The sequence below is a fragment of the Rhodoferax sp. MLSD5-FHT05B10 genome, from assembly GCF_058793415.1.
Window position 1 is genome coordinate 220454 of the sequence record NZ_JBXAFT010000005.1, and the last position, 55865, is coordinate 276318.

Below are 55865 nucleotides of genomic sequence, written 5' to 3' on the forward strand. Positions count from 1 at the left end.
ACCAGTCCACGGCCGAGGCGGCACTCAAGACCTGCGAGGAAATTGACCGCCTGGAGTCCGATGCCGACCGCGTCATGCGCACGGCCATGAGCAAGCTGTTCCGCGAGGAGCCGGATGTGCGCGAGGTCATCAAGCTCAAGGCGATCTACGAACTGCTGGAAACCATTACGGATAAGTGCGAAGACGTCGCCAACGTCATTGAGGGCATCGTCCTCGAAAACTCCTGAACCCGGCTGGCAATACGATTATGGAAACCGTACAAGCGGCCCTGTGGGTGGTTGTCATGCTGGTGGTGCTGGCATTTTTGTTCGACTTCATGAACGGGTTTCATGATGCCGCCAATTCGATCGCCACAGTGGTGTCGACAGGGGTGTTGAAACCCGCGCAGGCGATTCTTTTCGCGGCGTTCTTCAATGTCATCGCCATTTTCATCTTCCACCTGAGTGTCGCAGCCACGGTGGGCAAGGGCATCGTGCAGCCGGGGGTGGTTGACACCCACGTGGTGTTTGGCGCCCTGGTGGGGGCCATTACCTGGAACGTGATCACCTGGTATTACGGCATTCCCAGCAGCTCATCCCATGCCCTGATTGGCGGCATTGTGGGCGCCGTGATCGTCAAGGCCGGTGCCAGCGCGCTGGTTTCGGCCGGCATTCTCAAGACCGTGGCCTTCATTTTCGTATCCCCGCTGCTGGGCTTTGTGCTGGGGTCCCTGATGATGGTGGTGGTGGCCTGGATTTTCCGCCGCACACGGCCCTCGCGGGTGGACAAGTGGTTTCGGCATCTGCAACTGGTGTCCGCAGGTGCCTACAGCCTGGGCCACGGCGGCAATGATGCCCAGAAAACCATTGGCATCATCTGGATGCTGCTGATCGCCACCGGCTATTCCGCCGCGGCCGACAAGGCGCCCCCGATGTGGGTCATCGCCTGTTGCTACACGGCCATTGGTCTGGGCACCATGTTTGGTGGCTGGCGGATCGTGAAGACCATGGGCCAGCGCATCACCAAACTCAAACCGGTGGGGGGGTTTTGTGCCGAAACGGGTGGAGCCATCACCCTGTTCCTAGCCACCGCGCTGGGGATTCCGGTATCCACTACGCACACCATCACCGGCGCGATCGTGGGCGTGGGTTCCACGCAGCGCGCCAGTGCCGTGCGCTGGGGTGTGGCGGGCAACATCATCTGGGCCTGGATATTGACCATCCCGGCCAGCGCGTTCGTTGCCGCCATTGCCTACTGGATCAGTCTCCAGATTTTCTGACCGGTTCGGACTGGGAGATGCTTCGCGCTTCTTCTACCTGGTATTCGAAGTAGTGCTGGAAACTGAAGGCCAGGCTGGCCATCAGGACGGTGGTTCCGACCAGTAGCGAAGCCGCCAGCGCGCCAATGGTGAACCAGTTGGTTTGCCCGCTGGGGGCGTCGGCGGGCGCATCCGGGTTGAAGCGCCGGTTCCATTTCTCGGTTGCCGTGAGACCGTACACGATGGCGGTAAGCGCACAGCCGGCCATGGTGAAACCCAGCAGGGGAATCAGCGCCCAGCTCCAGTGGTCGTCCAGCCCTAGCGTGCGGGCGCGCTGTACCCCGTACAGGCCCAGCAACGTGGGTAGCGGGAGCGCCCATCCCAGTTTGTCCGAGAATCCTCGCAGATAGAAGCGGTGCAGCCCCAGCGGCCCACCGACGAATGCGACCCAGGCCGCCACGGTTTTGTTTTTCATGCCGCGGATTGTGCCGGAGCGCTGCTGCTGCCCATGCCCAGGGCGCGGTCCATCAGGACGACATCCAGCCAGCGGTCGAATTTCCAGCCGCAGTTGGCCAGCACTCCGACGTGCTGGAACCCGCAGGTCTTGTGGACGCCCACGGAGCCCAGGTTGGCGGAGTCGCCGATGACGGCAATGAGTTTGCGCACGCCGGCGCGCTCGGCCTGTGCCATCAACTCCTGCAGCAGCAGGCGTCCCACTCCCTGCCCATGTGCCTGGGGCGCCAGGTAGATGGAGTCTTCCGCCGAATACCGGTAAGCGGGGCGGGGCTTGAACCAGTTGCAATAGGCAAACCCGATGACGCCGCCAGTGGCGTCTTCGACCACCAGGTAGGGCAGTCCCTTGGACAGCACATCGGCCCGGCGGCTGGCCATCTCCTGCTCGGTGGGGGGGGTGGTCTCGAAAGTCCCTGTCCCGTGAAGCACGTGGTGGGCATAAATGGCGGTGATGGCGCGGACATCGGAATCAAGACTGGGGCGAATTTTTGTCATGGATACAGGAAACGTTATAATGTGAGGCTATTCAGAGTGTCACTGGCCGGGTGGTCAGTTGCGTGTCTCAACTTTGAATGTAATGGCTGGAAGCAATTTCTGCCACCCAAAGGATTAATTATGGTCGTCATTCGACTCGCCCGTGGCGGTGCTAAGGCTCGCCCGTTTTTCAATATCGTTGTCGCTGACAAGCGCACACGCCGTGATGGTCGCTTCATCGAGCGTATCGGTTTTTACAACCCGAGCGCTACCGCCAATGAAGAAAGCATCCGCATTGCCCAGGATCGTCTGACGTACTGGCAAGGCGTGGGTGCCCAGGCATCCCCCACGGTGGAGCGCCTGATTCAACAAGCCGCCAAAAAAGCAGCGTAATGTGTGAATGCCGGCGGGCTGGATGCATTCCAGTCCACGGCTCACCGAAGCCCCTTGCCCATGCTACCTGGACTCGAACCCGCTGAATTGCCGGCGGATGCTATCGAAGTTGGAAGAGTGGCAGACGCATGGGGCATCAAGGGCTGGTTCAAGGTCCTGCCCTACAGCGCCGATCCCGAGGCGCTTTTTTCTTCCAAGCGCTGGTTTCTCCTGCCCACCGAAAAAGGCGTCAAGACTTTTTCGGGTGCCGCCCAGCTGGCGGTCAAGGAGGTCAAGGAACACTCCGATACGGTGGTCGCCTGCGCCCATGGCGTGGACGACCGCACCGCGGCGGAGGCCCTGCGGGGCGCGCGCATCTTTGTCGCCCGGTCGAACTTTCCGACCGCCGGGGACGGCGAGTATTACTGGGTCGACCTGATCGGTCTGGATGTGGTGAACCGCCAGGACGAGCCGCTCGGTTCCGTGCGGGAACTGCTGTCCACCGGTCCGCAAACCGTGCTGGTGCTGGAATACCCGCAGGACGGCAAAACCGGGGAGCGCATGATTCCGTTCGTCTCGGCTTATGTGGACGATGTCGACCTGAAGGCCCGCCGCATTCGTGTGGACTGGCAAACCGATTACTGAGTCCGGGCGCATGCGCTTTGACGTCGTCACCCTGTTTCCGGAACTGTTCGTCCCCTTTCTGACGGTGGGGGTGACCCGGCGTGCTTTCGAGTCGCGGCAGGTGGATGTGCAGTTTTCCAATCCCCGAGATTTCGCTGCCGGCAACTACCGCCGCGTGGATGACCGTCCGTTTGGCGGCGGCCCCGGCATGGTGATGATGGCCGAGCCCCTGGACAAGACCATCGACCAGATCCGTTCCGTGCGCCAGGACAACGCCCCGGTGGTGCTGTTTTCTCCCATTGGCCAGCGGCTGGACCACGCCGCGGTCCAGCGCTGGTCGGGCAGCAGCGGTGCCATCCTGCTGTGCGGCCGCTACGAGGGGCTGGACCAACGCTTTATTGACCGGCGGGTGGACGCGCAGATCAGTTTGGGGGACTTTGTGCTGTCAGGCGGTGAAATCGCTGCCATGGCCCTGCTGGACGCAGTGGCCCGTTTGCAGCCCGGTGTGCTGTCCGATCCGGATAGCCACCAGTTCGACAGCTTCAACCCGTCGCTGGACGGCTTGCTGGATTGCCCGCATTACACGCGCCCGGAAGAATGGCAGGGTCAGCAGGTGCCCGCGGTCCTGCTGTCAGGCCACCATGAAAACATTGAACGCTGGCGGCGGGACCAGCGCCTGCGGCTGACAGCCCTGCACCGCCCGGATCTGCTGGACGCGGCCCGCAAGGCCGGGCAGCTGGGCCCGGCCGATGAGGCAGTTTTGTCAGGTCTGCGCTGATCTTGCTATAATGACAGGCTAACCGATCCTCTGTACGGCCAAAGCAAACAGCTGTTTGCCCGATTGACATCAATTCCGATGCTGGTGCTTACACGATCACGAAGGAAATCATGAACCTGATTCAAACACTCGAACAAGAAGAAATTGCCCGTCTGGGCAAGACCATCCCCGAATTCGCGCCCGGCGACACCGTCGTGGTCAGCGTGAACGTGGTTGAAGGTACCCGCAAGCGCGTCCAGGCCTACGAAGGTGTGGTCATCGCCAAGCGCAACCGTGGCCTCAACAGCGGCTTCATCGTTCGCAAGATCTCCAGCGGCGAAGGCGTGGAGCGTACGTTCCAGACCTACAGCCCGCTGATCGCCAGCATTGAAGTCAAGCGCCGCGGTGACGTGCGCCGTGCCAAGCTGTACTACCTGCGCGACCGCAGCGGCAAGTCGGCACGTATCAAGGAAAAACTGCCAGCCAAGAAGACAGCCGCTTAATCACGGCCTGTTTTCCAGAGAACCGCCCGGCGCAAGCTTGTGGCGGTTTTTTTTATGAGCACTTTACCGTCGTTTGATCCTCGCAGCGTCCCGGTGGTCGGCATTGACGACCACCTGCCCAAGGTGCGCCCGCAGGCCCTGCAGCCGCAGGCGCTGGTGCAGCGCTTTGCCAACCCTCCGGTGTGGACTCCGGAGCTGCGGGCCGAGGGACGTTTCTCGGAGCGCGCCCCGCTGCATGCGTCCGTTCTGGTGCCGCTGGTCCTGCACGACGACCACCTGACGGTGCTGCTGACCGAGCGCACCACACACCTCTCCAGCCATTCGGGGCAGGTGGCCTTCCCCGGCGGCAAGGCCGACCCGGAGGACCACAACGCCACCGGCACGGCCTTGCGCGAAGCGGAAGAGGAAATCGGGCTGGCCCGGCATTTCGTGGAGGTGCTGGGCGAGCTGCCCACGTACACCACGGGCAGCGCCTTCATCGTGACGCCGGTGGTGGCGCTGGTGCATCCGGGGTTCGAGATTGTGCCCAACCCCCATGAAGTGGCCGACGTGTTTGAAGTGCCCCTGGCGTTCCTGATGGACCCTGCCCACCACCGCCGCCATGCGGTCGACTGGGCGGGGCAGCGGCGTGAATGGCTGTCCATGCCCTATACGGACGCCAAGACCGAGCGCTTCATCTGGGGGGCCACCGCAGGCATGCTGCGCAACTTTTACCGTTTCTTGCTGGACTGAATACCCTCGGCACGCCGGTTCGGCTCGCTATGATTGGCCCATGAGCTTCATTTCGATTTTATTTGCGCTGCTGCTGGAACAGGCCCGCCCCTTGGCTCCCGGCAATCCGGTGCATGGCAGCGTGAGGAATTGGGTGCGCTGGGCCGTGCGCAATCTGGATACCGGCAGGCCCCACCATGGCTGGCTGGCCTGGTGGGTGGCCGTTGCCGTGCCGGCCGTTCTGGTGTGCGCCGTGCACTGGCTGCTGGTGTGGTCGCTGGGCTGGGTGGCCGCCGTGATCTGGAGCGTGGCCATTCTGTATTCGACACTCGGTTTTCGCCAGTTCAGCCACCATTTCACGGAAATCCGCGACGCGCTGCTGGCAGGAGACGAAGATCTGGCGCGCCAGCGGCTGGCCCAGTGGATGCACATCGATGCCAGCGCCTTGCCCCGCAGCGAAATTGTGCGGCACGTCATCGAGCACTCGGTGCTCAGTGCCCATCGCCATGTGTTCGGCGTGCTGGCCTGGTATTCGGTCCTGGCCATGCTGGGCCTGGGGCCGGCCGGTGCAGTGTGGTACCGCGTGGGTGAATATGTCCACCAGCATGTGAACCGCCCCCACGTGCCGACAGGCTCACCGGTGAGTCCCGCCCTGCAGGCCAACGCCAACCGGGCCTGGGCGCTCATGGACTGGGTGCCGGCGCGGATCACGGCACTGGGATTCGCCTTTGTGGGCAGCTTCGAGGAAGCCGTGGACAGCTGGCGCCAGCACGAGGCTCGCTGCCCGGGGGACAACGATGGTGTCATCCTGGCGGCCACGGCCGGTGCCGTCAACGTCAAGCTGGGTGAGAAGGAAGCGTCCGGCACCGGGCAGACGCCCCAGCCCGTGCATTTGCGTGCCGTGGTGGGCCTGGTCTGGCGCACCGTGGTGATGTGGATGGTATTTTTGGCTTTGTTGTCGCTCGCGCGCCTGTTGGGATGATGGAAGTACCTTCGTTTTGGAGCCCCCGTGTGGCGGCCCTGGTTCCCTATGTGCCGGGGGAGCAGCCGCGCATCAGCAACCTGGTCAAGCTCAACACCAACGAGAACCCGTACCCGCCGTCGCCGGCCGCGGTGTCGGCCATTGAAGCCGCCGCCCGCCAGGGCCTGCAGTTGTACCCCGACCCGCAATCGTTGTCGCTGCGCCACGCCGTTGCCGCACGCCACGGGCTGGACGTCGGGCAGGTCTTTGCGGGTAACGGTTCCGACGAGGTGCTGGCCCACGCCTTTTTTGCCTTCTTCCAGCAGGGCAACCCCCTGCTGATGCCGGACATCACCTACAGTTTCTACAAGGTGTACTGCGGGTTGTATGGCATTCCTTTCACGGTGGTGCCGCTGGATGCGCGCCTGCAGCTCGATGTGGACGCCTTTGTGTCGCCCCCCGGGCAAGAGGTGGCGGGCGTGGTCATTGCCAACCCCAACGCGCCCACGGGCAGCGGCATTGCGCTGGAGCAGATCGAAACCCTGCTGCAACGCTTTCCTCGGCGCGTGGTGCTGGTGGACGAGGCCTATGTGGATTTCGGCGGCACCAGCGCCATGGGGCTGATTGCACGCTACCCCAATCTGCTGGTGGTGCACACCCTGTCCAAGTCGCGTTCGCTGGCCGGCCTGCGAGTGGGCTTTGCCTGCGGGCAGCGGCCGCTGATCGAGGCGCTGGAGCGGGTCAAGGACAGCTTCAATTCCTATCCCCTGGACCGCCTGGCCCTGGCCGGTGCCACGGCGGCGATCGAAGACCAGGCGTATTTCGAGAAGACCTGCGCCGCGGTCATGCACACCCGCGAAGGCTTGGTGCTGCAGCTCGAAGACATGGGTTTTGAGGTGCTGCCTTCGCAGGCCAACTTTGTGTTTGCGCGCCACCCCGGGCATGATGCGAAACAGCTGGCGGCGGGCCTGCGCGAACGCGCCGTGCTGGTGCGCCATTTTGCGGCGCCACGCATTGCGCAGTTCCTGCGCATCAGTGTGGGAACCCCGCAGCAGGTGGATGCGCTGCTGCAGGCGCTGGCCGCCATTCTGGGCCACTGAAGCCCGCGGGCCAGGGCCGGCCTAGTAGCGGGTCTGGCTCAGCTCGGCAAACAGATCGCTATAGATTTTGTAGCGGTTTGCGCTGATTTGCTGGGGCCCAGGGGCCGAAAACGCTTCAGAAGCGGGCTGCAAGGCAGCCAGAACCCCACAGCCCGGCTCGTGCCGGTGGCTGCAGTTGTAGAACTTGCAGTCCGAGGCATGGGCCTTGATGTCCGGCATCAGCGAGGCCAGGTGCATGGGCTCGATGTGGTTCAAGCCAAATTCCTGAAAACCGGGCGAGTCGATCACCGCCGTGGTTCGGGCCGTGTCCACCCAGTACAGCGTGGTGCTGGTGGTGGTGTGCTTGCCCGAGTTCAGGGCGGTGGAGATGGCGTTGGTCAGCACGGCCGCCTCTGGAACCAGCCGGTTGATCAGGGTGCTCTTGCCTGCGCCCGACGGCCCCAGCACCAGTGTCGTCTTGCCCTGCAGCATGGCTTGCAGCCCCTCGGTCCGGTGGGGTTCGTGCTCGGTGCGGGGCTTGAGCGCCAGCGGCAGCACGGTGTAACCCATGGCGCGGTACACCGCCAGCCGTTGCCAGGCCCGGTCAAACAGCGGCCCCAGGTCGCTTTTGTTGAGGGCGATGATGGGCTGGATGTGCTCTGCCTCCGCGGCGATCAGCGCCCGCGACAGCTGGCTTTCCGAAAACTCGGGCTCCGCCGCAATCAGGATCAGCACCTGGTCCAGGTTGGCGGCAAAAGACTTGGTGCGGATCTCGTCCTGCCGGTAGAACAGGTTGCGGCGCGGCTCCACTTTTTCGATGGTGCCCTCGTCCTGCGTGGCCAGCCACAGCACCCGGTCCCCGACAACGGTCTGGCTTTTCTTTCCGCGGGGATGGCAGATCAGGCGGCGACCGTCGGGCGTTTCCACCCATACGTGGCGGCCGTGCCCTGCAATGACCAGGCCGGGTTCGAGGAGGGGGGATGCAGCCAAGAGGTGTTCCTGTGTTCAGTCCGCTGCCAGGAGCGCGTCTACCCGGGCTGCGCACTGGAAATCGGCCGCCGAGATGCCTTGGACGGCGTGGGTACTCCAGCGCACGCTGCAGTGCCGGTAGCCAATCAGCATTTCGGGGTGGTGGTTGTGGGTCTGCGCAATGAAGGCAACGGAGTTGGCAAAGGCCATGCTCTCCAGGTGGCCGGCGAAGTGGAAGGTCTTCTCGATCGCCACGTCCGGACCATCGCCGAACAGTTTCCAGCCTTCCAGCTTGGCCAGTTGTGCTATCACCTGTGTAGCACTCAACGCAATTAATACGGGTGCTGCGGGCATTTTTGGCTTGGATTTCTGTGTCATGTCAGACCCCAGGTGCGGGCGCCAGCAGGCGCCCCAGGCGCTCGGTGGCAGGCGGATGGGAGTAGTAGAACTTCACGTACACCGGGTCCGGCGTCAGGGTGGACGCATTGTCCTGGAACAGCTTGAGCAGGGCGCTGGCCAGTGCCGGGCCGCTGGTCTGGGCCACGGCGTAGGCATCGGCCTCGAACTCGTGGCGGCGCGACAGCTGGGCGAACAGCGGGCCCACGAAACTGCCCGTCAGCGGCAGCACCAGCATGAACAGCAGCAGGGCGAGGGCGTCGTTGGGTCCGCTCAGGTTGGGCGACACGCCCAGGCCGGTGAAGAACCACACCTGCTGGCTGACCCAGCCGAGCAGGGCAAACCCCAGCAGACTGAGGGCGAACAGGGCCAGCACCCGCTTGATGACGTGGCGGTGCTTGAAATGCCCCAACTCGTGGGCCAGCACGGCATCCACTTCGGCAGGGCTCAGCTGGGCCAGCAGCGTGTCGTAGAACACCACGCGCTTGGAGGCGCCAAAGCCGGTGAAGTAGGCGTTGGCGTGGGCGCTGCGCTTGCTGCCATCCATGACGAAAAAACCCTTGGAGGTAAAACCGCAGCGCGCCATCAGCTGGGTGACCCGCGCCTGAAGCTCCGGGTCCTGCAGGGGCTGGAACTTGTTGAACAGGGGGGCAATCCAGGTCGGGTACACCAGCAGCATCAGCAGGTTGAACCCCATCCACACGCCCCACACCCACAGCCACCACCAGGCTCCGGTGGCGCCCATCATCCACAGCACCAGGGCGGCCAGCGGCAGGCCGATCACGACGGCGAGCAGCAGGGATTTGGCGAAGTCCTGCAGCCACAGGGCCGGGGTGGTTTTGTTGAAGCCAAAACGCTGTTCGACGACAAAGGTCTGGTACAGCGTGAACGGCAGATCCAGCAGGCCGCCGATGACCGCAAATGCCGCCAGCAGCGCCAGCTGCTGCAGCAGGCCATGGCCCAGCCAGCCGGCCAGCAGCTGGTTGAGCAGCGACAGGCCGCCCAGCAGGGTCCAGCACAGGGCGATGACCGCGCTCCAGGCCACTTCGAGCAGGCCCACGCGGACTTTGGTGATGGTGTAGTCGGCGGCCTTCTGGTGGGCGGGCAGCGCCACTTGGGAGGCAAAGGCCGCGGGCACCGTGCCGCGGTTGCGCGCCACGTGGCGGACCTGGCGCGTGGCCAGCCAGAACTTCAGCATCAGGCTCACCGACAGGGCCAGCACAAAGGCGATGGTGGTGGTCAGGGACGCGGAAACCGGGGAGAAAAGGTCAGTCATGGCGGTGGAGTTTAGGCCATCGGCGACAATCCACGCCATGGCTGATACCAACACCCCTCTGAGCAAATCTGACAAGAACCTCGTCTGGCTTGACTGCGAGATGACCGGGCTCGATCCGGAAGTCGAACGCATCATCGAAATCGCGGTCGTCGTGACCGGCCCCAATCTGGAGACCCGCACGGAGGGGCCGGTGCTGGTGATCCACCAGTCCGACGCCCAGCTCAACCAGATGGACGCCTGGAACAAGGGCACCCACGGCAAGAGCGGACTGATCGACAAGGTCAAGGCATCCACCCTCACCGAAGAAGAGGCGCAGGAGCAGCTGATTGCGTTCCTGAAACAGTACGTGCCCGCCAACGGTTCGCCCATGTGCGGTAACTCCATCGGGCAGGACCGCCGCTTTCTGGCCAAGTACATGCCCAAACTGGAGGCCTTTTTCCACTACCGCAATCTCGATGTCAGCACGCTCAAGGAGCTGTCCAAGCGCTGGCGCCCCGAGGTGTATGCATCGTTCAAGAAGCAGCAGCGCCATACCGCGCTGGCCGATGTGCACGAGTCCATCGACGAGCTGGAACACTACCGCCAGCACTTCCTTCGCCTGGAATGAGCGGTGCAATGCGGGGGGATTAGGTAGAAACCCGAATCCGTGGCATAATTGCGGGCTGCGCTGCAAACAGCAGCGCTTTTTGCACATCTCCCTTCATTCACCGGGCCCGCCGCATTTGCAAGCAAGTGGCGATATTGGCCCCCAGCACTGAAACACCCCTTTGCGGGGCAGAGCCGGTTCCGTTTGATGGTTGATGTTTTTTAACCATTGACGGAGCAGCCGCACACCCTGCGGCGCTCGCGTGTGAGTAAAACCATGACTGACGCTTTTGAAGTGACGGGTGCCTTTGCGCCCGCCGAATCCCTTTCCACCCTGCCGGCAGGCAACGACGCTGCCGATCTGTCGGTAGCCGCAGTGGCTGCTGAACCCGAAGTGCCCGAGGCACCCAACGGTTTTGTGACCCTGGGCCTGGCGCCCGAGCTGGTCCATGCCGTGAAGGACCTGGGCTACACCCAGCCCACCACGGTGCAGGCCAAGACCATTCCCCTGGCCTTGCCGGGCGAGCAGGCTGGCCAGTTCATCGACCTGATGGTCTCCAGCCAGACCGGCAGCGGCAAGACCGCGGCCTTCCTGTTGCCCGTGCTGCATACCCTGCTGAAACAGCAGGCCCAGGCCGAGGCCGACGAGCGGGCGGCTTTCGAGCGCGAAGTGGCCGAAGCCACAGCCCGGGGCGAAGCACCTCCCAAGCGCGCCAAGCGCAAGGACCCGACCAATCCCCGCAATTTCAAGGCCCCGTCGCCGGGTGCCCTGATCGTCTGCCCGACGCGCGAACTGGCACAGCAGGTGGCCAACGATGCCATCGACCTGGTGCGCCACTGCCGCGGTCTGCGCATTGCCAACATCGTGGGCGGCATGCCCTACCAGCTGCAAATTGCCAAGCTGCAAAACGCCAACCTGGTGGTGGCAACCCCCGGGCGCCTGCTGGACCTGCAGCGCTCCATGCAGATCAAGCTCGACCAGGTGCAGTTCCTGGTGGTCGACGAAGCCGACCGCATGCTGGACCTGGGCTTCTCCGATGACCTAGCCGAAATCAACCAGCTCACCATCGCCCGCAAGCAGACCATGATGTTCAGCGCCACCTTTGCACCGCGCATCCAGCAGCTCGCCGCCCGCGTGATGCGCGAACCCCAGCGCGTGACCATCGACAGCCCGCAGGAGAAGCACGCCAACATCAAGCAGGTGCTGTTCTGGGCCGACAACGCCCACCACAAGCGCAAGCTGCTGGACCACTGGCTGCGTGACACCACCATCAACCAGGCCATCGTGTTTGCCAGCACCCAGATCGAGTGCGACGGTCTGGCCAATGACCTGCAGCAAGACGGTTTTGATGCCGTGGCCCTGCACGGTGCCCTGAGCCAGGGCCTGCGCAACCGCCGCCTGATGGCCCTGCGCAACGGACAGGTGCAGATCCTGGTGGCCACCGACGTGGCGGCGCGCGGCATCGACGTGCCCACCATCACCCACGTGTTCAACTTCGGCCTGCCCATGAAGGCCGAGGACTACACCCACCGTATCGGTCGCACGGGCCGCGCTGGCCGCGACGGCATTGCCGTGACCTTCGCCGAGATCCGCGACCGCCGTCGCATCTTTGATATTGAAGCCTACAGCCGCCAGCACTTCAAGTCGGAAACCATTCCGGGCCTGGAGCCCCAGCAGCGCTTTCCGGACTCGCGTCCGGGCACCGGTGCCAGCTTTGGCGGCCGTGGCAGCCACAACGCAGATCGCGCTCCGCGTGGTTTCGGTGGCGGTGGCCGCCCCAGCTTCGGTGGCAACCGCGGCGGCAATGGCGGTTTCGGTGACCGCAACGCCTCCGGCCCCCGTGACGCAGGCGCAGGCAGCTACCAGAACAATAGCGGCTTCGGTGGCAACCGCGATGGTTTCAACCGCGATAACGGTCCCCGTGACAGCCGTCCCCGCGACGGTGGTGACAACGGTGGCTTCAGCTACGCTCCCCGCAAGGGTGGTTTCAACGACCGTTTTGCCGGCAGCCGCCCTGACGCCGCACCGCGCGGTGGTGACTTTGCCGCCCGCAAGCCCGCGTTCAGCAAGCCTGCGGGCGCGAAGCCGGGTAACGCCGGCAAGGTATTTGTGCCCCGCGACGCCAAGAAGCGTGCTGCCCGCACTTTTGACTGATAGCGTCTGAGGGACAATGGCTGCCTGGAGGTTTCAGGCATGTCGTTGACCACATCCCCCGCCGACTTCGAGCAACTGTTCGAGTCGGCTCCCATTTCGCTCTGGCTGGAAGATTACAGCGCCCTCAAAACCCTGTTCGATACATGGCGTGCTGAGGGCGTTGCCGATTTTGCGGCCCATATGCGCCAGTCGCCCGCGCGGTTGGCGCAGTGCTCCAGCTGCTTTCGGGTGCTCAAGGTCAACCAGAAGACCCTGCAGGTCTTCGCAGCCGCCAGCCAGCAGGAGCTGGTGGAGCACCTGCCGGAAGTGTTCCGTGACGACATGTTCGAAAGCCTGGTGTCCGAACTCAACCACCTATGGCTGGGGAGGCTGGAGTTTTCCAATCAGACCGTCAATTACGCGCTGGACGGGCGGCGCATGGACGTGCAGATCCACGTGCGTGTGCTGCAGGGCCACGAGGCAACCTGGGACCGGGTCATGGTGTCGCTGGAAGACATCACGCCCCAGGTCAACGCCCAGCACGAGCTCAGCCGCAGCGAACGTTACGCGCGCGACCTGTTCGAGCATTCCCCGGTGTCACTGTGGGTGGAGGATTTCAGTGCCGTCAAGGGGCTGCTGGACGAGGCGCGGGGTCAGGGTATCCAGGATTTCCGGGTGTTCATCAGCGTGCACCCGGAGTTCGTCACCCGCTGCATGGAGAAAATCCGCGTCCTGGACGTGAACCAGCAGACCTTGCGCATGTTCGCCGCCACCAGCAAGGACGAACTGCTGGGCAATCTGGATTCCGTGTTCCGTGGCGAGATGGTGGCTTCGTTTGCCGAGCAGCTGTACGACCTGTGGCACGGCAAGACGGTGCAGATGCGCGAGATCGTGAACTACTCCCTGTCAGGCGAGCTGATCAACGTCCACATGCAGTTCGCCGTGCTGGCCGGGCACGAAGCGCAGTGGGACCGGGTGCTGGTGTCCCTGGTGGACATCACGGCCCGCAAGAAAGCCGAGGCCTACCTGGAATACCTGGGGCGGCACGATTCCCTGACCCGCCTGGGCAACCGCGCGTTTTACGTCGAAGAACTCAACCGCCTGTCCCGCAAGGGGCCCTGGCCGCTGAGCGTGCTGGCGATCGATCTCAACGGACTCAAGCGGGTCAATGACCAGGAGGGCCATGCGGCGGGTGACGCGCTGCTGCGGCGCGCGGGGGAGGTGCTGACCAGCGCCACCGAGGGGCAGTCCGTGTGCGTGGCGCGCATTGGCGGCGACGAGTTTGTGGTGCTGATGCCGGGCTGCGACGAGCGGGTTGCCACGGCGCTCATGGAGCGCATCCAGTCCACGGTGGAACTCAACAACCAGTTCTATCCCGGTCAGCGCCTGAGCATGGCCATTGGCTGGGCCGTATGCCATGCCTCGGGGCAGATCGAAGCGATCCTGAACCAGGCCGACCAGGCCATGTTTGCCGCCAAGGACCGCTACTACCAGGACCACCAGACCGACCGCCGCCGGCCCTGAGGGGCAGGGCGTCCGCCGCAGGCCTGCCGCTCAGGCCATGCCGTTGCGGCGGGCGAGTTCGACAAACAGACCGGCCTGGTCCAGATCGGCCAGGCCGTGCTGCACCCCCTGCGCATAGAGTTGTTCGAACAGGGTGGTGATGGGGGCCTCAAATCCGATCTCTTGCGCTGTGACCAGCGCGTTGCGCAAATCCTTGAGCTGAATCGCCATGCGCCCGCGCGGGGCGAAGTCGCGCTCCACCATGCGCTGGCCGTGCACCTGCAGAATGCGGCTGTCGGCAAAGCCCCCGGTGATGGCTTCCTTGACCTTGGCCATGCTGGCACCGCCTTTTTCGCACAGCAGCAGGGCCTCGGCCACTGCGCCGATGGTGATGCCCACGATCATCTGGTTGGCCAGCTTGGTCAGCTGGCCAGTGCCCGTGGGGCCCACCAGCGTGGCGCGGCCCAGGGCCGCGAGAACGGGCAGGGCGCGGGTAAAGTTCTCGGCGCTGCCGCCGGCCATGATGGCCAATGTGCCGGCTTCTGCGCCCAGGGTGCCACCTGATACCGGTGCATCCAGGTAATCAATGCCCTGCGCACCCAGGCGGGCTGCGTGGTCACGGGCCTGCGCCGGCTGGATGGAGGACATGTCCACCAGCAGGGTGCCCGGCCGCAGTGCGGCAGCGGTGCCCAGGTCGAACAGCACGTGCTCCACGACCGTGCCGTTGTCCAGCATGGTGATGACCAGCTCCGCGTCCTGCACGGCAGCCGCAGGCGTGTCGTGCACGGTGGCACCCGCGCCAGTGAGGCGCTCGGCCTTGTGCCGGCTGCGGTTCCAGGCGTGGACCGTGTGCCCGGCAGCGCACAGACGCTGCGCCATCGGATAGCCCATGAGGCCAATTCCCAGGAATGCGATGTTCATGGTTGCGTCGGGTGCGGGGATGTCACTTCAGCGTGACAGGAACACCATGTAATCGACGGCGGCCTTGATGTCGGCATCGCTGAGCGAGGTGCCACCGCCACCGCGGGCCGGCATTACGCCCTGAGGGCCGATGAAGCCCTCCAGCGCGTGTTTGTAAAGCATGGGATTGCCCTGGGCGATGCGCGGCCCCCAGTTGGCCTTGTCGCCCGGCCTGGGGGCGCCAGCCACGCCGGCGCCATGGCACAGGGCGCAGACCTTGTCGAACACGCTCTTGCCCAGGACATGCTCCGGGGGGACCGGCGGGGCCACGGCGGGCACTACGGGGGGGGCTCCGGCCAGCGTGGTGGCGGGGTTGGCGGCTGCGGGCGTGCTGGTGTCCGGCTTGCCGCAGGCCGCCAGCGCGGCGGCGCAAGCCAGCAGCAGGGCCAGCGTTTTCTTCTTCATGGTGATTTTCTCGCGAGGGTCTGTAAAAGCAAAGCGTGCACGGCACGTGCGGCAGCTTACATCAACAGACTATCCTGCTCGCCCATTGCGGGTTCAGGTGTGCAGACGGCTCGCCATGCCAGGTGAAAGCCACAGGTTCTGGTTTGACTCCACGATCAGGGCGTCCACATTCCGCAGCGGCTGGAGCAAATTCCGCCCCGCCTCGGAACCTGCGACCATGATGGCTGCGCCCAGGCCGTTGATGTCTTCCAAATGGCGCGACACCAGCGTCACGCCATGCGGGCCTGTGGTGGATTGCCCCGTCCTGGGGTTCAGGATGTGGTGGTAGCGTCGACCGTTCTGGATGAAAAAGCGTTCGTAATCCCCCGAGGCGGCAACAAACCCCTCGTTCAGGTCCAGTACGCCGATCAGCTTTTCCGGTGCGCGCGGGTCGCGCAGGCCGACGCGCCAATCACGTCCCTCCAGCTGTCCGCTGACCAGCACATCGCCGCCGCCGTTGATCATGGCGCTGCCGACGCCGCGTTGTTTCAGCACTTGCATGCCGGCTTGCAGGATGGGCAGCTTGGCGATGCCACCCAGATCGATGCGCATGCCGCGGCGGCGCAAAAAGGCGGTGGAAGCTTTTTCGGAGAGAACCAGATCCCGGTAATTCACCAGCGGCAACTCGCGGGCAATTTCCGCACGGTCTGGGATCGTGGGGTGTGCCTGGTCAAATACCCATCCATTGAAGGCGCCCACGGTAATGTCGAATGCGCCACGGCTGCGTTCTGCCATATGTTGGGCACTTTTGAGCACGCCCATCATTTCCGTATCGATCACCACCGGTTGCAGGCCTGATGCCAGATGCAAGGCGTGCACGGCGCTGCCGACCTGGTAGCGGCTCATCATGTCGCTCAGGCGCGCCATTTCCGCATATGCGGCCGCAATGGCCGCATCGCAATCGGCGGTGCCGGACGCCTGCGCCGTGATGTCCACCCGCGTACCCATGAGTGCGCGTGAGGCTTGGCGGACCTGGGGACTGGCGAGTGCCGGATTGAGAAAAAGGCCGGTTGCCAACAAGGGCAAGCCGGCGATCAGGCGCCGACGCCCCGTATTCAGTTGAGGGGAGGGCGTCATGGTCTGGGTTTCCGGCTTATTTGGAAAGGGCCACCATGTAATCCACGGCTGCCTTCACTTCGTCGTCCTTCAGGGTTGCGTTGCCGCCGCGGGCTGGCATCATGCCCTTGGCGCCGGTAAAGCCTTCCAGCGCGTGTTTGTACAAGACATCATTGCCTTGCGCAATGCGGGGGCCCCAGTCGGCTTTGTCGCCAGGTTTGGGTGAGCCCGCGGCTCCGGAAGCATGGCACATGGAGCAGACCTGACCAAACACCTTCTTGCCTACCTCATTTTCAGGTGCGGCAGGTGCAGCGGGCGCGGCTGCTACGGGGGCTGCACTGGGGGCAGTAGCTGCAGGTGTAGCCGGAGTTTCAGTCTTGCCGCAAGCAGCCAGTGCTGCAGCGCCGACCAACAATAGCGTCATCAGTTTGGTGTTCATGGGGGTGTTTCCTTGGGGTTATCTTGCAGATAGAGACAGGTTCGAAAACCTGAGTACCCGAGTGTACAACTTTGGTATTTTGTTGCAACGCACAAATTTTAATAGTTAAGATTCATTTGATGTGCATCAATTTTGACCAAGAGGGTTTACCCTTGTGTAAAAAAAGTGTACTAGCATGCCTCCCACATGTCCGGGAACTATTTTTTTGTCCGTGTGGGCACGTAACCTAAGGATTATCGCAATGAGCAAAGACCAAGCACCAAACGTCGACGCACCCAGTGGATTGGGCCGCCGCAAGTTCATCAACACGGCAGCACTTGCCAGTCTTGCCGGCGTCGTTGCCTGCACGGATAAAAGCGCTCCCGGGGCATCTGCGCCAGCAGCGGCGCCCAAGGCCGGTGCAGACAGCGGAATTGACTACAGCAAGTACGAGGTCAAGCCGGGTGAGCTGGACACCTACTATTCTTTTTCATCCGGTGGTCACTCGGGTGAAGTGCGCATTTACGGCTTGCCTTCCGGTCGCCTGTTCAAACGCATTCCTGTCTTCAACATGGACTGCCTGGTTGGCTGGGGCATCACCAACGAATCCAAGAAAATTATCGGCACCCGTCCCGACGGCAGGCCTCTGTATGTTACCGGTGACACCCATCACGTGCACCAATCCTATGTGGACGGCACGTATGACGGCAAATACATGTTCGTCAACGACAAGATCCACGGTCGCCTGGCCCGCGTGCGCATGGACACCATGGAGTGCGACAAGATCACGGAGTTGCCCAACATCCAGGGGTTTCACGGCACCTTCCCGGACAAGCGTGACCCGGTCGACGCCTCCATCAACCGCACAACGCGCGTGTTTTGTGGTGCCGAGTTCGCCATCCCGCTGCCCAACGACGGCAAGAACATGGCTGCCAGCGACAAATACCACTCGCTGTTCACGTGCGTGGACTCCGAGACGATGGAAGTGCGCTACCAGGTTCTGATTGATGGCAACTGTGACCTGGTTGCCACCTCGTATGACGGCAAATTGGCCGCCACCAACCAGTACAACACGGAAAATGGCGCACACTATGAGGACATGATGTCCGCTGAGCGCGACGCATGCCTCTTCTTCAACGTGGCACGCGTTGAAGCGGCCGTGAAGGCTGGCAAGACCAGGACCTTTGGCTCCTCCAAGGTGCCCGTGGTGGATGGCACCAAGGCCGCCAACCAGGACCCCAAGACCGCAATCGTCTGCTATGTGCCGGTGTCAAAAAATCCGCACGGTGTCAACGCCAGCCCGGACGGCAAGTACTTTGTCTGTTCCGGCAAGTTGTCGCCTACGGCTACGGTGATCGACCTTTCCCTGGTTCTGAAATGGTTTGACGGCGAAGTCAAGGACGCGCGCGATGCCGTGGTGGCTGAGCCTGAAATTGGTCTGGGCCCACTGCACACCGGATTCGACAACAAAGGCAACGCGTACACCACGCTGTTCCTGGACAGCCAGATCGTCAAGTGGAATGTGGAAGCGGCCATCAAGGCCTTCAAGGGCGACAAGGCTGCCAAGGTCATTCTGGACAAACTCGATGTGCAGTATCAGCCTGGCCACGGTTTCACCTCCATGGGTGAGACCAAGGAAGCCGACGGCAAGTTCTTCCTCTCGGACAACAAGTTCTCCAAGGACCGTTTCCTGCCGGTCGGACCTTTGCACCCCGAAACGGCACAGCTGATCGATATCAGCGGCGACAAGATGAAGCTGGTGGCGGATCACGCGGTGTACTCCGAGCCGCACGACTCCATCATCGTGCGCCGTGACCTCATCAAGACCCGGCAGGTCTACAACATTGACGATTTCCCCAACGCAGTGAAGGATGCCAAGGACTGCCGCGTGGAGCGCAAGGGCAACAAGGTTACGGTCTACCTGACTTCGCAGGCGCCTACTTTCGGGCTGCGCGAATGGACGGTCAAGCACGGTGACGAAGTGACCATTATCCTGACCAACCTGGACAAGGTGGAGGATTTGACGCACGGTTTTGCCATCCCGAAGTACGACATCAACTTCCTCGTCAATCCGCAAGAGACGAAGTCTGTTACCTTCAAGGCTGACAAGCCCGGTGTCTACTGGTGCTATTGCACCAACTTCTGTCACGCGCTCCATTTGGAAATGCGTTCACGGATGTTCGTGGAGGCCTGATCAGGCGCCGCTCTGGGCAGCGCGGTCACCGGGCTGCGCTGCCCTTTTTCTTGTTTGGATACCCGATGTTTCTGCCGAAATTCCGCCTCCTTGCGGCCCTGTGGGTCGCGATCTTTTTTGCGCTGATGGTTATTCCTCCAGGCGCACATGCGGCGGCGGGAAAAGGGACTTACGAGGCTGAACTTCCGGTTGACCTGGCGACCGCCAAGGACATGTGTGCGCTGTTGCCGTGCACGGACGTGTTCCCGGGTGCCACCCATTTTTCAGAACGCAAGGGCCAGCCGCCCTACGTCGAAGCCTACGACAAGGCGGGTGAAGGCCGCCAGTTGCTGGGCTATGTGATGCTCTCGACCGACATCACCGACACACCCGCCTATTCGGGCAAGCCAGTGGTGACGCTGATCGGCATGGACAAGACCGGCCATTTTGTCGGCGTCAAGGTCCTCAAGCATTCCGAGCCGATTCTGCTGCTGGGCATTCCCGAATCCGCCCTGCTGAAATTCAACGACCAGTACCTGGGCAAATCGGTTGCCGACAAGATTGAAGTGGGCCAGTCCCGGCCCGACGAAAATGTGGTCGGGCTGGACGCCATTTCCGGCGCTACCGTCACGGTGATTGCACAGAATCAGGTCATGATGGCCTCGGGCTCGGCCGTGGCGCGGCAGGTCGGCATCCTGGCGCCCACCGTGCGCGAGCCAGCGCGCTACAAGACGACGGGCCAGGCCCTGACCTGGGATGAACTCGTGGAGCGTGGCGCCGTGCAGCGCCTGCGCGTGATGCCGGAGCAGCTCGGTCTGGAACACAGCGGCGACCCCTTTATCGAGTTGTGGTTCGGCGATCTGAGCCACCCCGACGTCGGCAAGAGCGTGCTGGGTGCGGCCAACTGGGATAGCCTGAGCCTGCAGCTCAAAGCGGGCGAACACGCCATCTTCATCATTCGCACCGCCGGTCACGAATCGTTCAAGGGCTCTGGCTTTGTGCGTGGCGGACTGTACGACCGGGTGCAGGTCAAGCAGGGTGCCGATTCATTCACCTTCCGCGACCTCGACTATCAGAACCTGTACGGAGTTAAGGCTGCGGGTGCTCCCACTTTCACTGAATCGGCGATCTTCATCATCCGTTCAAAGGCTTTTTCAGACGCCTATCCCTGGAAGCTGAGCCTGCTGGGCAACAGGGTCGACCGGGCCACCGGCGCCAAGAGCTTCACCAGTTTTGATACCCAGTACTGGCTGCCCGCGTCCATGCTCGAAGGTGGCCGTCCCAAGGTGGTGGAGCCCGATGCGCCCTGGGTGCGCATCTGGAAGTCGCGGGCAGTGGAAATCGGATTGTTCGTCGTGCTGCTGGTAGCCGTCGGTGTGGTCTATGCGTTCCGCGAGCGGCTCACACGCCGTTCCACCCACAAGAACAAGTGGCCGGTCAATGCCTTCAAGTACACCGCCTGGGGCCTGTCCATCGTGTTCGTGGGCTTTGGCGTGATGGCGCAGCCGTCCATCACCCAGGTGCTGACCTGGTTCCATGCGCTGCTGTTCCAGTGGACTTGGTCGTTGTTCCTGTCTGATCCGTTCATCTTCCTGTTCTGGATCTTCATCATCGCCACCGTGTTCCTGTTCGGGCGCGGCCTGTTCTGTGGCTGGATGTGCCCGTTCGGCTCGCTCTCCGAGGCCATTTACAAGGTGGCGCGCGTTGTGGGGCTCAAGCGCTTCCAGACGCAGCTGCCGCAGCGCTGGCATGACCGGCTCAAGTGGCTCAAGTACGCCATCTTCTTCGGCCTCATCACGGTGTCCATGTTCTCCATGGGCTTGGCAGAGAAGCTGTCGGAGGTGGAACCCTTCAAGACCACCTTCCTGGTGGGCATCCAGAACCGCGCCTGGCCCTATGGCCTGTTCGTGGCTGCCATCCTGGGCCTGTCGATCTTCATCGAGCGTCCGTACTGCAAATACATCTGCCCGTTGGGCGCATCGCTGGCCATGCCCAGTACCTTCCGCTGGTTTGGCCTCAAGCGCAAGCAGGATTGCAACAGTTGCAAGGCCTGTGCCGTGGGCTGCGGCGCGCAGGCGATCGACGCCGACGGCCGCATTGATCACCGCGAGTGCCTGCACTGCCTGGACTGCATGATTTTGTACACCGACACCAAGGGCTGCCCGCCTCTGGCCAAGGAACGCAAGCGCCGTGAAAAGGACGGCCTGGAGATCACTCCCATTGGCGCGAATGGCTATTTCATTCCGATCCACCCCGCCACCAGCTTCACCGAGCAGATCAGTGCCAAGGCTGCGCAAGGGCCCGATCCCCGCATGCCCACCGAACCGACGCTGCCCGCACACAAGAGCAACGTGGGCCTGCTGCAATGGATCTGGCTGGAGCTGCGCGACCACCTGTGGCCCTGGAGCAGCGAGGGCTGGCACTCGCAGCGCGCGCTGCAGGTGGCCGGTTTCTCGCTTGCCGTTGCCGCGACGGTGGCCTGGATCATGACGGCCATGGGCACGCTCTCCTCGGGCGCCATCATCGGCTGGTGGTTCGGTTGGAGCGTGTACGAAGTGCTGATTCGCCTTTCGGGCCGGCGCTACGTCAAGGACGGCCCATGGTGGCGCGACCGCTACCGCGTGGCCGGTGTCATGGACATGATCAGTTACGTCGGCTTCAAGAATCTGCTGATCGGCGCAACGTTGTTCCTGGTGCTCAAGTCATTCGGTCTGCTGCTTGCATGAACGTGCGTCTGCTTTCTGGCCTGGGCGCCGCACTGCTGGCGCTTGCGGGCGCGGCGCACGCCGCCACGGTGCGCGTGCAGCCTGGCGGGGACCTGGCTGCCGCCGTGCACGCCGCCGCGCCGGGCGACACCGTGGAAGTGGCGCGTGGCCTGTACCGCACCAACCTGCGGATTGACAAGCCCCTGACGCTGCGCGGCATCGACCGCCCCACGATCAGCGGCGGGGACCAGGGCGACACCATTCGCATCACCGCGCCCGATGTCACGATAGAAGGCCTGATCGTGCGCGACTCGGGCGGCAGCCTGCAGGACCAGAACGCCGGCATCTATATCTATCCCGGCGCGCACCGCGCCGTGGTGCAGCACTGCGATCTGGCGTACAACCTGTTCGGCTTATGGGTCGAGAAGGTGAAGGACGTGCGCATTGAAGGCAACACCATCACCGGCAAGCGCGATTTTTCCTCGGCGCGGCGCGGCAATGGCATCCAGCTCTACAACACGCAGGGCGCGCAAATCATCGGCAACAACATCAGCTTCGTGCGCGACGCGCTGTATGTGGATGTCTCGCACCACGCGGTGTTCCGGGGCAACAGGCTGCACCACAGCCGCTACGGTGCGCACTACATGACGTCCTACTACAACGTGTGGGAAGACAACGACACCTACGACAACCGGGGCGGCTTGGCACTGATGGAGGTGCGCGAGCAGGTGGTGCGCAACAACCGCGCCTGGGGCAACTCCGACCACGGCATCATGCTGCGCTCGGTGCAGGATTCGGTGATCGAGAACAACATCGTTGCCAACAACGACCGTGGTTTTTTCATCTATGACGTGGAATACTCCACCGTGCGCCACAACCTGGTGCTGGACAACCATGTGGGCGTGCACCTGTCGGCCGGTTCCACCCGCAACACCGTGCAAGGCAATGACTTCATTGGCAACCGCGAACAGGTGCGCTATGTGGGCACCCGTGACGAGGCGTGGGGCGGCACCCGGCCTGACCAGTCGGACAAAGGCAACCATTGGGGAAATTACCTCGGATGGGACCGGGATGGCGATGGCATAGGCGATATTCCCTACGAAGCCAATGACATGGTCGATCGCTTAAGCTGGCGCCACCCGAGCATGGCCTTACTGCTGGGCAGCCCCGCCGTGCAGGCCCTGCGCCTGGTGGGCCGGCAGTTTCCGGTGCTGCGCGTGCCCAGTGTGGTCGATGCCTACCCCCAAATGCACCCTTTTCATCTAGATTGGAGCGCTTGGCGTGACAAACTCAAGTAAGACGGCCGCGTCCGTGGCGGTTGCGTTGCAAGGTGTCAGCAAACACTACGGCGCGGTTCGTGCGGTCGACGGTGTGGACCTGGCAGTGCAGCGCGGTGAGTTGTTTGGCCTGATTGGCCACAATGGTGCAGGCAAAAGCACGCTGTTCAAAATGATGCTCGGCTTGATTCCGGCCACGGCAGGCGATATCCGGGTGGCCGGCACATCGGTGCACGGCAAGGATTTTCGCGCGACACGCCGCAAAATTGGCTATCTGCCAGAAAACCTGGTGCTCTACGACAACCTGAGCGCGCTGGAAACCATGCGGTTCTTTGCCAAGCTCAAAGGAGCCGATCTGGATAGCTGCCCCGGTTTGCTCGAGCGCGTGGGCCTTGGCGACGTGGGCAAGCGTGCAGTGGTTGAGTTTTCCAAGGGCATGCGCCAGCGGCTCGGTTTTGCGCAAGCCCTGTTGGGTGCGCCCAGTGTGCTGTTTCTGGACGAGCCCAGCAATGGCTTGGACCCTTCGGCTATCCGTGATTTCTATGCCCAGTTGCGGGAGCTGCGCGAGCAGGGCGTAACCATTGTCATCACCTCGCACATCCTGGCCGATCTGCAGGAACGGGTCGACCGGCTGGCCATCATGGCCGGCGGAAAGATCCAGGCAGTGGGTAGCGTGCACGCCTTGCGCGAACAGATGGATTTGCCGCTGTCCATCGCGTTGCGCGTGGAGCCATCTGCCCTGGGTGAACTGAAAACCCACCTGCAAGCCATTGCCGGTGTCGACCTGCAGGTGGTGGAGGGCGAGGTGGTCGTGCGGTGCCCGCGCCCGGCCAAGATGGCGGTGCTGGCGGCGCTTTCCCCTTTGGGGTCGCGTCTGGTTGATCTGCACATCCACGAGCCCTCGCTGGAGGATTTGTTTTTCGGACTGAGGAGTTAGCGCATGCAGAACCTTGAATGGCGACAGATCGCCACCCTGGCGGGCAAAGAGTTCCGTGACCGCATGCGCAACCGTTGGGTCCTGGCCGTGGCGCTGGTGTTTACCGTGTTCTCGCTGGTGATTACGTATTTTGGGGGCGCACAACAGGGCCAGGTAGGCCTGCGCTCGATTGAGTTCACCATCGCCAGTCTCGTCAGTCTGGTGATCTACCTGATCCCGTTGATTGCGTTGTTGCTGGGCTTTGATGCCGTCGTTGGCGAGCGTGAGCGGGGTTCGCTGGATCTGCTGCTGGCGCTGCCCATTACCCGGTTGGAACTGTTGCTGGGCAAATACCTGGGGCTCGCGGCGGCGCTTACCTTGTCGACCGTGGTGGGATTCGCGCTGGACGCGGTACTGCTGTTCCGCCAGTTCGGCTTGCTGGGGCTCTACCACTACGCGGGCTTCATGCTCAGCTCGGTGTTGCTGGGCTTGGCCTTCTTGAGCCTGGCGCTGTTGTTGTCGGTCGTGACCCGGGAGCGTACCCGCGCGTCGGGGTTGGCGATTGCGCTGTGGTTTGGTTTTGTGCTGGTGTTTGATCTGCTGCTGCTGGGCCTTCTGGTGGCCAGCGGTGGCGAGTTCGGCGGCCAGATGCTGGCTTACATATTGTTGTTGAATCCTGCCGACGTCTTTCGCATCCTCAACGTTTTTTCACTGGACCAAATGCGCAGCCTGTATGGGTTGACCAGCATCGTGCCACCGGCCCTTGCCAATCCCTGGCTAATGGGCGGGGCCATGGTGGCCTGGATCACCGCGCCCCTGGCCATTGCTACCTGGAGATTCCGCACATGAAACCCTTTCGCCTCCCTGTTCTTTGGACTGCCTTGTGTGCTGCCGCCTTGCTGAGCGCGTGCGGAGACAAGGCGGAAACTGCGGTGGTCCCCGTGGAGATCGATCCCGCCACCACCTGTGATCTGGACGGAATGCTGCTGGCCGATTTCCCCGGCCCCAAGGCGCAGATCCATTTCAAGGGTGAAGCCAAGCCCAGTTTCTATTGCGACACGGTCGAAATGTTCAACACCTTGCTCAAGCCAGAGCAGGTCAAGGCCATACGCGCGGTGCTGGTGCAAGACATGGGTAAGGCTGACTGGGATCAGCCCCGCGGCAACTGGTTTGACGCCCGTACCGGTTTCTATGTGCTGGGCAGCAAACGCAAAGGCTCCATGGGGCCTACCATTGCCAGCTTCGCGCAGGAGGCCGATGCCACGGCCTTCGCTGCCAAGAACGGCGGACGTGTGCTGCGTTTTGCAGACGTGAAACCTGAGATGGTTGACCTCAGCGGCGGCGCCCTGCACGACACCAAGATGTAGCCATGGACTTGCGGTTGGGGCTGGTGTTTTTCTGCGGTGCTGCCGGCGTTCTGCTGCTGGGTGATGGCGTGCGCACCAGTCCCGAGGTGTCCGCGCCGACGGACGTGTGCATCGTTGCCACTCCTACGCGCTACGACCCGGCTTCCGGCATTGCCCTGCATGCGCCGCGCCCGGTGCCGCCGGATGCGCGCTGCCCCGTGTGTGGCATGTACCCGGCCCGCGCCAAGGGCTGGGCCGCACAGGTGGTGTTTGACAACGGTGACACCCAGTTTTTTGACTCCCCGCTCTCCCTCTACGAGTATTTGCAGGATGTGGGACGCTACACCCCCGGGCGCAGCGTCAACGACATCGCTGCCCGTTACGTCACGGCGGTGGATACGGGCGCCTGGATCGAGGCCAGTGCCGCGGTGTACGTGCAGGGCTCGGATGCGGTAGGCCCCATGCGGGCGGGCAACCTGCCGGCGTTTGCACAACGACAGGCCGCCCAGCGCTTTGCGCGCGAGCGCGGTGGCGTTGTGCTGGCGGCTGCGGACATCACCCCGGAACTGGTGCAGGACCTGGGCGGCCGCCCGATGCACCGGCATTGAGCCGATGCCGCATGGGTGGCGACCTCACATCAGCAGGTGTTCACCCGCATTGTCGCCACCGAGGGTGACGTAGTTGACCTTGCGGATGTCCATCAGCTTCTTGCCGCCGGCGTAGCTGATGGAGCTCTGGATGTCCTGCTCCATCTCGACCAGCGTGTCGGCCAGCCGGCCCTTCACGGGCTCCAGAATGCGTTTGCCCTCCACGTGCTTGTACTCGCCCTTGTTGAAGTCGCTGGCCGAGCCGTAGTACTCCTTGTAGAGCTTGCCGTCCACTTCCACGGTCTGGCCGGGGCTTTCCTCGTGGCCGGCCAGCATGGAGCCGATCATGACCATGGTGGCGCCAAAGCGGATGCTCTTGGCGATGTCGCCGTGCTCGCGGATGCCGCCGTCGGCGATGATGGGCTTGGTGGCCACGCGCGCGCACCACTTGACAGCGCTGAGCTGCCAGCCGCCGGTGCCAAAGCCGGTCTTGAGCTTGGTGATGCACACCTTGCCCGGGCCGATGCCGACCTTGGTGGCGTCGGCGCCCCAGTTCTCCAGGTCGATCACGGCCTCGGGCGTGGCCACGTTGCCGGCGATGACGAAGCTGGCGGGCAGCTTCTCCTTGATGTAGCCGATCATGGCCTTCACGCTGTCGGCGTGGCCGTGGGCAATGTCGATGGTGATGTACTCCGGGGCCAGGCCCAGGGCGACCAGCGTGTCCACCGTGGCGTAGTCGGGCTGCTTCACGCCCAGCGAGATGGAGGCGTACAGCCCCTTGGCCTTCATGTCCTGGACGAACTGCACGTTGTCGAAGTCGAAGCGGTGCATCACGTAGAAATAGTCGTTGCGCGCCAGCCAGACGCAGATCGACTCGTCCACCACCGTCTTCATGTTGGCGGGCACGACCGGGATGCGAAAGCGCCGGCTGCCCAGCTCCACGCTGGCGTCGCACTCCGAGCGGCTGTCCACGCGGCATTTGCGCGGTAGCAGCAGGATGTTGTCGTAGTCAAAAATGTCCATGTTCCCAAGCTCCTGTTTCCGGTGTTGCAAGAAAAAAATCTTTCAAACGTGGGCGCTTGGACTGGGACCGGCCATAAAAAAACCGGGTCCCAATTGCTTGGGCCCGGTGACTGATTGTATACAACTCGCAAAACCCTGTGAATCTTTCGTCTTTCTACAATCAGGGCATGCCCTTTACCTCTGCCGCCCCGGACGCTTCGCTGTCGCCCCTGCTTTCCACGCTCAACCCCGAACAGCGCGCTGCCGTCACCCTGCCCGCCGAGCACGCGCTGATCCTCGCCGGTGCTGGTTCCGGCAAGACCCGTGTGCTGACCACCCGCATTGCCTGGCTGCTGCAAAACGGGCTGGCTTCGCCCGGCAGCATCATGGCCGTGACCTTCACCAACAAGGCCGCCAAGGAGATGATGACCCGGCTTTCCGCCATGCTGCCGGTCAATGTGCGCGGCATGTGGATTGGCACCTTCCATGGCCTGTGCAACCGCTTCCTGCGCTCCCACTTCAAGATGGCCAACCTGCCGCAGGCGTTCCAGATCCTGGACACACAGGACCAGCTCTCGGCCATCAAGCGCCTGTGCAAGCAGTTCAACGTCGACGACGAACGCTTTCCCCCCAAGCAGCTGCAGTGGTTCATTGCCGGCTGCAAGGAAGACGGCCTGCGCCCCCACATGGTCGAGGTGCGCGACGACGAGACGCGCAAGAAAGTGGAGATCTACCAGCTCTACGAGGAGCAGTGCCAGCGCGAGGGCGTGGTGGACTTTGGCGAGCTGATGCTGCGCAGCTACGAGCTGCTGCGCGACAACGACCCCATCCGCGAACACTACCAGCGCCGCTTTCGCCACATCCTGATTGACGAGTTCCAGGACACCAACAAGCTGCAGTACGCCTGGATTAAGATGCTGGCCGGCAAGGGCGAGGCGCAGCAGGCGGGCTTTGCCAGCCCCGACACCCCCGGCGGCGCCGTGCTGGCCGTGGGCGATGACGACCAGAGCATCTACGCCTTCCGCGGCGCGCGCGTGGGCAACATGGCCGACTTCGTGCGCGAGTTCGCTGTGCAGCACCAGATCAAGCTGGAGCAGAACTACCGCTCGTACAGCAACATCCTGGACTCGGCCAACGCGCTCATCAGCCACAACAGCCGTCGTCTGGGCAAGAACCTGCGCACCGACCAGGGCCCTGGCGAGCCGGTGCGCGTGTATGAGGCGCCCACCGATTACGCCGAAGCGCAGTGGATGGTGGAAGAGATGAAGCAGCTGGTGCGCGACAACGGCACCGAGCCCGGTTTCGAGCGCAAGGAAATTGCCGTGCTCTACCGCAGCAACGCGCAAAGCCGGGTGATCGAGACCGCGCTCTTCAACGCCGGCATGCCGTACCGGGTGTATGGCGGCCTGCGGTTTTTCGAGCGCGCCGAAATCAAGCACGCGCTGGCCTACCTGCGCCTCTTGGAGAACCCCAACGACGACACCAGTTTCATGCGCGTGGTGAACTTCCCGGCGCGTGGCATTGGCGCGCGTTCCATCGAACAGCTGCAGGACGTGGCCCGCGCCACCGGCTGCTCACTGCACGACGCCGTCAGCACCCTGACCGGCCGGGCGGGGGCGGCCATTGCCGGTTTCGTGGCCAAGATCGACGTGCTGCGCGAGCAGACCGTGGGCATGAACCTGCGCGACATCATTGAACTGATGCTGGACCACAGCGGCCTGCTGGAGCACTACAAGGCCGAGCGCGAAGGCGCCGACCGGGTGGAGAATCTGGAGGAACTGGTCAATGCCGCCGAGAGCTTTGTCATGCAGGAAGGTTTTGGCCGCGATGCGGCCGCGCTGTCGGCCGGGGCCGGCAACCCCTTGGGCCAGAGCCCGGCCAGCCAGGGACTGGACCCGGATGCGCCAGCGCCTGCCGCGCCAGACGATGCATTTGGCGACACCGGAGAGACCCTGTCACCGCTGGTCGCCTTCCTGACCCACGCGGCGCTGGAGGCGGGCGACAACATGGCCGAAGCCGGGCAGGACGCCATCCAGCTCATGACCGTGCATTCCAGCAAGGGCCTGGAGTTTGACTGCGTGTTCATCACCGGCATGGAAGAGGGCCTGTTCCCGCACGAAAACTCCATGAATGACCGCGACGGGCTGGAAGAGGAACGCCGCCTCATGTACGTGGCCATCACCCGCGCCCGCAAGCGCCTGTACCTTAGCCACTCGCAGTCGCGCATGCTGCACGGGCAGACACGCTTCAACATGAAGAGCCGCTTTTTCGAAGAGCTGCCCGAAGACGCGCTGAAGTGGCTCACGCCCAAGAACCAGAACTTTGGCCGCAGCTGGAGCGCCGATACCGGAAATGCTATGCATTCAGGAGCAAGCTACGCAGTTTCCACGGGCTCTGCAGGCACTTTTGGTAACAAAATTGTCCGCAAGGACGAGGCGTCCCACGGCCTGCGCCTGGGCATGCAGGTATTCCATGCCAAGTTTGGCGAAGGCACGGTGCTCACGCTGGAAGGTGCTGGCGACGACGCCCGCGCGCAGATCAACTTCCCGCGCCACGGCACCAAGTGGCTGGCGCTGAGCGTGGCCAAGTTGACGCCAGTGCCATAGAAGTTTCACCGGTTTGTCACATTGGGTTTCTAGCATGGTGCTGGTCATTTCATCACCTTATGGAAACTCCGCATGTCACAAGCACCCCAACCCTCGCGTCGCAAAGCACTTCAATTTCTCGCTACGGCTCCCATGCTGCCCTTGGGCGTGATGGCCTCGGGTTCCCTGTTGTCGGGTTGCGCCACCACGGGCAGTGGGGTGGCATCGACGGCGCCGTTTGCATCGGCCGTTTTCACGTCCATGGCGGCGCCGACGCTGGCGAATCCGGCTGCAATGGCCACCACCACTGTGGCCTCCAGCCTGCAGATCACCCTGCAGGACGGAACAACCCGCGCCTACAAGCTGGCCTACCAGCCGTTCTTCATCACCGGTGACCGCGTGCCCGACGGCAAGGGTGGCACCGTGTTGGCCGGCGGCTATGTCGATATCCTGAACAAGCCCATCATGGATCGATCGGTCGCGGGCAAGGAGCGCCAGTTCTTCTCGGATTGCCCGGACGGCACCTCGCTCCTGCAACTGCCCCGCGCCACGGTGGCGGGCATCAAGGGCAAGGCGGTATTTGCCGTGGTGCAGTTTGAATACACCACGCGCGACCAGGCCAATGCCGATGCCTATGGCACGCTGCCGTCCTCGATTGCCGTGCTGACACTGGACCAGGACCCGAGCAGCGGCAAACTGACGCTGGTGAAATACCACAGCGTGGACACCTCGCAGGCGCAGGGCTTGTGGATCACCTGCGGCTCCAGCCTGTCGCCGTGGAACACACACCTCTCCAGCGAAGAGTATGAGCCGGACGCTTTTTTTGCTGCGGAGAATCCCGTGTTCAAGACGTTCAGCAAGAACCTCTTTGGTGCAGAAGGCATTGCCAACCCTTACCACTATGGGCATCTGCCTGAAGTGACGGTCCACCCCGACGGCACCGGCACCGTGGTCAAGCACTACTGCATGGGCCGCATTTCGCATGAACTGGTGCAGGTCATGCCCGACAACCGCACCGTGCTCATGGGTGATGACGCCACCAACGGCGGCTTGTTCATGTTCGTCGCCGACAAGGAAAAGAACCTGTCTGCCGGAACACTGTATGTGGCCAAGGTGGGCGCTGGTTTCTCGATCCATCCTGCCGACGCAGGTGCCCGGTTGTCGTGGATCAAGTTGGGCCACGCCACCAGCGACGAGATTGAAAAGTTCGCCAACACGCTGAAGCCGACCGATATCATGACCGTGCATACCAAAGACCCGGGCGACGCCAGCTTCACCAAGGTTTTCCTCGGCGGCAAGGCCAACTGGATCAAGGTCAAGCCCGGCATGGAAAAGGCGGCGGCCTTTCTGGAAACTCACCGCTACGCCTACCTCGTGGGTGGCAGTATGGGCTTTTCAAAGATGGAAGGCACCACGGTCAATGCCAAGGACAAGGTCGCCTACTCGGCGCTGTCCTACATGCAGGACTCCATGGTCAAGGGCGGCAAGGGCTGGAATGAAGCCAGCGGCATTGCGCTGGACAAGGCACTGGTTGCCGGTGGGGTGATGGCCTGCCAGCTCGCCGGTGGACAGAAGGACGCAGGCGGTGCGGTCATCGCCAGCGAGTGGGTTCCCGTGCACACCAAGGCGCTGTTGGTCGGCGAAGACATTGCTGCCGACGCGCTGGGCAATCTGGCCCACCCCGACAAGATATCCAACCCGGACAACCTCAAGTTTTCCGAGAAGCTGCGCACACTGTTCATTGGCGAAGACACCAATTCGCACGTCAACAATTTCCTGTGGGCCTACAACGTGGATACCAAGGTGCTTTCGCGTGTGGCGTCCATGCCCGCGGGCGCCGAGGCGACCGGTCTGCATGTGGCGGATGACCTCAATGGCTGGACCTACATCATGAGCAATTTCCAGCACGCGGGTGACTGGGTACCCAAACTGCATGGCAAGGTGCAGGCGACGCTGGATCCCCTGGTGCGCGCCAACTACAAGGACCGTTTTGGTGCGGCCGTGGGCTACCTCACCGCCGATCCGGTGGCCATCAAGCTGGGCTGACCGGCCTGGGGCATCCGCCGGGGGCATCGACCCGGCTGGTGGGCCTCAGGGATTCGCTTCGGCGCCCAGGTCGAAACTGTCGCGGAACGTGAAGTAGATGGACGTGAAGAACATGGCCGCGATGAGCAGGCCCATCGGGTACAGCATGGCCGGTATGGCCTGGGGGCCGCCGATCATGGCTGCCACCGAGGCCACCAGCAGAAACAGCGCCAGCGCCACCAGCGTCCAGGCCAGGCTGTACAGCGTCAGCGCCCAGAAATTGCGGAAGCACGCCACCAGGCTGAAAAACAGGCTCTTGACCGGCGCCACGCCGTGCCATAGCACCAGGGCCGGTGCGTGCCAGAACAGCAGGTTCAGGGGCAGGTACAGGGCGGTGAACATCAGCGAAGCCACCATGAAGCTGTTGTCCGTCACCAGTTCTTCTGTCAGCGCGGCGTTGCCCAGGTAGACCTGCATGAACTTGCCGCCGTCGGCCAATGCGGTGGAGGACAGCACCAGCGCAAAGCCTGCGGCGTACATGCAGCCCAGGATCAGCATGGACCGGGCAGGCCCCGCTCCTGCGCGAAAGGCGCTGATCAGCAGGCCGGGCATGGGAAAACGCCCCGCGCTGGCTTCGCGGGTCGCGGCCATCAGCCCGACGGTCGCCGCCGGTATCAGCACGATGGCGACCAGCGGGCCCAGCAACGGCACCATGCCCAGCAAGGACATGACGGCCATGAACAGGAAGAACTGGCCGGCCATGGCCATGGGTTGGCGGAAGAAAGTCTGAATGCCCAGCTTGACCCATTGGATGCCCTGGCGGGCCGGGACGATGTGGAGTCTCATGCGGTGGTCGGGTTAAGCGTCATGGGGTACAGGATACGCTGGCGCAGTACCCGTTCAAAGTGTCCGGGATCGTGGGCCTGCAGCATGGCGGCTTCGCGGGGCAGGTGCAGGTCCCATAGGCGCGAAATCCAGAAGCGCAGGGCGCCGGCGCGGGCCATGGCCGGCAGCAGGGTGCGTTCCTGTGCCTGCAGCGGGCGCACCTTGGCGTAGGCCGCCAGAAAGGCCTGGCTGCGCTCGGCATCCATGGCGCCGGTGGGCAAATCCACGCACCAGTCGTTGAGGCACACGGCCAGGTCAAACAGCCAGGTGTCCACGCCGGCAAAGTAGAAGTCGAAGAAGCCGGTGAGGGCGGGGGCGCCCTGGCCGTCGGCGGCGGCCTCGAACATCACATTGTCGCGGAACAGGTCGGCATGGATGGGGCCGCGGGGCAGGGCGCCGTAGGCCGCCTGCCCGGCAATGTGGTTCTGGTAGGCCAGTTCGCTTTGCAGCAGGGTGGCCTGCTCGGGCTGCAGGAAGGGTAGCACCACCGGCACGGTTTCATTCCACCAGGCCAGTCCGCGCAGATTGGGCTGGTGCATGGAAAAGTCGCGCCCCGCCAGGTGCAGGCGGGCCAGCATGTCGCCCACCAGAGCGCAGTGCACGGCCGTGGGGGCCAGCTCGCTCTTGCCGCGCAGCCGGTTCACCACGGCGGCCGGCTTGCCCTTGAGGGTATGGAGCACGTCGCCGTCGCGGTTGGCCGCGGGGTCGGGCACCGGAATGCCGTGGTGCGCCAGGTGCTTCATGAGCCGCAGGTAGAACGGCAGCTGTTCGGCGCTCAGGCGCTCGAACAGGGTCAGCACATAGGGCGCCTGGTCGGTGGTGACAAAGTAATTGGTGTTTTCGATGCCGCCGGAGCAACCCGCCATGGACTGGAGGGTTCCCAGGTTGAGGTCTTGCAAGAAGCTGCTGGCCTCATCGAAGGAGACCTCTGTGTAAACCGCCATGAATCAACGCGCCTGAATGTCAGAATGTGGTCGTCGATTGTAGAGGGCGGCGGCTCCGGGGCAGGAGACAGGCAAAATGCGCGCATGACTGACAAGAAAACCCTGCTGCTGGTGGACGGTTCCAGCTACCTGTACCGCGCTTTCTTTGCTGGCGGTGACTCTATGAGTACCACCTTGCCGGACGGATCGGTTCTGAAGACTGGCGCGATACGCATCATGATCAACATGCTGCAGAAGCTGCTGAAGGATGTGTCAGCTGACTACGCCGCCTGCGTTTTCGACGCCAAGGGGCCGACTTTCCGCGACGCCCTGTACCCCGACTACAAGGCCCACCGCTCGCCCATGCCGGACGACTTGCGCGCGCAGATCGAGCCCATCCATGAAGTGGTGCGCCTGATGGGCTGGAAGGTGCTGGACGTGCCGGGCGTGGAGGCCGACGACGTGATCGGTACCCTGGCGGTCACGGCCGCACAGCAAGGCATTGAGGTCATCATCAGCAGCGGCGACAAGGACCTGGCGCAACTGGTCAATTCGCACATCACCATCATCGACACCATGAACGGCAAGCGGCGCGATGTCGCCGGCGTGGAAGCTGAGTTCGGCGTGCCACCGCACCTGATGATCGATTTCCAGACCCTGGTGGGCGATGTCATCGACAATGTGCCAGGGGTGGCCAAGGTCGGCCCCAAGACCGCCGCCAAGTGGCTGCAGGAATACGGCTCGCTCGAAGGGGTGGTGGCCAACGCCGATGCCATCAAGGGCGTGGCCGGCGAGAATCTGAAAAATGCACTGGACTGGCTGCCGACCGGCCGCCAACTGCTGACCATCAAGACCGACTGCGATCTCAATGGCTGGGTGCCGGATCTGCCTGCTATTGATTCAATAGCTATTGGCGCACAAGATACGCCATCTTTACGCGATTTTTACGAGAAATACGGCTTCAAGGGCCTGGCCCACAAGCTGGAAGGCAATGGCGCCGGCACGACCGCGCCCGCTGCTGAGGGGGCTGTCACCAAACGCGCGTCGACGTCCCGCGCCAAGCCCAACGAGCCGGGCCTGTTTGACGAACCCGCGCCTGTCAATTCTCTGGTCAGCACGCTGGCGTACGACACGGTACTCGACTGGCCGGCATTCGACGCCTGGCTGGAGCGCCTGGAAGCCGCTGAGCTGGTGGCGCTGGACACCGAGACCAACTCGCTCGACGAGATGGTGGCCGAGATCGTGGGCATCTCCTTCAGCGTGCACCCCGGTGCGGCTGCCTACATTCCGCTGGCCCACAACTACCCGGACGCGCCGACCCAGCTGCCGCGCGAGGCGGTACTGGCGCGGCTCAAGCCCTGGCTGGAAAACCCCGCGGCAAAGAAGCTGGGCCAGCACATCAAGTACGACCGCCACGTGTTTGCCAACCACGGCATCGAGGTGCAGGGCTATGCGCACGACACCATGCTGCAAAGCTACGTGCTGGAAGTGCACAAGCCGCACGGTCTGTCCAGTCTGGCCGAGCGCCACCTGGGGCGCAGCGGCATCAGCTTCGAAGACCTGTGCGGCAAGGGCGTGCACCAGATCACCTTCAACCAGGTCGAGATTGCCAAGGCCGCCGAGTATTCCTGCGAAGACGCGGACCAGACGCTGGACGTGCACCGGACCCTGTGGCCACGCCTGCAGGCCGACGACAAGCTGCGCGCGGTGTACGAGCTGGAAATTGCCAGTTCCGAGGCGCTGTACCGCATCGAGCGCAATGGCGTGCTGATCGACGCTCCCACGCTGGCGGCGCAAAGCCATGAGCTGGGGCAGCGCATCCTGCAACTCGAGACCGAAGCGCACGAACTGGCCGGCCAGGTCTTCAACCTGAGCAGCCCCAAGCAGATTGGCGAGATCTTCTTTACCAAGCTCGGCCTGCCGGTGGTCAAGAAGACCGCCACCGGTGCCCCCAGCACCGACGAAGAGGTGCTGGAGAAACTGGCCGAGGACTTTCCGCTGCCGGCCAAGATCCTGGAGCATCGCGGCCTGGCCAAGCTCAAGGGCACGTACACCGACAAGCTGGCCCAGCTGGCCAACCCGCGCACCGGGCGCGTGCACACGCACTACGCGCAGGCGGTGGCCGTGACCGGGCGGCTGTCGAGCAACGACCCCAACCTGCAGAACATTCCCGTGCGCACACCCGAAGGCCGGCGCGTGCGCGAGGCCTTTGTGGCGCCGGCCGGCAGCGTGATCGCCAGTGCCGACTACTCGCAGATCGAGCTGCGCATCATGGCCCACATCAGCGGTGACGAGGCCCTGCTGCGCGCCTTTCACGAGGGGCTGGACGTGCACCGCGCCACGGCGGCCGAGGTGTTCGGCGTGCCGGTAGACCAGGTCAGCAGCGAGCAGCGCCGCTACGCCAAGGTCATCAACTTCGGCCTGATCTACGGCATGAGCGCCTTTGGCCTGGCGCGCAACCTGGGCATCGACAACACGGCGGCCAAGAACTACATCGAGCGCTACTTCGCCCGCTTTGCTGGCGTCAAGCAGTACATGGACCAGACGCGCCAGAGCGCCAAGGCCAAAGGCTATGTCGAAACCGTGCTGGGGCGGCGCCTGTACCTGCCCGAGATCAACTCGCCCAACGGCCCGCGCCGCTCGGGTGCCGAGCGTGCCGCCATCAACGCGCCCATGCAGGGCACGGCGGCCGACCTCATCAAGCTCAGCATGGTGAAGGTGCAGCAGGTGCTCGACGCCGAGCAGCGCGCCACCCGGATGATCATGCAGGTGCACGACGAACTGGTGTTCGAGGTGCCGCAGAACGAGGTGGAGTGGGTGCGTGCCGAGGTTCCACGCCTGATGGCGGGCGTGGCGGCGCTCAAGGTGCCGCTGCTGGCCGAGATCGGCTTCGGGCCCAACTGGGAAAAGGCGCACTGACCGGCTCCCCGTATTGGCCCCCTGGTGCACCGGCATTTCCCGGGAGGCCTAGACTGTGCGGTTTTCCCCGTTCAACTATTCTGGAGCATGCCATGCTGAAAGAGGACCTGATGACCGAGTTTGACGCCTTGCTTCCCGGCAAAACGACCCCCGGTGGGACCACCCGGCGCACCGCCATCCAGACGGCGCTGGGTGTGGGCTACGCCGCCACCGTGCTGCCCGTCATGGCGCAATCCGCCATCAGCACGCCGGCGGATGGCTTGCGCGCGGGTTCCACCACCTTCTCCGTCAACGGTTTTGCGGTGCCGGCCTACTTTGCGGCACCCGAAGGCAAGACCGGCCTGCCGGTGGTGCTGGTGGTGCAGGAAATCTTTGGCGTGCACGAGTACATTGCCGATACCTGCCGCCGCCTGGCGCGCGAGGGCTATCTGGCCATTGCGCCCGATCTGTATGCGCGCCAGGGCGACGCCCGCCAATACACCGACATCAGCAAGCTCATGGCCGAACTGGTGGCCAAGGTGCCCGATGCGCAAGTCCTGGCCGACCTGGACGGCGCCCTGCAATGGGCCGGTGCCCATGGTGGTGATGTGAACAAGGCGGCCATCACCGGGTTCTGCTGGGGTGGCCGCATCACGTGGCTGTACGCGGCACATGCCCCGGTGAAGGCAGCCGTGGCCTGGTACGGCCGCTTGGTAGGTGCCAGCACCGAGCTTACGCCCAGGAACCCGATCGATGTGGCTGCCACCCTGCGCGCGCCGGTTCTGGGCCTGTACGGCGGGGCCGACAGTGGCATTCCGCTGGACACCATCTCCAAGATGAAGGACGCCCTGACCGCGGGCAACGCCGCATCCCGGGCGTCGCAGTTTGTGGTGTACCCTGACACCCCCCACGCATTCCATGCCGACTACCGTCCCAGCTACCGCAAGGACGCGGCCGAAGACGGCTGGAAGCGCGCCTTGCAGTGGCTCAAGACGCACGGCGTGGCGTGATACCCGCAGCGGGGAGCACCGCCCGTCGGGCGGTTTTTTTAGGGCTTGAACGGGCGAGAGCCCATAATTTACATGCGTAACTCGCTATGACTTTGATAGCAATTCTGATGGGTACCTTGCTCGCCGGCATCGGCTCGGTGTGGCTGGCGGCGGCGTTGAGCTTTGGCGTGCTGGCCCGCTACACCCAGCACATGCTCAGCCTGGCCGCCGGTGCGCTCATGGCCACCGCGTTCATGCACCTGCTGCCCGAGGCGTTCGAGAGCCAGGTGGAACCACACGACCTGTTTCTGGTGCTGTTGCTGGGGCTGGTGTTTTTCTTTCTGCTCGACAAGGCCGAACTCTGGCACCACGGGCATGAGCACCACCATGGGCTGGAAGAGGGCGAACGGCCAGCCTCCGCCGGGCAGGAGGCGCATGACCACAGCCATGACCACGACCACGCGCACAACCACGCGCCGCAAGCCGGCAGCTGGGCCGTGCTCACTGGCGACAGCGTGCACTGCTTTGGCGACGGCATCTTGATTGCCTCGGCCTTCATGGCCGACATGCGCCTGGGCGCCATTGCCGCGCTGGCGGTGCTGGCCCACGAAGTGCCGCACCACATGGGCGACCTGATGGTGCTGCGCTCGGGGGCCAGCAACCGGCGCATGGCCTTGACCAAGGTGTCGCTGGCTGGCGCCGTCACCGCCCTGGGCGGCATGGTGGGCTACTGGCTGGTGGACCAGCTCCACGACTACCTGCCGTACTTCCTGGTGGTTGCGTCCAGCAGCTTTGTGTACGTGGCACTGGCCGATCTGATTCCCCAGCTGCAAAAGCGGCTGGCTTTGCGCCAGACCATTGCACAGGTGGTCTGGCTGGGGCTGGGCATAGGCCTGGTCACGCTGGTCAGCGGCATGGCGCACGGCGGACACTGATCCGGCCCGAGGCGGCCCGCCTTCCGTAGGGCGTACCGCTTGCTAGACGTTTATTTAACCCGGGTATAATTAATTTTTTAATTAAATCCGGGTAAATCAATGCAACCTTCCCCAACCCTGTGCACGGCCTTTGAAGGTCCGCGGCGCATTGCCAGCGGCCCGCTGCTGGAGGTGGCACCGCTGGCCAAGGCTGCGGTGGACCGCACGGCGTCCGATCCCCAGCCACCGGCGGTGCTGGTGTTTGACGATGCCAGCAGCGAGGTCGTCGAGCTGGACTGGCGCGGCACGCCCCAGGCCTTCCTGGCGCGCTTGCAGGCCCAGATCGCCAGCACCGCGCAGCCGGCCATGCTGTTGGAGGACGCGCCGGCGGCAGTGGCGCCCCGCGGCCCGGGGCGTCCCAGTCTGGGCGTAGTGGCCCGTGAGGTGACGCTGCTGCCGCGCCACTGGGACTGGCTGGGCCAGCAAAGCGGTGGCGCCTCGGTGGCCCTGCGCAAGCTGGTGGAGACGGCGCGCCGGGCCCAGGAAGCCCAGGACCGGGTGCGCCAAGCCCGTGCGGTGGGCTACAAATTTATGTCCACCATGGCCGGGCATGCGCCGGGGTTCGAGGAAGCCAGCCGAGCCCTGTTTGCCGGCGACCGCGCTGCCCTTGAAACCCACACCGCCGCCTGGCCGGCCGATGTGCGCACGCACCTGATGCAACTGCTGGCGGAGGCCTGGGTAACCCCATGACGCACCACACTCCCGCTCCCGCCTTTGCGCCACCGCTGTGGCGCAGCTATCTGGCATTTCTGGTGCCCATGATCCTGAGCAACATCCTGCAGGCGCTGTCCGGCACGGTGAACAACATCTACCTCGGCCAGATGCTGGGCGTGCAGGCCATGGCTTCGGTGTCGGCGTTTTTCCCGGTGCTGTTTTTCCTCATCGCCTTCATGATCGGGCTGGGCTCCGGCGCGGCCGTGCTGATTGGCCAGGCCTGGGGCGCGCGCGAGGTGAACCGGGTGCGCGCCATTGCCGGCACCACGCTGACCGTGGGCCTGTGCGCCGGTCTGCTGGTGGCCGTGTTCGGCGGCACCTACACCGAGATCATGCTGCGCGCGCTGGGCACCCCGGTCGACATCCTGCCCGGAGCCACGGCCTATGCCCGCATCATGCTGCTGGCCGCGCCGGGGGTGTTCCTGTTCCTGCTCACCACCTCCATGTTGCGCGGTGTGGGCGACACGAAGACGCCGCTGCTGACGCTGCTGATCTCGACCATCGTCGGCCTGCTGGTGACGCCGGCGCTGATCCGCGGCTGGCTGGGCTTGCCGCAGATGGGTGTGGCCAGCGGGGCCTATGCTGCCGTGGTGTCCTACCTGGCGGCACTGGGCTGGACGGCGTGGCATCTGCGCCGCAAGCACCACGTGCTGGCGCCTGATGCGCTCTTTGTGCGCTACCTCACGATCGACCGCGCCATCCTGCGCAAGGTGCTGCGCATCGGCCTGCCTACGGCGGTGTCCATGATCACCATCTCGGTGGCGGAGATCGCGGTGCTGTTTCTGGTCAACCGCTTTGGCTCACAGGCCACGGCCGCCTACGGTGCGGTGAACCAGATCGTGTCCTACGTGCAGTTCCCCGCCATCTCCATCGCCATCGCGGCGTCCATCCTGGGGGCGCAGGCCATTGGCGCCGGGCGGGGGCACACGCTGGGCCACATTGCCCGCACCGGCATTGTGCTGAACCTGCTGCTGACCGGCTCTCTGGTGCTGCTGGGCTACCTGTTTTCGCGCCACATCGTCGGCTTGTTCATTACCGATGCCGCAGTGGTGGAGCTGGCGCAGACGCTGCTGCACATCATGCTGTGGAGCAGCGTCATCATGGGCATGTCCATGGTGCTGTCGGGCCTGATGCGTGCCAGCGGTACGGTGCTGGTGCCCACGCTGCTGAGCATGCTGGCCATTGCCGGGGTGGAGGTGCCGGTGGCCTGGCTGCTGAGCACGCCCTATGGGCTCAATGGCATCTGGGCGGCGTATCCGGTGGCGTTCCTGGCCATGCTGGGCATGCAGACGACGTACTACCGGACGGTGTGGCGCAAGAAGCCGATCCGGCGGCTGTGAGCCGCCGCATCCGCCGTCAGCTGCCGAGGTAGGCGTCCTGCACCCGCGGATTGACCAGCAGCTCGCGGCCGGTTCCTTCCAGGATGATGGAGCCCGTTTCCAGGACGTAGGCGCGGTCGGAAATCTTCAGCGCCTGGCGCACGTTCTGCTCGACCAGGAAAATCGTCAGCCCGGCCTGGTTGATGTCGCGCAGGGTGCGGAAAATGTCCTGCACGATGATGGGCGCCAGCCCCATGGAGGGCTCATCGAGCAGCAGCACGCGCGGCTTGGCCATCAGCGCGCGGCCAATCGCCAGCATCTGCTGCTCGCCACCCGACAGGTTGCCCGCCAGGCCACCGGCGCGGTCCTTGAGCACGGGAAACAGGCCGTAGACGTAGTCGAGGTCGGCGGCCCGGTTGCCCTTGTCCCGGCGGCTGTAGGCTCCCAGTTCCAGGTTTTCCTGCACGGTCAGCGTCGTCAGCGTGGCCCGGCCTTCGGCTACCTGCACCATGCCGCTGGACACGATCTTGTGCGGCGACATTTTCGTGAGGTCCTGGCCATCGAGCACGACGCGGCCAGCTGCCTTTTTCACCAGGCCCGAGAGCGCCAGCAGGGTAGTGGACTTGCCGGCGCCGTTGGCGCCCACCAGCGTGGTGATCTGGCCTTCACGCAGTTCGAAGTTGATGCCCTTGACGGCTTCGATATGGCCGTAGTGGACTTTCAGGTCGTTGACCTGCAGCAGTGGCGCGCTCATGCGGTGGCTCCCCGGTCGTCCATGGTGACCTCGTCATCTTCGCGGCCCAGGTAGGCCTCGATCACCTGCGGGTTGTTGCGTATGGCATCGGGGCTGCCACGCGCAATGATGCGCCCGAAATTCAGTACGGCAATGTCGCTGCACAGGCCCATCACAAAGCGCATGTCGTGTTCAATCATGAAAATCGCGTAACCGCGTTCGCTGATGTTGCGGATCTCCTGCATCAGCTCGACTTTTTCGCCGCTGTTCATTCCGGCCACCGGTTCATCCAGCAACAGCAGCTTGGGGTTGGTGGCCAGCGCCCGTGCCAGCTCCAGCTTGCGCTGCTCGCCGTACGACAGGTTGTCGGCCAGGTCGGACGCCTTGTGGTCCAGGCGGACCCAGGATAGCAGTTCGCGCGCGCGGTCGCGGGCGCGCCGCTCCTCGCTGCGGAACAGGCCTGTGCTGGCCAGCAGACCCAGGGCACCGTACTGCAGTTGTGCGTGCAGGCCCACCATGACGTTTTCCAGCAGCGACATCTCCTTGAAGATGCGGATGTTCTGGAAGGTCCGGGCAATTCCCAGGCGGGTGATGTCATGCGGCTTGCGGCCGGCCAGGTCCTGGCCCTGGAATTCAATGCGGCCGCTGGTGGGCGGCAGCAAGCCGGTGATCAGGTTGAAAACGGTGGTCTTGCCGGCGCCGTTCGGGCCGATCAAGCCAAAAATGCCTTTTTGCGGGATGTCGAGGTTCACATCCTGCAATACCTTGAGGCCGCCAAAATGGCGCGAAACGGCTTCCAGTTTCAGGGACGTTGAGGTGCTCATGCGCGGCTCCCTTTGCGGCCGAACCACTGGCGCAAGCGTGCCGGGTCCCAGATGCCCTTGGGCAGGAACAGCACGATGAGCACCAGGATGAAGCCGTTGACGACCAGCCGGAAATCCTGGAAGGTGCGCAGGGCTTCGGGCAGCAGGGTGAGGATGACGGCGCCGACCACCGGCCCGGTCAGGCTGCTGATGCCGCCCAGAATCGTCATGGTGAGAATTTCCACCGCGCGGTCAAAACCGTATTCGCCGGGGCTGATGAAAAACGTCAGGTGGGCGTTGAGCACACCGGCCAGTCCGGCAATCGCCCCGCCCAGCACAAAGGCCAGCATCTTGTAGGCGCCGACGTCAATGCCCATCAGGCCTGCGGCGGTTTCGTCTTCCTTGATCGACTCGAAGGCGCGGCCAATTTTGGAGCGGCGCAGGCGCCACAGCACAGCCAGCGTCAGCACCAGGGCCAGCGCCACGTGCCACCACTGGGTCGATTGCGCAATGCCGTTGAGGCCGAGCGCGCCGCCGGTCAGGGATTCAGTGTTGAGCACCGCAATGCGCACCACTTCGCCAAAGGCCAGGGTCGCCATGGCCAGGTACACGCCGGAAAGCCTGAGGGTGGGCTTGCCGATGACAAAGGCCATCAGCGCCGGCGCCGCCATGCCGGCCAGCAGCACGACGGGAAACGGCAGGCCGTAGTTCATGGTCAGGATGGCCGAGGTGTAGGCGCCGATGCCCATGAACGCCGCATTGGCGATGGCCAGCATGCCGCAGGACAGGGTGAGGTAGATGGAAAGGGCCAGCAGCGAATTGGTGCCCAGGGTAAGCACCAGGTTGCTGTAGACCGCCCAGAAGTTGTCGAACCATTCCATGTTCAGTGACCGCCCGTCGGGCGGCAGAAAAATTGCGCGAGAGGAAATTGCATGTCAGACCTTGCGTTCTTGCAGCCGACCGAACAGGCCCTTGGGTCGCACCAGCAGGATGAGAAAGAGCAGGCCGAAGGCGACTGCGTCCCGCATGCTGGAGCCAATGTAGGCAACCGACAGCACCTCGGCAAAGCCCAGGAACAGGCCGCCTATCAGTGCGCCGCGGATATCGCCCATGCCGCCCAGGATGATCACCGCAATGCCCTTGTGCAGCATGGGTTGGCCCATGAGCGGAAACAGGGCATTCGAATACAGGCCAATGAGCACGCCGGCCACGCCGCCCAGACCGGCGGCGGCAAAAGACGTGAAGAAGAAAAGCCCCTCGACGTTGATGCCGACCAGATAGGCCGCTTTGGGGGATTCGGCAATGGCGCGCAGGGCCCGGCCGAACTGGGTTTTCTTCAGGGCCAGCAGCAGAGCGGCCATCAGTGCAAAGGACAGGAAAATGATGCCCAACTCCAGCGCCGTCAGCTGCAGGCCGCCGAACATCAAGAGATCTTCGGGCACGAGGCCGGGCGGAAAGCGCAGGCTTTCGGCGCCAAAAATGCCCTGGACGCTGTTGTTGAGAATGATGGCCACGCCGATCGTGGCAATCATGGGAATCAGGTGGGGGGCATTGCGGGCACGCAACGGCCGCAGTACCAGCACATCAACGGCCAGCCCGAGCAGGCCGCAAAACACAAATGCAAACAGCAGCGCGCCCCAGAGCGGCAAGGCAAAGCGCACGACGGCTTGCTCTGCGGCATAGGCACCGACCATGAAAATCGCGCCATGGGACAGGTTTATGACGCCCAGGACCCCGAAGATGAGGGTGAAGCCGAGTGCAAACAGGGCGTAGACGCACCCGAGTGACAAGGCATTGACGAGCTGTTGTTCAAGCATTTTGTTCTTTACACAAGCGCGCGGCCCCGCCACAGGGGTGGCGGGGCCGCGCGTTTCAGTCTTACTTCTCGATCGAGAACTTGTCGCCGCGTGTCACGCTGACGATGGCGGTCTGCTGGGCGTCGTAACCGGCTGGCTTGCCGGCTCTGTCGTTGGCGCGGCGGAAGCTGAAGGCGCCGGTCGCACCCACGTGTTTCACGGCCGGCAGGGCTTCACGCAGTGCGGTGCGATCGGCTGCCAGGTCGCCGCTGAGCTTGATCTTGCGCAGGGCCTGGGCGGCGATGTTCATGGCGTCATAGGACTGGGCCGCGAACTGGTCGGGCGCCGTCTTGAACCGGGAGGTGTAGGCGACCACGAACTTGCGGTTGGCATCAGCCTGGTTCTCGATCGACCAGGGGCTGCCCACGTACAGGCCGTCCGACTTGCCCTTGGCCAGTTCGAACACCTTGACCGAGTTCATGCCGTTGCCGCCGATGATGGGCACGTTCAGGCCCACTTGGCGGGCTTGCACCATGATGGGTGCGCCTTCAGCCAGCAGGGCCGACAGCACGATGGCATCGGGGTTGCTGGCCTTGATCTTCGTCAGCTGGGCCTTGAAGTCCACGTCGCCCTTGGCGAAGGTTTCGGTTGTCGTGACGGGGATCTTCAGGTCTTCGAGCGCCTTCTTGAAGTTGTCGTAGCCGCTCTTGGTGAACACGTCGTCGTTGCCATACAGCACGGCCACTTTCTTGATGCCGGACTTCTTGACTGCCATCTTGATGGTCTCGGGCAGCACGTCGGCTTCAGTCACCGAATTGCGGAACACGTAGTCACCGATGGAGGTGATGCCGTCGGCTGTGTTGGACGTACCAAAGGCCACGGTCTTGGCGGCTTGGGCAATCGGGTCGGCGGCCTGTGCCGAGTTCGACAGCGTGGGGCCGAACACCATCAGCACCTTGTCCTGAAAAATCAGTTTCTTGAAGACGTTGATGGCTTCTTCTTTTTTGCCTTGTTCGTCTTCGACGATCAGCTGCAGCTTGTTGCCGTTGATGCCGCCGGCGGCATTGATTTCATCGGCCGCGAGCTGGAAGCCGTTGCGGATGGCAACGCCGTACTGCGCGGCGCCGCCCGACAGGGCCTCGGCTACACCGATCCGGATGTCTGCTGCACTGGCGCTGGTGCTGAAGGTGGCAGCCAAGGCAAGAGAAAGCAAAGAAGCCGTGAAAATTTTTTGTCTCATTTGAAAGTCCTTGTTGAAATGCACGGTCGAAAGCAGGAGGGATGATTTTACATATCCCGGCCATCCCCGCAGCAAGCGCGCCCGTTGGACCCGGTGCCGGCTCGGGAATTCTGGATGGCTGGCCTTGTTGCGGGGGAATCACCACCGCGTTTGGTATCATGATCCGTTACGCAACAACAGGTGTGCCGGAGACAATCCATGTTCAAGAAATTCAACAAATCGCTTATCGTCACTGCCCTGTCCGCCTTGTCGGTCAGTCTGGCCTGGGCCGACATCAATGTCGGCGTATCGGTATCGGCCACGGGGCCGGCGGCCTCGCTCGGCATTCCGCAAAAGAACACCGTTGCCCTGTTCCCGAAGACCATTGGCGGGCAAAAGGTCAACTACATTGTTCTGGACGATGCCACCGACACCACGGCGGCAGTGAAGAACATCAAGAAGCTGATCAGCGAAAACAAGGTCGATGTGGTTATCGGTTCGAGCACCACGCCGAACTCCCTGGCCATGATGGATGTGGCTGCCGAGGCCGAGACGCCCATGATTTCGCTGGCCGGTTCGGCCATCGTTGTCGAGCCGATGGACAGCAAGCGGGCCTGGGTTTTCAAATCGGCCCAAAACGATGCCCACATGGCAACGGCCATTGTGGAGCACATGAACAGCCAGAACGCGCAGACCGTCGGCTTCATCGGCTTTGCGGATGCCTATGGCGAGGGCTGGTTCAAGGAATTCGCCAAAATCGCCGAAGTCCGCAAACTGCGGATTGTTGCCAGTGAGCGCTACCAGCGCAACGACACCTCCGTGTCCGGCCAGATCCTGAAGATTCTTGCCGCCAAGCCCGACGCGGTCCTCATTGCCGCCGCCGGAACGCCGGGCGTGCTGCCCGAGAAGACGCTGAAGGAAAAAGGATACAAGGGTCTGATCTACCAGACGCACGGCATTGCCAACCCCGACTTCCTGCGCGTCGGTGGCAAGGACGTCGAGGGCACCTTCCTGCCGATCGGGCCGGTTGTGGTGGCTTCCCAGTTGCCTGATGGTTATCCCAACAAGAAGGCGGGTCTGGACTACGTTGCCAAATACGAGGCCGCGTACGGCAAGGGCTCGGTCAGCTCGTTCGGCGCCCATGCCTGGGACGCGGGCCTGCTGCTGCAAAACGCCATTCCGCGTGCCCTGGGCAAGAAGGTGCAGCCGGGAACCAAGGAGTTCCGTGCCGCATTGCGTGAAGCGCTGGAAAACACCCGCAACCTGTCTGCCGCGCATGGCGTTTTCAACCTCAGCGCCCAGGACCACCAGGGTTTTGACCAGCGCGCCCGCGTGATGGTCAAGATCGAAGGCGGCACCTGGAAGCTGATCAAGTAAGCGCTGCGCAGTAACGAGGGTGCGAATGCGGCAAGGAATGTCCGGCTCATTGCCGCTGTGCTGAGGTTTTGGTTCTGATGGATTTGCAGATTGCCCTGTTACTCGGACAGGATGGCATCACCAATGGTGCCATCTATGCGCTCCTGGCTCTGGCGCTGGTTCTGGTGTTCGCGGTCACACGCGTCATTTTTATCCCGCAGGGCGAATTCGTGGCCTTTGGCGCGCTCAGTCTGGCCAGCCTGCAGGCCGGCAAGTTGCCAGGAACGCTCTGGTTGCTGATCGGTCTGGGTGCGGTCACCGCGCTCGTCGAGGTCGCCACTGCGCTGCGTGCGCGCCAGTTGCAGCGCATCCCGGTGCTCCTGCTGTTCAATTGCGGCGTGCCGCTGCTGCTGGCCGGACTGCTGTTTGCCGTGCCGCTGGCGACCCTGCCGCTGGCTGTGCAGGTGGTTCTGGCGCTGCTGCTGGTTGTGCCGCTGGGACCGATGGTCTACCGGCTGGCCTATCAGCCGATTGCCGAGGCCTCGGTCCTGGTGCTGCTGATTGTCTCGATTGCCGTGCACGTCACGCTGACCGGTTTTGGCCTTCTTTTCTTCGGCGCCGAGGGCTCGCGCACGGCGCCGTTCACGGATGTCAGTTTTGAAATAGGCGACACCCTGTTGCAGGGGCAGACGATCCTCGTCGTCGCGGTGAGCGCCGCGTTGATCTGTGCCCTGTATTTCTTCTTTGAGCGCACGATCTACGGCAAGGCCTTGCGTGCCACGGCGATGAACCGCACCGGTGCCCGCCTGCTGGGCATTTCGGCGACCGTGGCCGGACGGTGGTCATTTACGTTGGCGGCCGCCATCGGCGCGTTCTCCGGCGTTCTGATCGCACCGATCACGACCATCTATTACGACTCCGGATTCCTCATCGGTCTGAAGGGCTTCGTGGGGGCCATCGTTGGTGGTCTGGCGAGCTACCCTGTAGCCGCTGCCGGTGCCGTTCTGGTTGGCCTGCTGGAGTCGTATTCGTCGTTTTATGCCAGCGCCTTCAAGGAGGTGATCGTCTTCACGCTGATCATTCCGGTGCTGCTGTGGCGTTCGCTCAATACCCGCGTGACCGAGGACGAAGAATGAAGCGGGCCTATCTGCGCCATCTTCCGGTGGCCCTTTTCATCGTCGTGCTGGCGCTTGCGCCGTTGTGCGTGTCCGAGTTTTCCGTGACACTGCTGGACTACATCGGCCTGTCGGCGCTGGTGGCCCTGGGCCTGGTGCTGCTGACCGGCGTCGGCGGCCTGACCTCCTTCGGCCAGGCGGCATTTGTCGGCCTGGGTGCCTACACCACGGCCTACCTGAGCACGGCGCACGGCGTTTCGCCGTGGCTGGCACTGTGCGCGGGGCTGTTGATCACCCTGTTCGTGGCGCTAGCCCTGGGGTTCATCACCTTGCGCCTGTCGGGGCACTTCCTGCCGCTGGGCACCATTGCCTGGGGCATCAGCCTCTATTTCCTGTTCGGCAATATCGAATGGCTGGGCGGGCATACCGGTATCAGCGGCATTCCCGTGCTCGATTTCTTCGGTATCGAATTGAAGTCGCCCCAGCAGTTCTACTACCTGATCTGGATGGTTGTCATGGGGGCCATGCTGGCCACCCGCAACCTGCTCGATTCGCGCGAAGGCCGGGCGATACGCGCGCTCAAGGGCGGCACGCTGATGGCCGAGGCGATGGGGGTCAACACGCCGCGCTCGAAGATCGTCATTTTCACGATTGCGGCGCTTTTTGCCTGCATCTCCGGCTGGTTGTATGCGCACCTGCAGCGCTTCGTCAATCCGACGCCCTTTTCCCTGGCGCAGGGCATCGAATACCTGTTCATGGCGGTCATCGGTGGCGTGGCCAATGTCTGGGGTGCGCTGCTCGGCGCCGGCCTGATCACGCTGCTCAAGCAGTGGCTGCAGGACTGGCTGCCGCAACTGCTCGGGCAAAGCGGCAACTTCGAGGTCATTGTCTTTGGCGTGCTGATGATCGTCATGCTGCAGCGGGCGCGCGACGGTTTGTGGCCGATCATCCTGGGCTGGTGGCCGCAGCGCCCGGCCTCCCGGGCCACCTTCGCCGGCGCTGCCCTGGCGCGCCGCCAGCCACCGGTGGCAGGGACCCTCTTGCTGGAAGTGAAGGACGCCAGCAAGCGTTTCGGCGGGCTGGTGGCCAACAACCGCATGAATCTCTGCGTTTCCAGCGGGGAGGTGATGGCCCTGATCGGGCCGAACGGCGCCGGCAAAAGCACGCTGTTCAATGCCATTTCCGGGGTTGACCCGGTCAGTTCCGGCGAAGTCCATTTTCTGGGCGAGGCGGTCCAGGCCTTGGGCGCGCGTGAAATCGCCCGCCGGGGCATGAGCCGGACCTTCCAGCACGTGCGCTTGCTGCCGACGATGAGCGTGCTGGAGAACGTCGCCATCGGCGCGCACATGCGCGGGCGGAAAAATTTCCTGCATGCCGCTTTCCGCACCGAGCGCGCCGAAGAGGCCAGTCTGCTGCATGAGGCAGCCCTGCAGATCGAGCGCTGCGGCCTGGGCGGACACGAGAACGACGCAGCAGGCAGCCTGCCGCTGGGCAAGCAGCGCCTGGTCGAGATTGCCCGCGCACTGGCCGCCGACCCCAGCCTGCTGCTGCTCGACGAGCCGGCCGCCGGCTTGCGCTACCTGGAAAAGCAGACGCTGGCCGCACTGCTGCGCCGCCTGCGTGCTGAGGGGATGGGCATTCTTCTGGTCGAGCACGACATGGATTTTGTGATGGGCCTGGCCGACCGTGTGGTCGTCATGGAGTTTGGCGAGAAGCTCGCCGAAGGGCGGCCCGAGGAAGTGCAGCGCAACCCTGCGGTGCTGGAAGCCTATCTTGGCGGGGTGGCATAGTGGAAACGCGCGATTCAACTCTGAACCCACCCTTGCTGGAGGTGCACGACCTGTCGGTCCGCTACGGCAAGGTCGAGGCCCTGCAGCATATCGATCTGACCATTCGTCAGGGCGATATCGTGACGGTCATCGGTCCCAATGGCGCCGGCAAGACAACCCTGCTGACCGCCTTGATGGGCCTGTTGCCGACACGGGGCGAGGTGGCCTATTGTGGCGAGCGGCTGGGTGCCGAGCACGCTGTCGAGCACCGCGTGCGCCAAGGCATGACGCTGGTTCCGGAGAAACGCGAGCTGTTCGCCGAGATGAGCGTCGAAGACAATTTGCTGCTGGGCGCCTTCGACCGTTACCGGGGCGGCCATCGCGACCATCTGGAGACGATGGACCACGTATTCAGCCTGTTTCCGATTCTGCTGCGCCGCCGCGAGCAGAGTGCTGGCACGTTGTCCGGCGGCGAGCGCCAGATGCTGGCCATGGGGCGCGCCCTCATGGCCAAGCCCAAGCTGCTGATGCTGGACGAGCCGAGTCTGGGCCTGGCGCCGCTGATCATCAAGGACATCTTCCGCATTGTTGCGGCGCTCAAGAGCAGCGGTGTTTCCATTCTGCTGGTGGAACAGAACGCGCGCGCCGCCCTGCAGGTTTCGGACTATGCCTACGTGCTGGAAAACGGCGAAATTTCGCTTAGTGGCCCCAGCGCCGAACTGGCGAACGATCCCCGCGTCATCGCGAGCTATCTGGGGCTCGGCGGAAAGCACGCCTGATTTTCCGCGCCTGGCCAATCGACCCGGCGGCGCGGCCGCTGCAGTGGCCCCGGGGCTTGCGCCTGCAGTCCGCGGTCAGCCCTGCGCCACCGGTAGGCCTGGCGTATTGCTCCACTCGCTCCAGCTGCCGGCATACAGCGCGGTAGGGCCCAGCCCGGCGACTTCCATGGCGAGGATGTTGGGCACGGCACTGACGCCGCTGCCGCAGTGGTGCACCACGGTGGCCGGGTCGCGCTCGCCCAGCAGCGCGAGGAACTCGGCTTTGAGCTGCGCCGCCGGTTTGAAGCGGCCGTCCGCCCCCAGGTTGTCGGTAAACGGGCGGTTGAGGGCTCCGGGAATGTGGCCGGCAATGGGGTCCAGCGGCTCCACCTCGCCGCGAAAGCGCGGTGCGCCCCGCGCATCGAGCACGGTCTGGCCAGCGCGGCCCAAGTTCTCCGCTATGGTTTTGGTAGCTGTCAACGCAAGCAGTTCGGGCCTTAGAGCGTAATTTCTTGCTGAAAAAGCGCCTTGGGGTCCGCTGGCAAGCGCACCGCCCGCCGCCTGCCAGGCTTGCAGACCGCCATCGAGTACGGCCACGTTGGCATGGCCAGCCCATTTCAGCATCCACCACAGGCGTCCGCAGTAATTGGCTCCCTGGCGGTCGTAGACCACGGCCTGCAGGGTGTTGTCCAGGCCCACGGAGCCGAGCCAGGCGGCGAAGGCTTCGCGGGTGGGCAGGGGGTGACGGCCACCCGAGGCGGCGGTGCCGGGCACCGGCTTGCCGGTGGCCGGGTCCTTGGGGGCGCTCAGGTGCTGGTCGAGGTGGGCATACACCGCGCCGGGAATGTGGGCCTGGGCGTACATGGCTGCACCCGCGGCGGGTTGCATCAGGTCAAAGCTGCAGTCAAACACCCGGCAGGGCTGGCCGCTGGCGAGCAAAGCCTGCAATTCGGTGGCGGAGATGAGCGTGGTGTACATGGCGGGCCTCTCAGTGTTCTTCCGCGGGGGTGTCGGGCAACGCGCGCGAGCGCAGCACCGTGGCCAGCACGCCGCTGGAGACGATGACCGCAATGCCGGCCCAGCCGATGGGGGCAATGTGGTCACCGAACAGGGTCAGGCTGAAGATGGCGGCGAACACAATGCCGGTGTACTGCATGCTGGCCACCACCAGCGTGGCGCCGTGGCTGTAGGCGCGGGTCATGCACCACTGGCCCAGCGAGGCCAGCACGCCAATCGGAATGACCCAGGCGGCGGACTGCCAGCTGACCGAGGACCATGGGGTCAGGCCGGTGAACAGCGCGCCCACGGCGCCCACCAGGGTGGTGCCCACCGAAAAATAGAACACCGTGCGTTCCTCCGGCTCGCCGGCCTTGCCCAGGGCTGTGACCTGGAGATAGGCCAGTGCCGCGCCCATGCCCGAGAGCAGGCCAATGACGCCGGCAAAGAGCTGGTTCTGGTCGATGGTGGGGCGCAGGGTCATCACCACGCCGACAAAGCCCAGCAGCACGGTGCCCAGCAGCGGCCCCTGTTTCTGGGGCGCTCCGTACAGCAGGGCGCCCCCGACGATGAAGGCAGCCACCCACACGCCGCTCATGTAGTTCAGGGTCATGGCGGTGGCCAGCGGCAGGTGGGCAATGGCGTAGAACCAGGTGCTCAGCGACAGCACGCCGATGGTGCTGCGCCACAGGTGCATCATGGGCACCGGGGTGCGCAGGCGCGCGCCGCGGGCGCGCACCACCAGCGCCATGAATGCGACGCTGACCAGCCCGCGGTAGAACACCAACTCGGAGGTGCCAAAGCTGGCCGAGGCGAACTTGATGCCCACCGCCATGGTGGCAAAGAAGAACGAAGCCAGGACCATCCACAGGGCCTGCATCAGAGCCCTAGTTGGCGGCGGTACCAGGCGTGGAAATGCTCCATGCCGTCTTCCATGGGGCTCTGGTAGGGGCCCACTTCGTTGTCACCGCGTGCCAGCAGGGCGGCACGCCCGGCGTCCATGCGCTCGCCGATCTCGTCGTCCTCGATGCAGGTTTCCATGTAGGCGGCGCGCTGGGCCTCGACAAACTCGCGCTCGAAGGCCGCGATTTCCTCGGGGTAGTAGAACTCCACCATGTTCATGGTCTTGTTCGGTCCCATGGGGTGCAGGGTCGAGACCGTCAGCACGTGCGGGTAGGCCTCCACCATGATGTGGGGGTAGTAGGTGAGCCAGATGGCGCCAAAGGTGGGGGCCTTGCCGGCGCGGTAGGCCAGCAGCGCCTGGTGCCAGCGCTTGTAGACCTCGGAGCCGCCACCGGCCTGCGCGGCCGCCAGCCCCTTGGCCACGCCCACGGTCTGCACCGAGTAGTTGTCCTTGAACTCCCAGCGCAGGTCGTCGCAGGTGACGAACTGGCCCAGTCCGGGGTGGAAGGGGCCGACGTGGTAGTCCTCCAGATAGACCTCGATGAAGGTCTTCCAGTTGTAGTTGCACTCGTGCAGTTCCACATGGTCGAGCACAAAACCGTCAAATGCCAGCGCGGCGCGCGGGCCCATGCCAGCCAGGTCGGCGGCGATGTCGCGGCCGTTGTCCTCGAACAGCAGGCCGTTCCACTCGCGCAGCTTGTAGTTGTTGAGGTTCAGGCAGGGGTCGTGGTCGAAATGGGGCGCGCCGATCAGGGTGCCGGTCGGGTGCTCGCCCGAGGGGGCGGCGCTGTAGGTCCACCGGTGGATGGGGCACACGATGTTGCCCCCGCCGTTCTGGCTGAGGTTGCCACGGCCCTTGAGCATGACGGCCTGCCGGTGGCGGCACACGTTGGACACCAGTTCCACCCCGCTGGCGTTGCGCACCAGCGCCCGGCCTTCCTGCTCTTGGGGCAGGGCGTAGTAGTCGCCGATATTGGGGACGCTCAGGGCGTGCCCGACGTAACGGGGCCCCTGCTGGAAGATGCCTTGCATCTCGCGGGCATACAGCGCCGGGTCAAAGTAGCTCGAAACGGGTAACTGGGTGTTGCCAACGGCAGTAGCGCGGGAAGGCTGCATGGGAATGACGTTTGCAGGCGGTTCGCTACCTGGGGCAGGGAAGGTCTTGCACAATTTTTGCACAACTCGGTCCTCAAAAGAGACAAAAAACCCCTCAAAGAGGGGCTTGGAGGGCAGCTACCTCGAGAGCTGCCGGGACGCTGATTGTACCCGGGGGGCGAATTTCCAGCCAGAACGCCTAAAATCGCGGTTTACTGTTTTCCGCCCATTTTCATGCCCAAGGCCAGTGCCACTTCCCCTGCCGCGTCGAACGCCGCCGCCCCTGCCGTAATCCCTGCCACCTACGAGGCCGCCATGGCGGAGCTGGAGCAGCTGGTGGCGCGCCTGGAATCGGGCGAGATGCCGCTGGACCAGCTGCTGAGCGGCTACCAGCGCGGGGCGCAGCTGCTGCAGTTCTGCCGTGACCGCCTGCAAGCCGTGGAAGACCAGATCAAGGTGCTGGACGAAGGCACGCTCAAGGCCTGGAAGCCCCAATGAGCGCCGCCACCGCTTTCCCCGATACCCCCGTTGCCGCGTTCAATCTGGACGCCTGGAGCCGCGTGCGCCTGGCGCAGGTCGAACAGGCGCTGGGCCGCTGGGTCACCGCCGAGGCGCCGCAAGGGCTGGACCATGGCGCGCCTGCGGCACTGGTGGAGGCCATGCGCTACGCCGTGCTGGATGGCGGCAAGCGCCTGCGCCCGTTGCTGGTGCTGGCCACCCATGAGGCGGTCTGCGACCCCGCGGACACCGGTGCCGCGCACGCTGCCATGCGGGCGGCCTGCGCGGTGGAGCTGATTCACGCTTACTCGCTGGTGCATGACGACATGCCCTGCATGGACAACGACGTGCTGCGTCGGGGCAAACCCACGGTGCACGTGCAGTTCGGCGAGGCCAGCGCCCTGCTGGCCGGTGACGCTTTGCAGGCCCTGGCGTTTGAATTGCTCACGCCGCTGGATGGCTCGGTTCCCGAGGCCACGCAGGCGCGCCTGTGCGGCCTGCTGGCCCGTGCCGCGGGCAGCGCTGGCATGGCGGGTGGTCAGGCCATCGACCTGGCAAGCGTGGGTCTGCCCCTGACCGAGCGCCAGTTGCGCGAGATGCACGAGCTCAAGACCGGTGCGCTGTTGCAGGGCAGTGTGATGATGGGGGCCCGCTGCGGGACGCCGGATGCGCGGGTCCTGGCGGCTCTGGAGTCCTACGGCTCGGCCATCGGCCTGGCCTTCCAGGTGGTGGACGACATTCTGGATGTGACCGCCGATTCGGCCACCCTGGGCAAAACGGCCGGCAAGGACGCCAGCAACGACAAGCCCACCTACGTCTCCCTCATGGGCCTGCCGGCCAGCCAGGCCTATGCTCGACGCCTGCTGGACCAGGCCCTGACGGCGTTGGACCGCAGCGGACTGCCCCACACGCAGGCCTTGCGTGCACTGGCCGACATGGTGGTGAACCGCGTCTGCTGATGCAGGTGAAAATTTGAATCAAATGAGCCGCTAGCCCCTTATGAATATGCGCAAGCAGCTACTGAAACAATAGCATATGCCGAAAAATCTGTACCCCCTGCTGGAGACCATCAACGACCCGGCCGACCTGCGCCAGGTTCCGCGAGACCAGTTGCGCGAGCTGACCGACGAGTTGCGTGCCTACCTGCTCGACAGCGTGGCCAAGACCGGTGGGCACCTGAGTTCCAACCTCGGCACCGTGGAACTTACCGTGGCCCTGCACTATGTGTTCAACACCCCGCAGGACCGGCTGGTGTGGGATGTGGGCCACCAGACCTATCCGCACAAGATCCTCACCGGACGGCGTGCCCGCATGGCCACGCTGCGCCAGCTGGGGGGGCTCTCCGGGTTTCCGCAACGCGCGGAAAGCGAGTTCGACACCTTCGGCACGGCGCACTCCAGTACCTCCATCTCCGCCGCGCTGGGCATGGCGCTGGCCGCGCGCATCCAGGGCGAGGAACGCCACGCGGTGGCTATCATCGGCGACGGCGCCATGACGGCCGGCATGGCCTTCGAGGCGTTGAACAACGCGGGCGTGGCCGACTGCAACCTGCTGGTCATCCTCAACGACAACGACATGAGCATCAGCCCGCCCGTGGGCGCGCTCAACCGCTACCTGGCGCAGCTGATGAGCGGGCAGTTCTACGCCGCAGCCAAGAACGTGGGCCGCAGCGTGCTGAAGAATGCACCGCCCCTGCTGGAGCTGGCCAAGCGCCTGGAGCAGCAGGCCAAGGGCATGGTGGTGCCGGCCACGCTGTTCGAGAAATTCGGTTTCAACTACATCGGCCCCATCGATGGGCACGACCTGGACTCACTGATCCCCACGCTGGAAAACATCAAGCAGCTCAAGGGCCCGCAGTTCCTGCATGTGGTCACCAAGAAAGGCCAGGGTTACAAGCTGGCCGAGGCCGACCCCGTGGCCTACCACGGCCCCGGCAAGTTCGATCCCAGCGTGGGCCTGCAAAAGCCTGCCGTGGCGCCCAAGACGACGTTCACTCAGGTGTTCGGCCAGTGGCTGTGCGACATGGCGGAGCACGACAAGCGGCTGGTGGGCATCACCCCGGCCATGCGCGAGGGCTCGGGCATGGTCGAATTCGAGCAGCGCTTTCCTGCGCGCTACTTCGACGTCGGCATTGCCGAGCAGCACGCGGTGACCTTTGCCGCCGGTCTGGCGGCCGAGGGGCTCAAGCCCGTGGTGGCCATTTACTCCACCTTCCTGCAGCGCGCCTACGACCAGCTCATCCACGACGTCGCCATCCAGAACCTGCCGGTGGTGTTTGCGCTGGACCGCGCCGGCCTGGTGGGGGCTGACGGCGCCACCCACGCCGGCGCCTACGACATCCCGTTCCTGCGCTGCATTCCCAACGTCAGCGTGGCCTGTCCGTCCGACGAGAACGAGTGCCGCCAGTTGCTGTGCACCGCGTACGAGCAGGACCACCCGGTGGCCGTGCGCTACCCACGTGGCGCTGGCGCCGGAGTGGCGGTGCAGCCCGGCCTGCGAGGCCTGCCTTTTGGCAAGGGCGAGATCCGTCGCCA

53 protein-coding genes (2 of these 53 running past the window's edge) are annotated in these 55865 nt (G+C 63.9%); 33 read left to right on the forward strand and 20 right to left on the reverse strand.

Annotated elements, in window-relative coordinates; translation table 11 throughout:
- Both AC1Q5W_RS10060 and AC1Q5W_RS10065 read left to right on the forward strand, forming a co-directional pair.
- On the forward strand, positions 1 to 227 hold the final stretch of the coding sequence (locus AC1Q5W_RS10060) for a DUF47 domain-containing protein (RefSeq protein WP_492645487.1). The gene continues 421 nt to the left of window position 1, outside the view; 227 of the gene's 648 nt are visible here — the last part of the coding sequence; its start codon lies beyond the left edge, outside the window; it ends in the stop codon at positions 225 to 227.
- A gap of 20 nt (positions 228 to 247) precedes the next feature.
- On the forward strand, positions 248 to 1258 hold the full coding sequence (locus AC1Q5W_RS10065; protein ID WP_492645488.1) for an inorganic phosphate transporter: 1011 nt from the start codon (positions 248 to 250) through the stop codon (positions 1256 to 1258).
- Here the strand turns inward: AC1Q5W_RS10065 and AC1Q5W_RS10070 are convergent.
- Complete coding sequence (locus AC1Q5W_RS10070) at positions 1239 to 1712, reverse strand: TM2 domain-containing protein (protein WP_492645489.1); 474 nt, start codon at positions 1710 to 1712, stop codon at positions 1239 to 1241. The genes AC1Q5W_RS10065 and AC1Q5W_RS10070 overlap by 20 nt on opposite strands.
- On the reverse strand, positions 1709 to 2245 hold the full coding sequence (locus AC1Q5W_RS10075; protein WP_492645490.1) for a GNAT family N-acetyltransferase: 537 nt from the start codon (positions 2243 to 2245) through the stop codon (positions 1709 to 1711). Before AC1Q5W_RS10075 ends, AC1Q5W_RS10070 begins: the two co-directional genes overlap by 4 nt.
- A gap of 120 nt (positions 2246 to 2365) precedes the next feature.
- Here AC1Q5W_RS10075 and rpsP point away from each other — a divergent pair, with 120 nt between their 5' ends.
- From rpsP to hisC, 7 genes are all read left to right on the forward strand, one after another.
- The gene (gene rpsP / locus AC1Q5W_RS10080) at positions 2366 to 2617 is read left to right on the forward strand and encodes a 30S ribosomal protein S16 (RefSeq protein ID WP_492645491.1); all 252 of its coding nucleotides are present in this window, start codon (positions 2366 to 2368) and stop codon (positions 2615 to 2617) included.
- A 60-nt stretch (positions 2618 to 2677) separates the two neighbouring features.
- A complete protein-coding gene (rimM, locus tag AC1Q5W_RS10085) occupies positions 2678 to 3241 on the forward strand; it encodes a ribosome maturation factor RimM (RefSeq protein WP_492645492.1) in 564 nt (187 codons plus the stop codon).
- A 10-nt stretch (positions 3242 to 3251) separates the two neighbouring features.
- Positions 3252 to 3998, forward strand: coding sequence for a tRNA (guanosine(37)-N1)-methyltransferase TrmD (gene trmD, locus AC1Q5W_RS10090; RefSeq protein WP_492645493.1), 747 nt, complete (start codon positions 3252 to 3254; stop codon positions 3996 to 3998).
- 110 nt (positions 3999 to 4108) lie between these two features.
- Positions 4109 to 4480: a 50S ribosomal protein L19 gene (gene rplS / locus AC1Q5W_RS10095; RefSeq protein ID WP_105260385.1), complete on the forward strand. Its 372-nt coding sequence runs from the start codon at positions 4109 to 4111 to the stop codon at positions 4478 to 4480.
- 54 nt (positions 4481 to 4534) lie between these two features.
- Positions 4535 to 5212, forward strand: coding sequence for a CoA pyrophosphatase (locus AC1Q5W_RS10100; protein WP_492645494.1), 678 nt, complete (start codon positions 4535 to 4537; stop codon positions 5210 to 5212).
- 40 nt (positions 5213 to 5252) lie between these two features.
- Complete coding sequence (locus AC1Q5W_RS10105; RefSeq protein ID WP_492645495.1) at positions 5253 to 6173, forward strand: CobD/CbiB family protein; 921 nt, start codon at positions 5253 to 5255, stop codon at positions 6171 to 6173.
- A complete protein-coding gene (hisC, locus tag AC1Q5W_RS10110) occupies positions 6173 to 7252 on the forward strand; it encodes a histidinol-phosphate transaminase (RefSeq protein WP_492646170.1) in 1080 nt (359 codons plus the stop codon). Before AC1Q5W_RS10105 ends, hisC begins: the two co-directional genes overlap by 1 nt.
- A 21-nt stretch (positions 7253 to 7273) precedes the next feature.
- Here hisC and rsgA read toward each other — a convergent pair whose 3' ends face one another.
- The 3 genes from rsgA to AC1Q5W_RS10125 are packed head-to-tail and all read right to left on the reverse strand — an operon-like array spanning position 7274 to position 9872.
- The gene (gene rsgA / locus AC1Q5W_RS10115) at positions 7274 to 8221 is read right to left on the reverse strand and encodes a ribosome small subunit-dependent GTPase A (RefSeq protein WP_492645496.1); all 948 of its coding nucleotides are present in this window, start codon (positions 8219 to 8221) and stop codon (positions 7274 to 7276) included.
- Between the two features lie 15 nt (positions 8222 to 8236).
- Positions 8237 to 8578 (reverse strand): 4a-hydroxytetrahydrobiopterin dehydratase, encoded by a 342-nt coding sequence (locus tag AC1Q5W_RS10120; RefSeq protein WP_492645497.1) that lies wholly within the window; start codon positions 8576 to 8578, stop codon positions 8237 to 8239.
- A 1-nt stretch (position 8579) separates the two neighbouring features.
- Positions 8580 to 9872 carry a M48 family metallopeptidase gene (locus tag AC1Q5W_RS10125; protein WP_492645498.1) on the reverse strand — a complete coding sequence of 431 codons (1293 nt, stop codon included), beginning with the start codon at positions 9870 to 9872 and terminating at the stop codon, positions 8580 to 8582.
- Between the two features lie 37 nt (positions 9873 to 9909).
- Between AC1Q5W_RS10125 and orn the strand changes: the two genes are divergently transcribed.
- From orn to AC1Q5W_RS10140, 3 genes are all read left to right on the forward strand, one after another.
- Positions 9910 to 10479 carry an oligoribonuclease gene (orn, locus tag AC1Q5W_RS10130; RefSeq protein ID WP_492645499.1) on the forward strand — a complete coding sequence of 190 codons (570 nt, stop codon included), beginning with the start codon at positions 9910 to 9912 and terminating at the stop codon, positions 10477 to 10479.
- A gap of 255 nt (positions 10480 to 10734) precedes the next feature.
- Positions 10735 to 12612: a DEAD/DEAH box helicase gene (locus AC1Q5W_RS10135; protein ID WP_492645500.1), complete on the forward strand. Its 1878-nt coding sequence runs from the start codon at positions 10735 to 10737 to the stop codon at positions 12610 to 12612.
- A gap of 39 nt (positions 12613 to 12651) precedes the next feature.
- Positions 12652 to 14115, forward strand: a complete 1464-nt coding sequence (locus tag AC1Q5W_RS10140) for a sensor domain-containing diguanylate cyclase (protein ID WP_492645501.1) — start codon at positions 12652 to 12654, stop codon at positions 14113 to 14115.
- Between the two features lie 30 nt (positions 14116 to 14145).
- Here the strand turns inward: AC1Q5W_RS10140 and AC1Q5W_RS10145 are convergent, their stop codons facing one another.
- The 4 genes from AC1Q5W_RS10145 to AC1Q5W_RS10160 all read right to left on the reverse strand — a co-directional run bounded on the left by AC1Q5W_RS10145 (position 14146) and on the right by AC1Q5W_RS10160 (position 16993).
- Complete coding sequence (locus tag AC1Q5W_RS10145; protein ID WP_492645502.1) at positions 14146 to 15015, reverse strand: NAD(P)-dependent oxidoreductase; 870 nt, start codon at positions 15013 to 15015, stop codon at positions 14146 to 14148.
- 27 nt (positions 15016 to 15042) lie between these two features.
- Entirely contained in the window at positions 15043 to 15459 is a 417-nt protein-coding gene (locus AC1Q5W_RS10150) for a c-type cytochrome (RefSeq protein ID WP_492645503.1), read from the reverse strand.
- 93 nt (positions 15460 to 15552) lie between these two features.
- Positions 15553 to 16575, reverse strand: a complete 1023-nt coding sequence (locus AC1Q5W_RS10155) for an FAD:protein FMN transferase (RefSeq protein ID WP_492645504.1) — start codon at positions 16573 to 16575, stop codon at positions 15553 to 15555.
- Between the two features lie 16 nt (positions 16576 to 16591).
- Positions 16592 to 16993 (reverse strand): c-type cytochrome, encoded by a 402-nt coding sequence (locus AC1Q5W_RS10160; RefSeq protein WP_492645505.1) that lies wholly within the window; start codon positions 16991 to 16993, stop codon positions 16592 to 16594.
- Positions 16994 to 17234: 241 nt separating this feature from the next.
- Between AC1Q5W_RS10160 and nosZ the strand changes: the two genes are divergently transcribed.
- The 7 genes from nosZ to AC1Q5W_RS10195 all read left to right on the forward strand — a co-directional run bounded on the left by nosZ (position 17235) and on the right by AC1Q5W_RS10195 (position 25997).
- Positions 17235 to 19166: a TAT-dependent nitrous-oxide reductase gene (nosZ, locus tag AC1Q5W_RS10165; RefSeq protein WP_492645506.1), complete on the forward strand. Its 1932-nt coding sequence runs from the start codon at positions 17235 to 17237 to the stop codon at positions 19164 to 19166.
- 125 nt (positions 19167 to 19291) lie between these two features.
- Complete coding sequence (locus AC1Q5W_RS10170; protein ID WP_492646171.1) at positions 19292 to 21871, forward strand: 4Fe-4S binding protein; 2580 nt, start codon at positions 19292 to 19294, stop codon at positions 21869 to 21871.
- Positions 21868 to 23148, forward strand: coding sequence for a nitrous oxide reductase family maturation protein NosD (locus tag AC1Q5W_RS10175; protein WP_492645507.1), 1281 nt, complete (start codon positions 21868 to 21870; stop codon positions 23146 to 23148). Before AC1Q5W_RS10170 ends, AC1Q5W_RS10175 begins: the two co-directional genes overlap by 4 nt.
- On the forward strand, positions 23132 to 24064 hold the full coding sequence (locus AC1Q5W_RS10180; RefSeq protein ID WP_492645508.1) for an ABC transporter ATP-binding protein: 933 nt from the start codon (positions 23132 to 23134) through the stop codon (positions 24062 to 24064). Before AC1Q5W_RS10175 ends, AC1Q5W_RS10180 begins: the two co-directional genes overlap by 17 nt.
- A gap of 3 nt (positions 24065 to 24067) precedes the next feature.
- Positions 24068 to 24892: an ABC transporter permease gene (locus AC1Q5W_RS10185; protein ID WP_492645509.1), complete on the forward strand. Its 825-nt coding sequence runs from the start codon at positions 24068 to 24070 to the stop codon at positions 24890 to 24892.
- Positions 24889 to 25410, forward strand: coding sequence for a nitrous oxide reductase accessory protein NosL (locus tag AC1Q5W_RS10190; RefSeq protein WP_492645510.1), 522 nt, complete (start codon positions 24889 to 24891; stop codon positions 25408 to 25410). The genes AC1Q5W_RS10185 and AC1Q5W_RS10190 overlap by 4 nt, the downstream gene beginning before the upstream one ends.
- A 2-nt stretch (positions 25411 to 25412) precedes the next feature.
- Positions 25413 to 25997 (forward strand): nitrous oxide reductase accessory protein NosL, encoded by a 585-nt coding sequence (locus AC1Q5W_RS10195; RefSeq protein ID WP_492645511.1) that lies wholly within the window; start codon positions 25413 to 25415, stop codon positions 25995 to 25997.
- 24 nt (positions 25998 to 26021) lie between these two features.
- Here AC1Q5W_RS10195 and AC1Q5W_RS10200 read toward each other — a convergent pair whose 3' ends face one another.
- Positions 26022 to 26999 (reverse strand): GMP reductase, encoded by a 978-nt coding sequence (locus tag AC1Q5W_RS10200; RefSeq protein ID WP_492645512.1) that lies wholly within the window; start codon positions 26997 to 26999, stop codon positions 26022 to 26024.
- Positions 27000 to 27166: 167 nt separating this feature from the next.
- Between AC1Q5W_RS10200 and AC1Q5W_RS10205 the strand changes: the two genes are divergently transcribed.
- A complete protein-coding gene (locus AC1Q5W_RS10205) occupies positions 27167 to 29584 on the forward strand; it encodes a UvrD-helicase domain-containing protein (protein WP_492645513.1) in 2418 nt (805 codons plus the stop codon).
- Positions 29585 to 29656: 72 nt separating this feature from the next.
- A complete protein-coding gene (locus AC1Q5W_RS10210; RefSeq protein ID WP_492645514.1) occupies positions 29657 to 31609 on the forward strand; it encodes a PhoX family protein in 1953 nt (650 codons plus the stop codon).
- Between the two features lie 45 nt (positions 31610 to 31654).
- Here AC1Q5W_RS10210 and AC1Q5W_RS10215 read toward each other — a convergent pair whose 3' ends face one another.
- Together AC1Q5W_RS10215 and AC1Q5W_RS10220 are read right to left on the reverse strand one after the other, a co-directional pair.
- Positions 31655 to 32434, reverse strand: coding sequence for a BPSS1780 family membrane protein (locus tag AC1Q5W_RS10215; RefSeq protein WP_492645515.1), 780 nt, complete (start codon positions 32432 to 32434; stop codon positions 31655 to 31657).
- Complete coding sequence (locus AC1Q5W_RS10220) at positions 32431 to 33417, reverse strand: homoserine kinase (RefSeq protein WP_492645516.1); 987 nt, start codon at positions 33415 to 33417, stop codon at positions 32431 to 32433. Before AC1Q5W_RS10220 ends, AC1Q5W_RS10215 begins: the two co-directional genes overlap by 4 nt.
- 84 nt (positions 33418 to 33501) lie before the next feature.
- On the opposite strand from AC1Q5W_RS10220, the gene polA reads away from it, so the two are divergent.
- The 5 genes from polA to AC1Q5W_RS10245 all read left to right on the forward strand — a co-directional run bounded on the left by polA (position 33502) and on the right by AC1Q5W_RS10245 (position 40311).
- The gene (polA, locus tag AC1Q5W_RS10225) at positions 33502 to 36315 is read left to right on the forward strand and encodes a DNA polymerase I (RefSeq protein ID WP_492645517.1); all 2814 of its coding nucleotides are present in this window, start codon (positions 33502 to 33504) and stop codon (positions 36313 to 36315) included.
- A gap of 92 nt (positions 36316 to 36407) precedes the next feature.
- Positions 36408 to 37304, forward strand: coding sequence for a dienelactone hydrolase family protein (locus AC1Q5W_RS10230; protein ID WP_492645518.1), 897 nt, complete (start codon positions 36408 to 36410; stop codon positions 37302 to 37304).
- A gap of 86 nt (positions 37305 to 37390) precedes the next feature.
- Entirely contained in the window at positions 37391 to 38218 is an 828-nt protein-coding gene (locus tag AC1Q5W_RS10235; protein ID WP_492645519.1) for a ZIP family metal transporter, read from the forward strand.
- A gap of 99 nt (positions 38219 to 38317) precedes the next feature.
- Complete coding sequence (locus AC1Q5W_RS10240; RefSeq protein WP_492645520.1) at positions 38318 to 38947, forward strand: DUF2239 family protein; 630 nt, start codon at positions 38318 to 38320, stop codon at positions 38945 to 38947.
- Complete coding sequence (locus tag AC1Q5W_RS10245; protein ID WP_492645521.1) at positions 38944 to 40311, forward strand: MATE family efflux transporter; 1368 nt, start codon at positions 38944 to 38946, stop codon at positions 40309 to 40311. Before AC1Q5W_RS10240 ends, AC1Q5W_RS10245 begins: the two co-directional genes overlap by 4 nt.
- 16 nt (positions 40312 to 40327) lie before the next feature.
- Here the strand turns inward: AC1Q5W_RS10245 and AC1Q5W_RS10250 are convergent, their stop codons facing one another.
- The 5 genes from AC1Q5W_RS10250 to AC1Q5W_RS10270 form a co-directional block, all read right to left on the reverse strand.
- Complete coding sequence (locus AC1Q5W_RS10250; protein ID WP_492645522.1) at positions 40328 to 41044, reverse strand: ABC transporter ATP-binding protein; 717 nt, start codon at positions 41042 to 41044, stop codon at positions 40328 to 40330.
- Entirely contained in the window at positions 41041 to 41847 is an 807-nt protein-coding gene (locus AC1Q5W_RS10255) for an ABC transporter ATP-binding protein (protein WP_492645523.1), read from the reverse strand. Before AC1Q5W_RS10255 ends, AC1Q5W_RS10250 begins: the two co-directional genes overlap by 4 nt.
- Positions 41844 to 42707, reverse strand: a complete 864-nt coding sequence (locus AC1Q5W_RS10260; RefSeq protein ID WP_492645524.1) for a branched-chain amino acid ABC transporter permease — start codon at positions 42705 to 42707, stop codon at positions 41844 to 41846. Before AC1Q5W_RS10260 ends, AC1Q5W_RS10255 begins: the two co-directional genes overlap by 4 nt.
- A 54-nt stretch (positions 42708 to 42761) precedes the next feature.
- Positions 42762 to 43643: a branched-chain amino acid ABC transporter permease gene (locus AC1Q5W_RS10265; RefSeq protein ID WP_492645525.1), complete on the reverse strand. Its 882-nt coding sequence runs from the start codon at positions 43641 to 43643 to the stop codon at positions 42762 to 42764.
- A 61-nt stretch (positions 43644 to 43704) separates the two neighbouring features.
- Positions 43705 to 44862 (reverse strand): ABC transporter substrate-binding protein, encoded by a 1158-nt coding sequence (locus tag AC1Q5W_RS10270; RefSeq protein WP_492645526.1) that lies wholly within the window; start codon positions 44860 to 44862, stop codon positions 43705 to 43707.
- Between the two features lie 198 nt (positions 44863 to 45060).
- Between AC1Q5W_RS10270 and AC1Q5W_RS10275 the strand changes: the two genes are divergently transcribed.
- The 4 genes from AC1Q5W_RS10275 to AC1Q5W_RS10290 all read left to right on the forward strand — a co-directional run bounded on the left by AC1Q5W_RS10275 (position 45061) and on the right by AC1Q5W_RS10290 (position 49860).
- Positions 45061 to 46218 carry an ABC transporter substrate-binding protein gene (locus AC1Q5W_RS10275; protein ID WP_492645527.1) on the forward strand — a complete coding sequence of 386 codons (1158 nt, stop codon included), beginning with the start codon at positions 45061 to 45063 and terminating at the stop codon, positions 46216 to 46218.
- A gap of 77 nt (positions 46219 to 46295) precedes the next feature.
- Positions 46296 to 47333, forward strand: a complete 1038-nt coding sequence (locus AC1Q5W_RS10280) for a branched-chain amino acid ABC transporter permease (protein WP_492645528.1) — start codon at positions 46296 to 46298, stop codon at positions 47331 to 47333.
- Positions 47330 to 49102, forward strand: a complete 1773-nt coding sequence (locus tag AC1Q5W_RS10285) for a branched-chain amino acid ABC transporter ATP-binding protein/permease (protein WP_492645529.1) — start codon at positions 47330 to 47332, stop codon at positions 49100 to 49102. Before AC1Q5W_RS10280 ends, AC1Q5W_RS10285 begins: the two co-directional genes overlap by 4 nt.
- Positions 49103 to 49122: 20 nt before the next feature.
- Complete coding sequence (locus AC1Q5W_RS10290) at positions 49123 to 49860, forward strand: ABC transporter ATP-binding protein (protein ID WP_492646172.1); 738 nt, start codon at positions 49123 to 49125, stop codon at positions 49858 to 49860.
- A 75-nt stretch (positions 49861 to 49935) separates the two neighbouring features.
- Here AC1Q5W_RS10290 and AC1Q5W_RS10295 read toward each other — a convergent pair whose 3' ends face one another.
- The 3 genes from AC1Q5W_RS10295 to AC1Q5W_RS10305 are packed head-to-tail and all read right to left on the reverse strand — an operon-like array spanning position 49936 to position 52854.
- Positions 49936 to 50817, reverse strand: coding sequence for a sulfurtransferase (locus tag AC1Q5W_RS10295; protein WP_492645530.1), 882 nt, complete (start codon positions 50815 to 50817; stop codon positions 49936 to 49938).
- 10 nt (positions 50818 to 50827) lie between these two features.
- Positions 50828 to 51715, reverse strand: coding sequence for a DMT family transporter (locus tag AC1Q5W_RS10300; RefSeq protein ID WP_492645531.1), 888 nt, complete (start codon positions 51713 to 51715; stop codon positions 50828 to 50830).
- Positions 51715 to 52854, reverse strand: coding sequence for an aromatic ring-hydroxylating oxygenase subunit alpha (locus AC1Q5W_RS10305; RefSeq protein WP_492645532.1), 1140 nt, complete (start codon positions 52852 to 52854; stop codon positions 51715 to 51717). Before AC1Q5W_RS10305 ends, AC1Q5W_RS10300 begins: the two co-directional genes overlap by 1 nt.
- Positions 52855 to 53067: 213 nt before the next feature.
- Here AC1Q5W_RS10305 and AC1Q5W_RS10310 point away from each other — a divergent pair, with 213 nt between their 5' ends.
- The 3 genes from AC1Q5W_RS10310 to dxs all read left to right on the forward strand — a co-directional run.
- On the forward strand, positions 53068 to 53331 hold the full coding sequence (locus AC1Q5W_RS10310; RefSeq protein WP_492645533.1) for an exodeoxyribonuclease VII small subunit: 264 nt from the start codon (positions 53068 to 53070) through the stop codon (positions 53329 to 53331).
- Positions 53328 to 54290, forward strand: a complete 963-nt coding sequence (locus tag AC1Q5W_RS10315; protein WP_492645534.1) for a polyprenyl synthetase family protein — start codon at positions 53328 to 53330, stop codon at positions 54288 to 54290. Before AC1Q5W_RS10310 ends, AC1Q5W_RS10315 begins: the two co-directional genes overlap by 4 nt.
- 76 nt (positions 54291 to 54366) lie before the next feature.
- Positions 54367 to 55865 carry the 5' portion of a 1-deoxy-D-xylulose-5-phosphate synthase gene (dxs, locus tag AC1Q5W_RS10320; protein WP_492645535.1) on the forward strand. 388 nt of this gene lie beyond the right edge of the window, so only the first 1499 of its 1887 coding nucleotides appear in the window; its start codon is at positions 54367 to 54369; the stop codon falls past the right edge of the window.

Bases quoted from the DNA above. Each gene is read 5' to 3' on its own strand.
- AC1Q5W_RS10065 (WP_492645488.1), top strand. From the start codon at position 248: ATGGAAACCGTACAAGCGGCCCTGTGGGTGGTTGTCATGCTGGTGGTG.
- AC1Q5W_RS10070 (WP_492645489.1), bottom strand. From the start codon at position 1,712: ATGAAAAACAAAACCGTGGCGGCCTGGGTCGCATTCGTCGGTGGGCCG.
- AC1Q5W_RS10075 (WP_492645490.1), bottom strand. From the start codon at position 2,245: ATGACAAAAATTCGCCCCAGTCTTGATTCCGATGTCCGCGCCATCACC.
- rpsP (WP_492645491.1), top strand. From the start codon at position 2,366: ATGGTCGTCATTCGACTCGCCCGTGGCGGTGCTAAGGCTCGCCCGTTT.
- rimM (WP_492645492.1), top strand. From the start codon at position 2,678: ATGCTACCTGGACTCGAACCCGCTGAATTGCCGGCGGATGCTATCGAA.
- trmD (WP_492645493.1), top strand. From the start codon at position 3,252: ATGCGCTTTGACGTCGTCACCCTGTTTCCGGAACTGTTCGTCCCCTTT.
- rplS (WP_105260385.1), top strand. From the start codon at position 4,109: ATGAACCTGATTCAAACACTCGAACAAGAAGAAATTGCCCGTCTGGGC.
- AC1Q5W_RS10100 (WP_492645494.1), top strand. From the start codon at position 4,535: ATGAGCACTTTACCGTCGTTTGATCCTCGCAGCGTCCCGGTGGTCGGC.
- AC1Q5W_RS10105 (WP_492645495.1), top strand. From the start codon at position 5,253: ATGAGCTTCATTTCGATTTTATTTGCGCTGCTGCTGGAACAGGCCCGC.
- hisC (WP_492646170.1), top strand. From the start codon at position 6,173: ATGGAAGTACCTTCGTTTTGGAGCCCCCGTGTGGCGGCCCTGGTTCCC.
- AC1Q5W_RS10120 (WP_492645497.1), bottom strand. From the start codon at position 8,578: ATGACACAGAAATCCAAGCCAAAAATGCCCGCAGCACCCGTATTAATT.
- AC1Q5W_RS10125 (WP_492645498.1), bottom strand. From the start codon at position 9,872: ATGACTGACCTTTTCTCCCCGGTTTCCGCGTCCCTGACCACCACCATC.
- orn (WP_492645499.1), top strand. From the start codon at position 9,910: ATGGCTGATACCAACACCCCTCTGAGCAAATCTGACAAGAACCTCGTC.
- AC1Q5W_RS10135 (WP_492645500.1), top strand. From the start codon at position 10,735: ATGACTGACGCTTTTGAAGTGACGGGTGCCTTTGCGCCCGCCGAATCC.
- AC1Q5W_RS10140 (WP_492645501.1), top strand. From the start codon at position 12,652: ATGTCGTTGACCACATCCCCCGCCGACTTCGAGCAACTGTTCGAGTCG.
- AC1Q5W_RS10145 (WP_492645502.1), bottom strand. From the start codon at position 15,015: ATGAACATCGCATTCCTGGGAATTGGCCTCATGGGCTATCCGATGGCG.
- AC1Q5W_RS10150 (WP_492645503.1), bottom strand. From the start codon at position 15,459: ATGAAGAAGAAAACGCTGGCCCTGCTGCTGGCTTGCGCCGCCGCGCTG.
- AC1Q5W_RS10155 (WP_492645504.1), bottom strand. From the start codon at position 16,575: ATGACGCCCTCCCCTCAACTGAATACGGGGCGTCGGCGCCTGATCGCC.
- AC1Q5W_RS10160 (WP_492645505.1), bottom strand. From the start codon at position 16,993: ATGAACACCAAACTGATGACGCTATTGTTGGTCGGCGCTGCAGCACTG.
- nosZ (WP_492645506.1), top strand. From the start codon at position 17,235: ATGAGCAAAGACCAAGCACCAAACGTCGACGCACCCAGTGGATTGGGC.
- AC1Q5W_RS10170 (WP_492646171.1), top strand. From the start codon at position 19,292: ATGGTTATTCCTCCAGGCGCACATGCGGCGGCGGGAAAAGGGACTTAC.
- AC1Q5W_RS10175 (WP_492645507.1), top strand. From the start codon at position 21,868: ATGAACGTGCGTCTGCTTTCTGGCCTGGGCGCCGCACTGCTGGCGCTT.
- AC1Q5W_RS10185 (WP_492645509.1), top strand. From the start codon at position 24,068: ATGCAGAACCTTGAATGGCGACAGATCGCCACCCTGGCGGGCAAAGAG.
- AC1Q5W_RS10190 (WP_492645510.1), top strand. From the start codon at position 24,889: ATGAAACCCTTTCGCCTCCCTGTTCTTTGGACTGCCTTGTGTGCTGCC.
- AC1Q5W_RS10195 (WP_492645511.1), top strand. From the start codon at position 25,413: ATGGACTTGCGGTTGGGGCTGGTGTTTTTCTGCGGTGCTGCCGGCGTT.
- AC1Q5W_RS10200 (WP_492645512.1), bottom strand. From the start codon at position 26,999: ATGGACATTTTTGACTACGACAACATCCTGCTGCTACCGCGCAAATGC.
- AC1Q5W_RS10205 (WP_492645513.1), top strand. From the start codon at position 27,167: ATGCCCTTTACCTCTGCCGCCCCGGACGCTTCGCTGTCGCCCCTGCTT.
- AC1Q5W_RS10210 (WP_492645514.1), top strand. From the start codon at position 29,657: ATGTCACAAGCACCCCAACCCTCGCGTCGCAAAGCACTTCAATTTCTC.
- AC1Q5W_RS10215 (WP_492645515.1), bottom strand. From the start codon at position 32,434: ATGAGACTCCACATCGTCCCGGCCCGCCAGGGCATCCAATGGGTCAAG.
- AC1Q5W_RS10220 (WP_492645516.1), bottom strand. From the start codon at position 33,417: ATGGCGGTTTACACAGAGGTCTCCTTCGATGAGGCCAGCAGCTTCTTG.
- polA (WP_492645517.1), top strand. From the start codon at position 33,502: ATGACTGACAAGAAAACCCTGCTGCTGGTGGACGGTTCCAGCTACCTG.
- AC1Q5W_RS10230 (WP_492645518.1), top strand. From the start codon at position 36,408: ATGCTGAAAGAGGACCTGATGACCGAGTTTGACGCCTTGCTTCCCGGC.
- AC1Q5W_RS10235 (WP_492645519.1), top strand. From the start codon at position 37,391: ATGACTTTGATAGCAATTCTGATGGGTACCTTGCTCGCCGGCATCGGC.
- AC1Q5W_RS10240 (WP_492645520.1), top strand. From the start codon at position 38,318: ATGCAACCTTCCCCAACCCTGTGCACGGCCTTTGAAGGTCCGCGGCGC.
- AC1Q5W_RS10245 (WP_492645521.1), top strand. From the start codon at position 38,944: ATGACGCACCACACTCCCGCTCCCGCCTTTGCGCCACCGCTGTGGCGC.
- AC1Q5W_RS10250 (WP_492645522.1), bottom strand. From the start codon at position 41,044: ATGAGCGCGCCACTGCTGCAGGTCAACGACCTGAAAGTCCACTACGGC.
- AC1Q5W_RS10255 (WP_492645523.1), bottom strand. From the start codon at position 41,847: ATGAGCACCTCAACGTCCCTGAAACTGGAAGCCGTTTCGCGCCATTTT.
- AC1Q5W_RS10260 (WP_492645524.1), bottom strand. From the start codon at position 42,707: ATGGAATGGTTCGACAACTTCTGGGCGGTCTACAGCAACCTGGTGCTT.
- AC1Q5W_RS10265 (WP_492645525.1), bottom strand. From the start codon at position 43,643: ATGCTTGAACAACAGCTCGTCAATGCCTTGTCACTCGGGTGCGTCTAC.
- AC1Q5W_RS10270 (WP_492645526.1), bottom strand. From the start codon at position 44,862: ATGAGACAAAAAATTTTCACGGCTTCTTTGCTTTCTCTTGCCTTGGCT.
- AC1Q5W_RS10275 (WP_492645527.1), top strand. From the start codon at position 45,061: ATGTTCAAGAAATTCAACAAATCGCTTATCGTCACTGCCCTGTCCGCC.
- AC1Q5W_RS10280 (WP_492645528.1), top strand. From the start codon at position 46,296: ATGGATTTGCAGATTGCCCTGTTACTCGGACAGGATGGCATCACCAAT.
- AC1Q5W_RS10285 (WP_492645529.1), top strand. From the start codon at position 47,330: ATGAAGCGGGCCTATCTGCGCCATCTTCCGGTGGCCCTTTTCATCGTC.
- AC1Q5W_RS10295 (WP_492645530.1), bottom strand. From the start codon at position 50,817: ATGTACACCACGCTCATCTCCGCCACCGAATTGCAGGCTTTGCTCGCC.
- AC1Q5W_RS10300 (WP_492645531.1), bottom strand. From the start codon at position 51,715: ATGCAGGCCCTGTGGATGGTCCTGGCTTCGTTCTTCTTTGCCACCATG.
- AC1Q5W_RS10305 (WP_492645532.1), bottom strand. From the start codon at position 52,854: ATGCAGCCTTCCCGCGCTACTGCCGTTGGCAACACCCAGTTACCCGTT.
- AC1Q5W_RS10310 (WP_492645533.1), top strand. From the start codon at position 53,068: ATGCCCAAGGCCAGTGCCACTTCCCCTGCCGCGTCGAACGCCGCCGCC.
- AC1Q5W_RS10315 (WP_492645534.1), top strand. From the start codon at position 53,328: ATGAGCGCCGCCACCGCTTTCCCCGATACCCCCGTTGCCGCGTTCAAT.